53 protein-coding genes and 8 pseudogenes (2 of these 61 running past the window's edge) are annotated in these 55,810 nt (G+C 68.9%); 19 read left to right on the top strand and 42 right to left on the bottom strand.

Annotation, left to right across the window (positions count from 1 at the left end; translation table 11 throughout):
* Window positions 1–224: the final stretch of an NADPH-dependent F420 reductase gene (locus RNB18_RS45115; protein WP_311719952.1), read on the top strand. 529 nt of this gene lie to the left of the window's left edge; 224 of the gene's 753 nt are visible here — the last part of the coding sequence; its start codon lies beyond the left edge, outside the window; it ends in the stop codon at window positions 222–224.
* An 891-nt stretch (window positions 225–1,115) separates the two neighbouring features.
* Here the strand turns inward: RNB18_RS45115 and RNB18_RS45110 are convergent.
* Window positions 1,116–1,793 carry an alpha/beta hydrolase gene (locus RNB18_RS45110; protein WP_311719951.1) on the bottom strand — a complete coding sequence of 226 codons (678 nt, stop codon included), beginning with the start codon at window positions 1,791–1,793 and terminating at the stop codon, window positions 1,116–1,118.
* A gap of 459 nt (window positions 1,794–2,252) precedes the next feature.
* Window positions 2,253–2,750 (bottom strand): ArsR/SmtB family transcription factor, encoded by a 498-nt coding sequence (locus RNB18_RS45105; RefSeq protein ID WP_311719950.1) that lies wholly within the window; start codon window positions 2,748–2,750, stop codon window positions 2,253–2,255.
* 75 nt (window positions 2,751–2,825) lie between these two features.
* On the opposite strand from RNB18_RS45105, the gene RNB18_RS45100 reads away from it, so the two are divergent.
* Window positions 2,826–4,145 carry an MFS transporter gene (locus RNB18_RS45100; RefSeq protein WP_311719949.1) on the top strand — a complete coding sequence of 440 codons (1,320 nt, stop codon included), beginning with the start codon at window positions 2,826–2,828 and terminating at the stop codon, window positions 4,143–4,145.
* 86 nt (window positions 4,146–4,231) lie between these two features.
* Here the strand turns inward: RNB18_RS45100 and RNB18_RS45095 are convergent, their stop codons facing one another.
* Window positions 4,232–4,630, bottom strand: a complete 399-nt coding sequence (locus RNB18_RS45095) for a hypothetical protein (protein ID WP_311719948.1) — start codon at window positions 4,628–4,630, stop codon at window positions 4,232–4,234.
* A gap of 63 nt (window positions 4,631–4,693) precedes the next feature.
* A complete protein-coding gene (locus tag RNB18_RS45090; RefSeq protein WP_311719947.1) occupies window positions 4,694–5,227 on the bottom strand; it encodes a phosphoribosyltransferase family protein in 534 nt (177 codons plus the stop codon).
* Between the two features lie 491 nt (window positions 5,228–5,718).
* Between RNB18_RS45090 and RNB18_RS45085 the strand changes: the two genes are divergently transcribed.
* Entirely contained in the window at window positions 5,719–5,889 is a 171-nt protein-coding gene (locus RNB18_RS45085) for a hypothetical protein (RefSeq protein WP_020121623.1), read from the top strand.
* A 627-nt stretch (window positions 5,890–6,516) separates the two neighbouring features.
* On the opposite strand, the gene RNB18_RS45080 is transcribed toward RNB18_RS45085, so the two are convergent.
* Window positions 6,517–6,729 (bottom strand): DUF4287 domain-containing protein, encoded by a 213-nt coding sequence (locus tag RNB18_RS45080; RefSeq protein ID WP_311719946.1) that lies wholly within the window; start codon window positions 6,727–6,729, stop codon window positions 6,517–6,519.
* A gap of 247 nt (window positions 6,730–6,976) precedes the next feature.
* A complete protein-coding gene (car(A), locus tag RNB18_RS45075; RefSeq protein ID WP_311719945.1) occupies window positions 6,977–8,632 on the bottom strand; it encodes an ABC-F type ribosomal protection protein Car(A) in 1,656 nt (551 codons plus the stop codon).
* Between the two features lie 691 nt (window positions 8,633–9,323).
* Between car(A) and RNB18_RS45070 the strand changes: the two genes are divergently transcribed.
* Window positions 9,324–9,752 (top strand): ATP-dependent DNA ligase, encoded by a 429-nt coding sequence (locus RNB18_RS45070; protein WP_311719944.1) that lies wholly within the window; start codon window positions 9,324–9,326, stop codon window positions 9,750–9,752.
* Between the two features lie 290 nt (window positions 9,753–10,042).
* Here the strand turns inward: RNB18_RS45070 and RNB18_RS45065 are convergent.
* Window positions 10,043–10,326, bottom strand: a pseudogene (locus tag RNB18_RS45065) (tyrosine-type recombinase/integrase); the annotation flags it as partial.
* 184 nt (window positions 10,327–10,510) lie between these two features.
* On the opposite strand from RNB18_RS45065, the gene RNB18_RS45060 reads away from it, so the two are divergent.
* Entirely contained in the window at window positions 10,511–11,374 is an 864-nt protein-coding gene (locus RNB18_RS45060; protein ID WP_311719943.1) for a tetratricopeptide repeat protein, read from the top strand.
* Window positions 11,375–11,445: 71 nt separating this feature from the next.
* On the opposite strand, the gene RNB18_RS45055 is transcribed toward RNB18_RS45060, so the two are convergent.
* Window positions 11,446–12,024 carry a hypothetical protein gene (locus RNB18_RS45055; RefSeq protein ID WP_311719942.1) on the bottom strand — a complete coding sequence of 193 codons (579 nt, stop codon included), beginning with the start codon at window positions 12,022–12,024 and terminating at the stop codon, window positions 11,446–11,448.
* A 120-nt stretch (window positions 12,025–12,144) separates the two neighbouring features.
* Here RNB18_RS45055 and RNB18_RS45050 point away from each other — a divergent pair.
* Window positions 12,145–13,128, top strand: a pseudogene (locus RNB18_RS45050) (IS5 family transposase).
* Window positions 13,129–13,234: 106 nt separating this feature from the next.
* On the opposite strand, the gene RNB18_RS45045 reads toward RNB18_RS45050, so the two are convergent.
* From RNB18_RS45045 to RNB18_RS45005, 9 genes and pseudogenes are all read right to left on the bottom strand, one after another.
* Window positions 13,235–14,647 carry an aromatic amino acid lyase gene (locus RNB18_RS45045; RefSeq protein WP_311719941.1) on the bottom strand — a complete coding sequence of 471 codons (1,413 nt, stop codon included), beginning with the start codon at window positions 14,645–14,647 and terminating at the stop codon, window positions 13,235–13,237.
* Entirely contained in the window at window positions 14,644–14,829 is a 186-nt protein-coding gene (locus tag RNB18_RS45040) for a hypothetical protein (protein ID WP_311719940.1), read from the bottom strand. The genes RNB18_RS45045 and RNB18_RS45040 overlap by 4 nt, the downstream gene beginning before the upstream one ends.
* Window positions 14,830–15,372: 543 nt before the next feature.
* Window positions 15,373–15,744, bottom strand: a complete 372-nt coding sequence (locus RNB18_RS45035) for a MerR family transcriptional regulator (protein ID WP_311719939.1) — start codon at window positions 15,742–15,744, stop codon at window positions 15,373–15,375.
* 26 nt (window positions 15,745–15,770) lie between these two features.
* Window positions 15,771–16,532, bottom strand: coding sequence for an SDR family NAD(P)-dependent oxidoreductase (locus RNB18_RS45030; RefSeq protein WP_311719938.1), 762 nt, complete (start codon window positions 16,530–16,532; stop codon window positions 15,771–15,773).
* 4 nt (window positions 16,533–16,536) lie between these two features.
* Window positions 16,537–17,322, bottom strand: a complete 786-nt coding sequence (locus RNB18_RS45025) for a hypothetical protein (RefSeq protein WP_311719973.1) — start codon at window positions 17,320–17,322, stop codon at window positions 16,537–16,539.
* A gap of 506 nt (window positions 17,323–17,828) precedes the next feature.
* Complete coding sequence (locus RNB18_RS45020; RefSeq protein ID WP_311719937.1) at window positions 17,829–18,221, bottom strand: hypothetical protein; 393 nt, start codon at window positions 18,219–18,221, stop codon at window positions 17,829–17,831.
* Between the two features lie 334 nt (window positions 18,222–18,555).
* Window positions 18,556–18,714: pseudogene (locus RNB18_RS45015) on the bottom strand (IS5 family transposase); the annotation flags it as partial.
* Between the two features lie 306 nt (window positions 18,715–19,020).
* Entirely contained in the window at window positions 19,021–19,437 is a 417-nt protein-coding gene (locus tag RNB18_RS45010; RefSeq protein WP_311719936.1) for a hypothetical protein, read from the bottom strand.
* Complete coding sequence (locus RNB18_RS45005) at window positions 19,434–19,772, bottom strand: hypothetical protein (protein ID WP_311719934.1); 339 nt, start codon at window positions 19,770–19,772, stop codon at window positions 19,434–19,436. The genes RNB18_RS45010 and RNB18_RS45005 overlap by 4 nt, the downstream gene beginning before the upstream one ends.
* Before the next feature lie 273 nt (window positions 19,773–20,045).
* Between RNB18_RS45005 and RNB18_RS45000 the strand changes: the two genes are divergently transcribed.
* Window positions 20,046–21,725 carry a hypothetical protein gene (locus RNB18_RS45000; RefSeq protein ID WP_311719933.1) on the top strand — a complete coding sequence of 560 codons (1,680 nt, stop codon included), beginning with the start codon at window positions 20,046–20,048 and terminating at the stop codon, window positions 21,723–21,725.
* A 445-nt stretch (window positions 21,726–22,170) separates the two neighbouring features.
* On the opposite strand, the gene RNB18_RS44995 is transcribed toward RNB18_RS45000, so the two are convergent.
* A complete protein-coding gene (locus RNB18_RS44995; RefSeq protein WP_311719932.1) occupies window positions 22,171–23,265 on the bottom strand; it encodes a ferritin-like domain-containing protein in 1,095 nt (364 codons plus the stop codon).
* A 437-nt stretch (window positions 23,266–23,702) separates the two neighbouring features.
* Window positions 23,703–23,852, bottom strand: a complete 150-nt coding sequence (locus tag RNB18_RS44990; protein ID WP_311719931.1) for a hypothetical protein — start codon at window positions 23,850–23,852, stop codon at window positions 23,703–23,705.
* A gap of 313 nt (window positions 23,853–24,165) precedes the next feature.
* Between RNB18_RS44990 and RNB18_RS44985 the strand changes: the two genes are divergently transcribed.
* Window positions 24,166–24,687, top strand: coding sequence for a hypothetical protein (locus tag RNB18_RS44985; RefSeq protein WP_311719930.1), 522 nt, complete (start codon window positions 24,166–24,168; stop codon window positions 24,685–24,687).
* Window positions 24,688–25,407: 720 nt separating this feature from the next.
* The gene (locus RNB18_RS44980; RefSeq protein WP_311719968.1) at window positions 25,408–25,602 is read left to right on the top strand and encodes a hypothetical protein; all 195 of its coding nucleotides are present in this window, start codon (window positions 25,408–25,410) and stop codon (window positions 25,600–25,602) included.
* An 81-nt stretch (window positions 25,603–25,683) separates the two neighbouring features.
* On the opposite strand, the gene RNB18_RS44975 is transcribed toward RNB18_RS44980, so the two are convergent.
* Window positions 25,684–26,247 carry a DinB family protein gene (locus RNB18_RS44975; RefSeq protein ID WP_311719929.1) on the bottom strand — a complete coding sequence of 188 codons (564 nt, stop codon included), beginning with the start codon at window positions 26,245–26,247 and terminating at the stop codon, window positions 25,684–25,686.
* A 753-nt stretch (window positions 26,248–27,000) separates the two neighbouring features.
* Here RNB18_RS44975 and RNB18_RS44970 point away from each other — a divergent pair.
* Window positions 27,001–27,714 (top strand): HAD family hydrolase, encoded by a 714-nt coding sequence (locus tag RNB18_RS44970; RefSeq protein ID WP_311719928.1) that lies wholly within the window; start codon window positions 27,001–27,003, stop codon window positions 27,712–27,714.
* A 725-nt stretch (window positions 27,715–28,439) separates the two neighbouring features.
* Here RNB18_RS44970 and RNB18_RS44960 read toward each other — a convergent pair.
* The gene (locus tag RNB18_RS44960; RefSeq protein WP_311719927.1) at window positions 28,440–29,081 is read right to left on the bottom strand and encodes an HAD family hydrolase; all 642 of its coding nucleotides are present in this window, start codon (window positions 29,079–29,081) and stop codon (window positions 28,440–28,442) included.
* 195 nt (window positions 29,082–29,276) lie between these two features.
* Between RNB18_RS44960 and RNB18_RS53945 the strand changes: the two are divergent.
* Window positions 29,277–29,444 (top strand): annotated as a pseudogene (locus RNB18_RS53945) (IS5/IS1182 family transposase); the annotation flags it as partial.
* On the opposite strand, the gene RNB18_RS44950 reads toward RNB18_RS53945, so the two are convergent.
* The 8 genes and pseudogenes from RNB18_RS44950 to RNB18_RS44915 all read right to left on the bottom strand — a co-directional run.
* Window positions 29,419–29,601, bottom strand: coding sequence for a hypothetical protein (locus RNB18_RS44950; protein WP_311719972.1), 183 nt, complete (start codon window positions 29,599–29,601; stop codon window positions 29,419–29,421). The pseudogene RNB18_RS53945 and the gene RNB18_RS44950 overlap by 26 nt on opposite strands.
* Before the next feature lie 366 nt (window positions 29,602–29,967).
* On the bottom strand, window positions 29,968–30,822 hold the full coding sequence (locus RNB18_RS44945) for an oxygenase MpaB family protein (protein WP_311719926.1): 855 nt from the start codon (window positions 30,820–30,822) through the stop codon (window positions 29,968–29,970).
* Between the two features lie 54 nt (window positions 30,823–30,876).
* Window positions 30,877–31,364 (bottom strand): annotated as a pseudogene (locus tag RNB18_RS44940) (MSMEG_6728 family protein).
* A gap of 11 nt (window positions 31,365–31,375) precedes the next feature.
* Window positions 31,376–32,260, bottom strand: coding sequence for an SDR family oxidoreductase (locus RNB18_RS44935; RefSeq protein WP_311719925.1), 885 nt, complete (start codon window positions 32,258–32,260; stop codon window positions 31,376–31,378).
* A 74-nt stretch (window positions 32,261–32,334) separates the two neighbouring features.
* A complete protein-coding gene (locus tag RNB18_RS44930) occupies window positions 32,335–32,814 on the bottom strand; it encodes a hypothetical protein (RefSeq protein ID WP_311719924.1) in 480 nt (159 codons plus the stop codon).
* Between the two features lie 15 nt (window positions 32,815–32,829).
* Window positions 32,830–34,449: a phytoene desaturase family protein gene (locus RNB18_RS44925; protein ID WP_311719923.1), complete on the bottom strand. Its 1,620-nt coding sequence runs from the start codon at window positions 34,447–34,449 to the stop codon at window positions 32,830–32,832.
* A complete protein-coding gene (locus RNB18_RS44920; protein ID WP_311719922.1) occupies window positions 34,442–34,939 on the bottom strand; it encodes an SRPBCC family protein in 498 nt (165 codons plus the stop codon). Before RNB18_RS44920 ends, RNB18_RS44925 begins: the two co-directional genes overlap by 8 nt.
* A 178-nt stretch (window positions 34,940–35,117) precedes the next feature.
* Window positions 35,118–35,285: pseudogene (locus tag RNB18_RS44915) on the bottom strand (isorenieratene synthase); the annotation flags it as partial.
* Window positions 35,286–35,314: 29 nt separating this feature from the next.
* On the opposite strand from RNB18_RS44915, the gene RNB18_RS44910 reads away from it, so the two are divergent.
* The 3 genes from RNB18_RS44910 to RNB18_RS44900 are packed head-to-tail and all read left to right on the top strand — an operon-like array spanning window position 35,315 to window position 37,018.
* Window positions 35,315–35,635, top strand: a complete 321-nt coding sequence (locus RNB18_RS44910; RefSeq protein ID WP_311719921.1) for a hypothetical protein — start codon at window positions 35,315–35,317, stop codon at window positions 35,633–35,635.
* Complete coding sequence (locus RNB18_RS44905) at window positions 35,616–36,758, top strand: tetratricopeptide repeat protein (RefSeq protein ID WP_311719920.1); 1,143 nt, start codon at window positions 35,616–35,618, stop codon at window positions 36,756–36,758. The genes RNB18_RS44910 and RNB18_RS44905 overlap by 20 nt, the downstream gene beginning before the upstream one ends.
* A complete protein-coding gene (locus RNB18_RS44900; RefSeq protein ID WP_311719918.1) occupies window positions 36,734–37,018 on the top strand; it encodes a hypothetical protein in 285 nt (94 codons plus the stop codon). Before RNB18_RS44905 ends, RNB18_RS44900 begins: the two co-directional genes overlap by 25 nt.
* Window positions 37,019–37,341: 323 nt before the next feature.
* Here RNB18_RS44900 and RNB18_RS44895 read toward each other — a convergent pair whose 3' ends face one another.
* The 13 genes and pseudogenes from RNB18_RS44895 to RNB18_RS44835 all read right to left on the bottom strand — a co-directional run bounded on the left by RNB18_RS44895 (window position 37,342) and on the right by RNB18_RS44835 (window position 51,967).
* Complete coding sequence (locus RNB18_RS44895; protein ID WP_311719917.1) at window positions 37,342–39,462, bottom strand: PQQ-dependent sugar dehydrogenase; 2,121 nt, start codon at window positions 39,460–39,462, stop codon at window positions 37,342–37,344.
* A gap of 204 nt (window positions 39,463–39,666) precedes the next feature.
* Window positions 39,667–40,830, bottom strand: coding sequence for a sugar phosphate isomerase/epimerase family protein (locus RNB18_RS44890; RefSeq protein ID WP_311719916.1), 1,164 nt, complete (start codon window positions 40,828–40,830; stop codon window positions 39,667–39,669).
* Window positions 40,827–41,126 (bottom strand): annotated as a pseudogene (locus RNB18_RS44885) (hypothetical protein); the annotation flags it as partial. The pseudogene RNB18_RS44885 and the gene RNB18_RS44890, both read right to left, overlap by 4 nt.
* A gap of 8 nt (window positions 41,127–41,134) precedes the next feature.
* Window positions 41,135–41,299, bottom strand: a pseudogene (locus tag RNB18_RS44880) (sugar phosphate isomerase/epimerase); the annotation flags it as partial.
* Window positions 41,296–41,508, bottom strand: a complete 213-nt coding sequence (locus RNB18_RS44875; protein WP_311719915.1) for a hypothetical protein — start codon at window positions 41,506–41,508, stop codon at window positions 41,296–41,298. The gene RNB18_RS44875 and the pseudogene RNB18_RS44880, both read right to left, overlap by 4 nt.
* A complete protein-coding gene (locus tag RNB18_RS44870; protein WP_311719914.1) occupies window positions 41,505–42,656 on the bottom strand; it encodes an inositol-3-phosphate synthase in 1,152 nt (383 codons plus the stop codon). Before RNB18_RS44870 ends, RNB18_RS44875 begins: the two co-directional genes overlap by 4 nt.
* A gap of 494 nt (window positions 42,657–43,150) precedes the next feature.
* Entirely contained in the window at window positions 43,151–44,158 is a 1,008-nt protein-coding gene (locus RNB18_RS44865) for a sugar phosphate isomerase/epimerase family protein (protein WP_311719913.1), read from the bottom strand.
* Between the two features lie 32 nt (window positions 44,159–44,190).
* The gene (locus tag RNB18_RS44860; RefSeq protein WP_311719912.1) at window positions 44,191–45,405 is read right to left on the bottom strand and encodes a Gfo/Idh/MocA family protein; all 1,215 of its coding nucleotides are present in this window, start codon (window positions 45,403–45,405) and stop codon (window positions 44,191–44,193) included.
* Window positions 45,406–45,473: 68 nt separating this feature from the next.
* Window positions 45,474–46,523, bottom strand: coding sequence for a substrate-binding domain-containing protein (locus RNB18_RS44855; RefSeq protein ID WP_311719911.1), 1,050 nt, complete (start codon window positions 46,521–46,523; stop codon window positions 45,474–45,476).
* Window positions 46,524–46,622: 99 nt separating this feature from the next.
* A complete protein-coding gene (locus RNB18_RS44850) occupies window positions 46,623–47,651 on the bottom strand; it encodes an ABC transporter permease (protein WP_311719910.1) in 1,029 nt (342 codons plus the stop codon).
* Window positions 47,648–49,171, bottom strand: a complete 1,524-nt coding sequence (locus tag RNB18_RS44845; protein ID WP_311719909.1) for a sugar ABC transporter ATP-binding protein — start codon at window positions 49,169–49,171, stop codon at window positions 47,648–47,650. Before RNB18_RS44845 ends, RNB18_RS44850 begins: the two co-directional genes overlap by 4 nt.
* A gap of 406 nt (window positions 49,172–49,577) precedes the next feature.
* Complete coding sequence (locus RNB18_RS44840; RefSeq protein WP_311719908.1) at window positions 49,578–50,759, bottom strand: ROK family transcriptional regulator; 1,182 nt, start codon at window positions 50,757–50,759, stop codon at window positions 49,578–49,580.
* Between the two features lie 593 nt (window positions 50,760–51,352).
* The gene (locus RNB18_RS44835) at window positions 51,353–51,967 is read right to left on the bottom strand and encodes an ArsR/SmtB family transcription factor (protein ID WP_311719907.1); all 615 of its coding nucleotides are present in this window, start codon (window positions 51,965–51,967) and stop codon (window positions 51,353–51,355) included.
* Window positions 51,968–52,089: 122 nt separating this feature from the next.
* Here RNB18_RS44835 and RNB18_RS44830 point away from each other — a divergent pair, with 122 nt between their 5' ends.
* The 5 genes from RNB18_RS44830 to RNB18_RS44810 all read left to right on the top strand — a co-directional run.
* Complete coding sequence (locus RNB18_RS44830; protein WP_311719906.1) at window positions 52,090–52,497, top strand: hypothetical protein; 408 nt, start codon at window positions 52,090–52,092, stop codon at window positions 52,495–52,497.
* Complete coding sequence (locus tag RNB18_RS44825) at window positions 52,490–52,762, top strand: hypothetical protein (protein WP_311719905.1); 273 nt, start codon at window positions 52,490–52,492, stop codon at window positions 52,760–52,762. The genes RNB18_RS44830 and RNB18_RS44825 overlap by 8 nt, the downstream gene beginning before the upstream one ends.
* 1,526 nt (window positions 52,763–54,288) lie before the next feature.
* Window positions 54,289–54,426, top strand: a complete 138-nt coding sequence (locus RNB18_RS44820; protein WP_311719904.1) for a hypothetical protein — start codon at window positions 54,289–54,291, stop codon at window positions 54,424–54,426.
* Between the two features lie 193 nt (window positions 54,427–54,619).
* Window positions 54,620–55,435, top strand: coding sequence for an SAM-dependent methyltransferase (locus RNB18_RS44815; protein WP_311719903.1), 816 nt, complete (start codon window positions 54,620–54,622; stop codon window positions 55,433–55,435).
* A gap of 70 nt (window positions 55,436–55,505) precedes the next feature.
* Window positions 55,506–55,810, top strand: partial view of a class I SAM-dependent methyltransferase gene (locus RNB18_RS44810; protein WP_311719901.1) — the start only. 562 nt of this gene lie beyond the right edge of the window; 305 of the gene's 867 nt are visible here — the first part of the coding sequence; it begins with the start codon at window positions 55,506–55,508; the stop codon falls past the right edge of the window.

The following is a 55,810-nucleotide window of genomic DNA, read 5'->3' as shown; positions in this document are numbered from 1 at the left end:
ACATCGGCACGCTCGCCGACAGCTGGCGCAGCGAACCAGGCACGCCCGTCTACGGCAAGGCCTACTACGGGGAAGTGCCCAAGGACGTGAGCTTGGACAAGACGATGGAATGGATCTTCCAGGCCCCGGGCGTTCCGATACCTGCCGACCGCGTGAGGGAACTGACCGCCACGGTTGTCCGGGGCCCCGCGGGCGGCAGCTTCTCGGTCGACGCCTGGACCTGAGTGGAGAGCATCGCGGAAGAAGTGGTGGAATCGGAACTCCTGACCGGGTCCGGACACCGACCCACCGTGGGGGTTCCGGCCGCCAGCGGGGAGACAGACGCCTGCGGCCGCCGCCCCGGCTGCGACTGCTGCGGCTGAGCCGACACCTGCACGACGCAGAGAGACCCCGGCCGTCACATGGCCGGGGTCCTCTGCTGTCCAAGATCATGGTTTAACTGGCATCACCGTCCGCCTGGCCGTGGCCCTCACCGACGCCTGGGACGACTACCGGTAAGAGCGGGCTGTGCTTGTCTTGCTGGCTGCGCGAGAGCGAGCCGGATCTCCGGCTCTGTGAGGGCGACGGCTGCCGACATTCGGGCCGCAGGAATGAAGCCTCGCCGTGGTGTGAAGAGGCCAGGTCACACGGCTTCAGCGCAAGGCGGCGGGGGCGAGGCGGATGGTGTTGTGCGGCTGCATCCGGACGCGTATGGGCTTGAGCTTGCTCACCGTTTTGAATGGCTCGACGGGGTGGGGTGCGGCTCGGGGCGGTCGGGGGCGAGGACCCGAGGCGGTTCAGTCCGGCGTGACGGCCAACTGCCCGGAGTGCGGAGCGTCCTGGACGGTCGGGGTCGGCCGTCCCGTCTCGGCAACGTACTGCTCCCCGGTGCCGCAAACGGGCCTGGCACAAGCGGCGCACTGGGCGGTGCGAGGTGTGAGACCGGGCATCCGGCGGTCATGGGGCCGCTCCACGCGCCGGGTCCGCACTTCCCTTCCTGCGGCCGGATGGTGCGAAAGGACTGGCGTCCAGGGGCGGACTGGGCGAGGCAGTAGCGGACGTCGGCCGCTGTGTAGAGCACCGCCTGATCGCGCAGCTGCCTGTACCTGCGACACCAACGACCGGTGGTGACCCCTTCATCCATCGGGCTGGCGCGAAGAATCGGCGAGCAGTTCCTGCAGAAGTTCGACGATGAGATCGGGCTGCCCTATGAACGGGGAGTGGCCCGTCTGCCATTCGCGCACGTCGGTGCAGCGCGAGGCCATCTTCCACTGCAGGACCGGGGTGATGGCCCGGTCCTGCGCGCAGACGACGTAGGTGGAGAGAGCGTGCTTCCAGCTGTGACGCTCTGGGATGCCTCGTCCGCAACCGGGGGCTTGCGCGCGCAGCAGGCCAACCGCCCAGGCGGCGAGAGGTTCGGGACAGTCACCGTAGAGTGTGTCGGCAGCCCTGTTGGGTTGCAGGCTGGTCGAGCCGTCGGGCTCAGGGTTGATCGCGTCCTGGAGCTGCGGGGACGCGCCACCCAGAGAGGCCGCGCTCTCGCCGACATCCGGCACGAAGGCCGCCAGATAGACCAGGTGTCCCACCCCGCGCAGCCCAGTGATCACTGACCCGCCGTAGGAGTGACCGAGCACAATCGGAGGTTCCGGTAGCGAGTCGATGACCGCCTGGACTGCTGCTGTGTCAGCGGGCAATGAGCCCCGGTGGAGCTCGGGAACGACGACCTCGGTTCCTGCGGTCCGCAAGCGTTCTGCCACCCGCGCGAAGTGTTCGGGACGGTGATACAGGCCATGAACGAGCACCACGGCGGCCAATGCGCACGTCTCCTCGGGTCGGTATCAGACGAGTGCCGGTCAGCCGTATCGTCGCAGCAGTCCGTCTGCGTGCGCCTCCAGCCGTTCTCCCAGCACCCCAGCCGTCAGTACAAGTGGCCGGAGTTGCCGGCGAGGTCGCGGCCACTCGCCAAGTCGGCCAACTGACGTCTGGCACGCACCTCTAGTCCGGTCCCTCGAGCAGCACGGCGCCCAGCGCGGCGGTGCAGTCCTGGCCTGTCGCCTGGCTTCCCCTCCCCCGTGCGGCGTAGCAGCAGCGCAGCCCCGGCTGCTTCCAAATACCGCGCATAGGCCTGCCGCCGCGTTTCATGGAGGCGGGCTGCTCGCTGATCCTCAAAAGTCATTCGTGCCGTTCTCAAGCACGGCGTCCGCCTGCTTATGTCCCGCATGGGGTGCTGCTGCCGCCTGCCGTTCGCCGACACCCCGGGCCGGGTCCGATCGTCAGGGCCGGTTCGGGTCGGGGTGCACCACCATGAAGAGCGACCAGGCGGGCGCGGTCGGGTCGTCCGGGCGGGCGGCGAACTCCTCGATCAGGGCGCGGAGCCGAGTCTGGAACTCCTCCATCTCCGCCGACGGCAGGCGCAGCCCGAGCCGGGTGCTGTCGACCTCGGCCGCGGGCGCCAACGCCAGCTCCTCCAGGAACGCGTCGAGCATTGACCGGTCCTGCGCGGGCGCATCGAGTTGCCAGGACTTCCGCGTCGCCAGATAGGGAATCTCCCGTGCGCCGCGCGCACCGCGTCGCTCCTCCTGGGCCTCCAGAAAACCGGTGCGTACGAGCGTCCTGATGTGGTGCAGCACGCTGGCGGGAGCACAGCCAAGGATCGTCGCGATTTCCTTGTTGGTGTGCGCCTCGCCGAGGCAAATGCGCAGGATGCGGAGGCGGAGCGCGGAGGCGAGTGCCTTCGCCTCCGCGTCGGTCGCCGGCCGACGTTCAGTCATGGTCGGTAGCCTACTGACGGGCCGGGCAGGACAAGTGATTGACAAAACCCAATCACTCTTCCACGGTAGTTTCCCATGACTGTTACCGAGCCCTCGCCCGGCCGCCCCGCCCGTCGTGGCGGACTGTGGTGGCATGCCGACTTCCGTCGACTGTGGCTCGGTGAGACGGTCAGCCAGTTCGGGACAATGGTCAGCCAGTTGGCGCTTCCTCTCGTCGCCATCCTGGTGCTGCACGCCAGTACCTGGCAGGTCGGGGTTCTGGTGGCGTGCGAGACCGCGGCGTTCGTGGCAGTGGGCTTGCCGGCCGGCGCGTGGGTGGAGCGGATGCGGTTCCGCTGGGTGCTGATCGTCAACGACCTGGTTCGGGCTGCCCTGCTGGCCTGGGTACCGGTGGCTCAGCTCCTGGGGGTGCTGACGATCGAGCAGTTGTACGTGATCGCGCTCGCCACCGGGGTCAGCACGGTCTTCTTCGACGTCGCCTACCAGTTCTACCTGCCCCAGCTGATCGACCGGGAGCTGCTGGTGGAGGGCAACGCGAAGCTCCAGGCCAGCGAGTCGCTCAGTCAGATCGCGGGCCCGAGCCTCGGCGGCGCGCTGATCCAGGCGCTCACCGCGCCCTACGCGGTACTTGTCGACGCGGTGAGCTTCCTGTGGTCGGCAGTGTGCGTGACGCGGATCGAGGTTCGGCCGCCGCGCCCCGAGCGCAGCCCCGACCCCAACCTGCTGCGGGAGATCCGCGACGGTCTGCGGTTCGTGCTCGGTAACCGGATACTCCGCGCCATCGCCATGTGTACCAGCTCGGCCAACCTCTTCGGTTCGGTGATCTCCGCCGTCTTCTACGTGCTGCTCGCCCGCGAACTGCGGCTCTCTCCGGGCGTCATCGGCCTGCTCACCTCGACCGCGGCGGTGGGTGGCCTGATCGGTGCACTGGTGGCCGGACGGTTCGCGGCGAAGGTCGGCCAGGGCCCGGCCATCTGGATGGCGATCGCGGTCGCCGGACCGTGCGCACTGGTCACACCGTTCGTACAGCGCGACTGGACGCTGGGCCTGCTCGCGGTCGCGCAGATCGCCATGTGGATGGGCATCGTGGTCTACAACATCAACCAGGTCAGCTTCCGGCAGGCGCTGTGCCCGCCCGGGCTGCTCGGCCGGATGAACGCGACGATGCGGTTCCTGGTCTGGGGCACGATGCCCTTCGGTGCACTGATGGGCGGCCTGCTCGGCTCCACGATCGGCGTCCGCGCCACGCTGCTGGCGGGGGCGGTCGGCCAGTCACTCACCTTCCTGCCCGTTTTCCTGTCGCCGCTGCGCCGGATGCGCGAACTGCCGTCCTACGCTGAGCCGGCGGGCGATGGGGATCCCACTGCCAGCCCGTTGGCGCCGAACGGACTCTGAGAATGAGGTCAGTGCAGCGCGGCACAATCAGCAGCCCGGAGCAGCACTCCTCGCGGGCCGTCCGCTCGGCGGCGCTGAGCATCTGGTCAGCACGGGACCACCTGACGGCTGCCGCGGTAACCGCGTTCGTGAATCTCCTGGAACAGGCGGGTGCCGCTGACCTGGCCCTGTGTCTCAGTGAAGCGGGCGTCGAGGTATGCCTTGAACGGTTCCAGGACGCCGTTGGGGCGGCGGTCCCGGGCGTTAGGTGATGCCGACGTCTCCGGCGTAGGTCGCGGCGAGGGCCTCGACCCTCCAGATCGCGGCGGGAACGCCAACTCCGGGCCGTCGCAGGCGTCGTTGACGAGATCTACGGTCAGTCCCACGGACTTGCCGTCCGGCCCTTGGCCGAGAACTTGACCTCCTGCGCTACGAAGGTCGATGCCAACGCGGAGCTGGGTGTCCTCCTGCACGATGACGGGTTCGCCGGTGGCGGTCGGGTCCACGCTGCTCTCCAAGGGGGGGTGAGAGTTCAGCTGACCAACCTGCCAGGCGGACACGTGTGAGGACTACCCCTCCCGAGCCGGGAGTTCGGCGGCGGTAATGATGCTGCGGACGCCCAGGTCGGCGCGGCGGGCCGGGGTGGTCTGGTCGACAATGACGGTGCAGCCGGCCCAGTGGCCGCCGCACTGCTTGATCATCGACCGCACGGCCGACGCCTGGCTGCCCGTCTCGATCCAGTCGTCGACCAGCAGCACCCGCTCCCCGGGACCCACCGCCGCCCGCTGCAGACGCAACTCCTGGCGAGTGCCCCGGTAGTCGGGGTCGCTGCGCCGGGTGAGCTTCTCCCCCGGAAAGATTCCCTCGCCCTTGCGTACTGCGACGAAGCCGACGCCGAGCTCGACGGCCACCGCCGCGCCGAGCAGGAATCCCCGCGACTCGATGCCGCAGACGGCTGTGACGCCGTCGTCCCGGAACGGCCCGGCCAGGCCGCCGACCACCGCGGCGAGCGCCCCGGGATCGCGGAAGATCTGCCAGACGTCGGCATGGCCGCCAATCCACCGGAAGCGTTCCAGGGCCAGACCACGTGCGTGAGACATCATGATCGCGAGTCTGCGGACGGACCGGCAGTCCGGGCAACCGGATTCTCCGTTCGGGGAAATGCAGACTGGTGGCCGACACCCCGCCTTCGTCGCGATCCTGATCTGGACCCGAAGCGACCAAAGTGCAGCCAGGACGGGTGCCGCAGCCGACTCGGGGATGACTGCGGCACCGTCCCGCCAAGCCCAGCGCGCGGCAGGAAGAACACGCCCCGGGGCCGACCGTGCTAGTGCCCCGCCCTCCGGCCAGGCTGCGCCGATCGGGTGGCCCGCCCGTAGCAGACCCGCGGGTTCGTCGGTCGTGCGCCGGTGGAAGGCGTCGAACGTGTCGCTACCGCCGGTACCGTCGGCCACGCGTTCAACTCGGTCCGACGGTGAGGTGAACATCGTGGAGAAACTGAGTCCAGTGCCCGCATGAGCAGTGGAGAAACCAGGGAAATCGACCGCGTGTTCTTGCATTCACCGGGCACAAGGAGCGACGGAGGTTGATAACTATGGTTCCCCTGCTTGTCGTTCTTCTGCTGGCTCTGATCCTCTTCGGCGCGGGTTTCGCGCTGAAGGCACTGTGGTGGCTCGCGGTCATCGTGCTGGTCGTGTGGCTGCTGGGCTTCGTCATGCGCTCCGCCGACACGGGCGGCCGCAAGGGCCGCTGGTATCGCTGGTAACCACCACCCATCAGCGACATGGCTGTGGGCTCCGGATGTATCCGGAGCCCACAGCCATGTCCCGGATCAGGACATCGCACCGGGCAAACGGTGTAACTACCACCCTCCCGGGAACCGCGCCTCATAGCCGGGACCCGGTGAAGCAGCGGAACTGCGCCTCCAAACCACCGGCCCCCGGCCACGAATCGGCCGGGCCGCCGGCCACTACCTCGTGCAGCCGTCTCGGGCACGACCAGGTCCAGGACGTCCTCCAGGGCGAGCCGCAGGATCCGCCCGTCCCCGACCGACGCACCGGCAGCGTCTGCCCCGCCCCTCCCCCCCTCCCACTCCTCAACTCCTGCCAGGGCATGGACGAAGGGGGTCGCAACGGGGATGTCCGCGACCCGACCACGCCACACGCGCGGGGTGACCTGGGCGAATCCCGAAGTGCTGTGGAGGCTCGCGCAACATCCAGCGCAACACCTACCGCAGCACGTTGGCCCAACGCCCAGCGCAACGGTTCCGATCACTTCAAGCAGCAGCGTTGGTGAATCGGTTCGGGAGGCAGAGCGGGAGGTACCCCTAGCTCTCCGCCCAGCGGTACGTCGCTCGGACCACCCCATGCAATGTGCTTCCGTGCGTGGCAGCTCAGTTTCCGGACTGCTCGGCGAGGGTGTGTGCGACGAGTGCATTGGCGTGACCGTGGCCCAGCCCGTGCTCGGCCTTGAGCCAGTTCACGAGCTCCATGTGCTTGGTCAGAGGCGAGGAGTGGATGAGGTCCTTCCACTCCGCGATCGGGCGACCGTACTTCTTCTCGATGGAAGGGAAGTAGCTGGACGGGCCCTTCACGGTGGCGGTCATGTCAGCCATCCTGTCTGTCCGTTGTGTTGCTTCGGTGTTGTCGCTGGTATGACCGAGGGGCACCAACGGAGTCATCGGTCGATGAAGGTGCGCTGCGTCACACCTCGTGCTCGCCGATGTGCGAGGGCAGGTTGAAAGGCGGGAACAGCCGCTCGGTGTCCCGAAACGCCTACCCGTTCGCCTCTGATCGGACGGGGGGACGGACCCCGTCGGCCGTCCCTCCGTCGGTACCGCGCGCGCCCAGCGATCAAGCGGCGGGGAACTCAGCCATGTGCCCGTCATGCAGCGTCAGGTGGGCGCCGTTGAAGCGGGACCGCATGCGCCGGTCGTGGGTGACGACGACCACCGTGCCCTGATAGCCGGTCAGCGCCTCCTCCAGTTCTTCGACGAGCGCGGGCGAGAGGTGGTTGGTGGGCTCGTCCAGCAGCAGAAGGTCCACTGGCTCGGTTACCAGCCGGGCCAGTTCGATGCGGCGCCGCTGCCCGTACGACAGGTCCTCCACCCGCTGCCGCAGATCGTCCGGGCTGAACAGCCCGAGCGAAAGCAGCGCCTCGATGTGCTCGTCGACGTCGCCGACCCGTCCACTGCTGAACGCCTGAAGCACCGTCATCCCCAGCGGCCATGGCGCCTGTTCCTGCCTCAGATGCCCCACCCGGCCCGACACCCGCACCGATCCGCTGTCGGGTGTCAGCTCCCCGGAGAGTACTCGCAGCAGCGTTGTCTTGCCGGCCCCGTTGGGGCCGGTGATCAGCAGCCGTTCACCGGGCCAGAGGCACAGGGAGTCGATGCCGAGCCGGTCGCCCACCCGTACGTCGGTGAGCTCGGCCACCGGCTCCTCCGATTGCGCGGCCTCGGTGGTGATCTCCGCGGTGAAGGTGAGCGGCTCGGGCGGCGGCGCGACGGGGTTCTCAGTCAGCCGCGCGACCCGTTCCTTGGCGTTGCGGATCCGCACCATCGCACCATGGCCCCGCCCGCGCATCCGGAACTGCCCGGCGCCGAAGACGGCGAAGGGAAGCTTGCGCGGGATGTTGTCCAGCCGTGCCACGTTGGACGTGATCAGCTCGCGACTGCGGTCCAGTTCGGCGCGCCACTGCTCGTACTCCAGCAGCCGACGCTGGCGTTCCGCCGCCTTGGCCGCCAGATAGCCCTCGTAGCCGTTGCCGTAGCGGGCCACCGTACCGGAGTCGACCTCCAGGATCGTGGTGGTGAGCCGGTCGAGAAACAGCCGGTCGTGGGTGACTGCGACGACGGTGCCCTTGTGCCTCCGCAGGTGTTCCTCGAGCCAGCCCACGGCCCGGTCGTCCAGGTCGTTGGTCGGCTCGTCCAGCAGCAGCAGTTCAGGTTCCGAGGCCAGAGTCGCGGCCAGGGCGAGGCGCGACCGCTCGCCGCCGGACAGAGTGCCCAGGCGCCGGCCGCGGTCCAGCCCGGGCAGCCCGAGTCCGTGCAGCGCGATCTCCACCCGGGAGTCGGCCTCGTAGCCGCCCCGGGCCTGGTACCGGTCGACCAGCACTGCGTACTCCTCCAGGAGGGTGGCGAGTTCGGCATCCTGCTCTTCCTGCTGCGGCCGTTCGGCCAACTCGGCCTCGACCCGGCGCATGCCCTCCTCCAGATTCCGCAGGTCGGCCAGGGCGAGATCGACGACGCCCTGGACCGAGGCGTCCGGCGGCAGCTCCAGTGTCTGGGCCAGATAGCCCACTCCACCGGGCGCGACCACCGTGAGTGCACCATTGTCGGGCCGTTCCTGCCCGGCGATGAGCTTGATCAGCGTGGACTTGCCGGATCCGTTGTCCCCGATGACTCCGACCTTCTCGCCCGGCTTGATCGTGACGCCGATCCGGTCGAGTACGACGTGGTCCTGGTAACGCTTGGTGATGTCATGTAGGGCGAGTTGCGCTGTCGACACGCAGGAGTCCTCCTGATCGTCACTGGGTTGAGTGAGGTCGCCGCGCACACAGAAGACCGTCGGGAGCGGATCCGTTCGGTGGGAAGACCGCACGGCGAAGCATCGCGGTGCGGTTGTTTCCTCAGGAGTGCACGGCGGGGCGCGGTGACGGAGCCAGGCTCGACGTCCCGCGCCTTCGCGGATCACACATACCGATCACAGGGAACCCATGGCACGAGGGTAGACGGTACGAAGCTGCACCGGCAACCAGTCTGCCCGGAGCCGGGTGGGGGTGGGCCCGTAGCACGGACGCCAGTTCAGGCCCCACCCTCGAGCAGGGTCCCTGCTCGGTGTGCTCGGCCGACCACATCGTCGGCGGCCCTGGCGCGGCGGCCCCGCCCGGCGCGCAACACCGGCAAGCCGCGCCGATCCCCGGCCGCGCCGCGCCCGCGCCGCCCATCCCGCCCTCCCACTCCTGCCAGGGCATGGGCGAACGGGGTCGCAACGGGGACGTCAGACCCCAGACCATGCCCGTACGTTGGGTTGACCTGCATGGACTTCGCGGCGTTGCCGTGCCCCGCGCAAGAGATGGTGCAGGAGAAGGCACAAGGGTTGGCCCAGGAGATGTTGCCGAGCCGCCGCCAGCCAGCTGACCGAAGGCAGGTCGTCACAGGCAGGACAGCATCGGAGCTCTTGGTGGAAAGGATCCAGTGTGACGTGGATACTGCCGGAGCCGATGCTGACCATTCCCGTGTCCGTGCCCGATCTGCGGCCTGGCTGTGCTGCGGAGCCGAAGTGGGACGGATTTCGGGCTCTCGTCTCCGTCGACGCGGGCCAGGTAGTGCTGCGCTCGAGGCGCGGCACCGAAATGAGGCCGTCGTTTCCGGAGGTCGTCGCCGGGGCCGTGCATCTGCCGGACGCGACCGCGCTGGACGGCGAGCTGGTCGTACAGCGGGGGACGTCGGCGGCGGAGAGGTCGGGGCGGGCGCGGTGCAGGCGTGCGGGGTGGCGCCACCGGCCAGCAGCGTCGCGGGCGACGTCGACGCCGACTTCCACCACCAGCTCGGGTTCCACCAGCGTGACGTTCAGTGACTCGCGGCTGCCCCACCCGGCGGAGAACGACCAGCCCGTCCACGGATGACCGTGCAGCGCCGAAGCAAGCTGGCCGGCGACCGTAGCGCTGGCCGTCCGGGTGAGGGTGGTGGTGCGGCCGGTGTACTGGGGCTGCGCACCCTGGACTACAGCCTGCTGCCGCCGCGGCAGCGCATCCACTGGGGATCCCCCTGGCGCCGTCAGCTGGAAGAGCCGAGCGGTGTGCATGTAGGGCGAAGGTGCAGACGTGGCGAGTTCCAGTTGCTCAAGGTCGGCGTAGAACGCCGGGTCGTACTTTCGCGCGTCGTCGGTGATTTAGTCGCAGGAGCTGCGGATGCCGGCGTCCATGGCCTGGGCGGTTTCGCGGTCGGCGCGCAGTTCGTTGAAGTGCTGCTCGATGGCGGGGAGGTAGGAGGGGTCGGGGCGGTAGAAGCCGCAGCCGGCGCATTGGAAGCGGATCGGGCACGAGGTTCCGCTGGTGACGTTGCTGGGTTCAGTGCATCGACGGCGACCGAGCGCAGCTCGTAGCTGGCCGTGGTGCTGGGGGCGGCCTGGCCAAGGCGGTCCACGACGTGGGTGCTGAGGATGGCCACGGCAGCGCGTTTGCGTTTGAGGGAGACCTGTACTGGTGGCGTCGGGTATTGGAACTGCCCGAATAGGCCTGCCTGTTCCGTGAAAGATCTTGAGGGCCTGAGAGACTCGGTGTCGACGCCGATCTCCCATGCGAGATCAAGCTGCATGCCGTGCGGAAGAGGCGCTTCTGCTTCAATCGGCCGGTTGCCACCCGCACTCTTTCCAGGAGCCTCCGTGACGTCCGTCCTGCCCCAACCCGAGTCGGCGCAGCTACAAGAGCTTCTCGTCGCTGGGCAGGAGGCGGCTGAGGTCGGACGCTGGGTAGATGCCGGGCTTGCCTGGATCGAGACTGCCAAGCTGGGCAGCCTGGACGGCGCGAACGCAGCCAGCAGATTCGCAGCCCCTCACATCAGACCGCTCGCTGATGCGGGAGACCCTGCCGCGCAGGCTCTGATGGCGGGGATCTTGATGGACTACTTCACCGAAGACGCCCTTCCGATGGCGGTCGGCTATGCCAGGGCCGCGGCCGCCGCTGGTCACGCCGCCGGCCTTCGCACTTTCGGTTTCATGCTGGTGCGAGGCAAGGGAGTGGAAGAGAACCGTGACGAGGCTCTGGCGCTGTTTCGTGCGGCAGCCGCGAAAGGGGACCCCTACGGGGCCTTCAACGCTGCGGTCACCCAGAGGGAAGGCAACTGTCGCGCTGACCGCGACGAGTACCTCCGACTGCTGACCCAGGCCGCCAACGGGGGCATCACGCAGGCTGCCGCGGTCCTGGGAGACGAGTTGGCGGCCGACAGACGCAACGAGGAAGCCCTGAGTTGGTACGTGCGGGCAGCCGAGAACGGCCACGCCGGCGCAGCGGATGTCGCGGCCGACTGGTACCGGGACGGCGTCGGTACGGAAGCCGACCCCGTGCAGGCCATGCGCTGGCTCCTCGTGCTGACCGCGCAATCGAACGTCGACGCCGTTCACCGAGCCCACCAGGTTGGCCCCCGGATGACGAACGAGGCGATCCTCGAAGCAGGACGGCTCGCGGATCAGCCCACCGAAGCCCACATCATGGTCACCACACTCGCGAGAGCACGCGAGCGCGAATGACAACCCCCAAGTGCCAGGGCACCGTCCTGATCCGGCCTTTCACGAAACTGCGGTCAGAGCTCCCGAAGACCTCAGCCAACGCGGACCCACGCCGTGAAGTCGTCAGCGAGTCCGGGCGGGTTGGCCGCCGCGGTCCGACGAGCAATCCCCTCGTAGTACTCCAGTTCGTGGAGGATCACGGGCACTGGCCTGCCGATGGCACTCTTGATGACGCCATCGTTGTGGAGGTCGCGCGCGAGTTGGACGCATGCCTGGTTGAAGTTGGCCTCGATCAGCACGGCGGTCGGCCTCACGGTTGTCATCCAGACCTCGGGGTGTGTGGGCTCGTCGTACCAAAGTCCGAGTTCGCTGATCCGCTGGCGGCGTGCTACGGCTCCGTCGGGGTCCCGGGTGAGGTCGCCGATGGCCGTGAGCTCGTTCTGTAGCCAGAAGGCGTGGTTCCAGCGGGCTTCCGCCTCGTCGGAGGCGTCCGCCAAGGTGCGTCGGAACTGGGCGTCGGTGTTGTATCCGATGATCAGGGTGGGCTGTCGTGGGTCGTCCCTCTCGTTGTCGATGAAGAACGAGATGACGTAGATGTGCTCTGCCTCGCCAACCGGGATCGAGCTGATCGCTTGTTCGGCAAGGGTCCGGAGATGGTCCTGGAAGGTCACGGGGCTGCAGCCCTTTCGTGTGCGGTTGCTGACGTCGGCGGCCTAGGGCGTGTGCCGAGTGGAGATCACGGGTCTGGATGTTTCTCTGTCCCGGCCGGGCCGGGACGGTAGACAAGCGGGATGACCCGGCGTGATCTCACGGACGACGAGCGGGCTGTGTTCGAACCGCTGCTGCCGCTGGGCGAACGCGGCCCAATACCCGACCTGCGCAGGCTCGTCGACGGCGTGATGTGGCGGTTCCGTACGGGCGGTCCGTGGCGGGACATGCCCGAGCGGTACGGGCCCTGGTCCACCGTCTATGGGCGGTTCCACCTCTGGGCCAGGTCCGAGGTCTTCCTGACGCTGATGGAAGCGGTGATCGCCGAGGTCGCCGCGCTCGGTCAGGCAGACCTCGGCCTGGTGAGCGTGGACTCCACTGTGGCCCGCGCCCACCACCACGCCGCCGGGATGACGGTCGATGCGGAGCTGCTCGAAGCCCTGGAGAAGTCCGTCGCCGAGGGAAAGAGGCTTCGCCAAAGGGACCAAACGCCCCGGTAGCCGGGCCGGACGGGCAGGCGGATGCCGCCCGCGAGGAGGGACGGCGTCTGCGCCGACGCCACAAGGCCCGGCTCCGCGCCGCCGAACTGGGGCGCTCACGCGGCGGGTTGACCAGCAAGGTGCACCTGTCAGCGGACCACCGCTGCCGCCCGTTGTCCTTCGTGCTCAGCCCCGGCCAGGCCGCCGCCAGCCCTCGCTTCACCGCCGTCCTGGAGCGCATCAAGGTCCGGGGCCCGATCGGCCGGCCCCGCACCCGCCCTGCCGCCGTGGCCGCGGACAAGGCGTACTCCTCCCGCGCCAACCGTGCCTACCTGCGCAGACGCAGGATCCGGGCGGTGATCCCGGAGAAGACCGACCAGGCGGCCAACCGGAAGAAGAAGGGGCGCCGGGGCGGGCGGCCCCTCGCCCATGACGCCGAGCTCTACCGCGACCGCAACACGGTGGAACGCTGCATCAACAGATCAAGGAGTGGCGTGGGCTAGCCACCCACTACGACAAGACCCCGGTCAGCTACCTCGCGGACTCCACATGCGCGGCGCTGTCATCTGGGTCCGCAGCCTCACATGAAGATCTCAACCAAGTCGGTACACGCTAATGCCACACCGCAGCGGACCGATGGAACAGCCACTCGTATCAACATGGGCGTTCTCGTACGCCCGTGCCAAGACCGTCATCAAGCGATTCTCGTCCTCTGCGGGATGTCGGCGAGCTTTGGCAGCAGGCGTGCCGCTGCGGCGATGTCGGCGGTGAGGTCGCGGTCGGCCATCTCCATCGTCAGGTCGTCAAAGAGATCGTCGACCCGCGCACCGCGAAGTCGCACCGCGCGTACGGCGGCCACGAGTTCACACGCCAGCACAGTCCGGTAGTCGTCCACCGCGGTCAATGCCTGGCGCGCACCGTGCGAAGCGAAACTCGCGTCCTCCTCCACCCCGCGCGACAGCGTGACGGTCTGGACTGCCGTCGGCATGGCGAGGGCTCTCAACGAGCCGAGCGCGGAGGCCGCGACGTACTCGCAGGCCATCACCCCCGACGCGCCTGCGGCCCCCGCCCCGAGGAACGGCGCCAGTCCGGTGAACCCGGGCTCGGTGAGCATGGACACTCTGGCCATGGCCAGCTGCGCCGACTGGGCGGCCGCGGAGACGGTCGTATCGAGTGCCTGCGCCAGGTACGCGGCGTAGAAGCCACCGTGATGGGCAACACCGTGACCGGGCAACAGCGCGGGATTCTCGGACGGGGCGTTCGCCATACGGCAGACGACATCGTCGAGGTGGGAGAGGGCGTCGATGAACGCGCCGTGCACCTGCGGCATGCTGCGCAGTCCCAGCGGGTCCTGAATGCGCGTGGGTGCCGGTATCGAGGGGATGAGCCGGCGCATCGACCGGCATACCTCGCGTGCCCCGCTGAACGGCGTCACTTGCTCGACGACCTCGGCGAACGCCTCGGGATTGCCATCCACCGCCGCGAACGTCAGCGCCGCCACCGTGATCGCGGACCGTGACAGAACGGCGAGCGAGGCGTGGGCGAGCGCAGCGTCTCCGATCGTGGCGGCGTTGCTGTTGATGACCGGCATGGCGTCCTTCGGGTCGCACGCGACGGGTGCCAGAAGCGCCGTGGATGTTCGGACCTCTCCGAGCAGCGAGAGGATGGTGACCGCGAGCGCCGGGAGGTCACCGGTGCCGATGCTGCCCACCTCGCGCACGGGCGGCAGCGCGTCGGCCGCGAGCATGACCACCAGGCCGTCGAGGAGTTCAGGCGCCGCGCCGCTGCCTCCGGCGGCGAGCTGATTGAGGCGGACGGCGAGCATCGCGCGCACGCGCTCCGGGCTCCGGAGCGGCCCCGCGGATGTGGCGTGGCTGCGCAGGAGGGCCAGGGCATGTGCGTTCGCATCGTCGATGGCGATGTCGCGATTGGCGCCCACACCTGTCGATCTGCCGTACACCGCGCGTTCGGCGCTGACCTGCACCGCGTGTTCGAAGGATCGCGCAGCCCGTGATCGCGCCTCGTCGGCGAGCCGGACAGATGTCTCCCCGTATGCGAGGGCCGCGATGCCGGAACAGTTCAGATTAATGCCGTCGACGGTGATCAACACGCCTCCAGTCGATACCGGGAGATCAGGCTCGGAAAGGCGCTGTACCGGCGGCGTCGTGGGTGGCCGGTCAGCCGCCGCACGAGCCCTGCCAGCCCTGCCAGCAACTCCGGATCCACCACTATTCCGGCCGCGTTCTGACGGGCGCGTGCCACGGTGGAGTCCACGCTGACCAGGTTCACATCCACCAGCTCCTACGCACCAGTCTCGGCGATCATCGCCTCCATCAGCGCCTGGAAGCACACCACCCCATCGAACTGCTTCCGCAACCCTCCAGGCAGCAGCCGCGCTCCCCGACCGGGAGCAGTGACCCAACCAACTCCCACTCGCCATCGACCAGATCGCCACACGCCAACCGGTCTGCTACCAGGCCACTCACTGGCTCGGACCCCATCACTCAAACCGAGATCAGAACCTAGAACACGCCCTAGGCGGCCCAGGCGCCGGCGGCGGCCCGCTGCCATTTTGACGGCGCCGGTGATGTGGATGCCGAGGGTGCGGGCGAGGATCGCGGGGCAGCTCGGTGGCGAGCTGGAATAGCGCGTTCGAGCGCGTCTCGGCGAGCCGGATGCCGAGCTTGCGGAGCCTTTCGCCCATGGCCCAGGCGCTGATCGGGCGGCAGCCGAAACACGATCCTTGTCACCAAGGCAGGCGTGTTGTCACCATGAGTAGCCGTTGTGAGCGAAGCGACGCCAGGTTCCTCCGGCTTTGCGCGAGGCGGGCGGTCAGGCTGCGGGGCGGATTCGCCCACCGGTTGCCCTTCCCAATGCGGCTTCCAGCCGGTCGCGGGCCTGGGTCTGGGTCGCGATCCGTTGGTTGAGGACCGCCAGCCGTTCCAGCGCGACCCGCAGGCCCTGGTCCGAGGGCGGTGCGGCAGCCACATCACCATCCAGACAGGGCAGGAACACCCGCACGTCGTCCAGGGTGAGCCCGGCGGCCAGGAGGTGGCGGATGTTGCGGACTCGCACCACGGTCCGCTCGTCGTAGAGGCGGTAGCCGTTGGAGGCCCGTTCGGAAGAGATCAGTCCGACCTGCTCATAGTGCCGCAGCGCACGAGCGGTCGTTCCAGTTGCCGTGGCCAGTTCACCGATCCGCACCCGTCCCACCTCCCCGGCCACTCTTATCACGCCACGACCGCTCCGCCGTCGACCGGGAGTACCACTCCGGTGACGAACGACGCAGCCGGGGCAGCAAGCTGAGTGATCGCCCACGCCACCTCCTCGGGGCGACCGATCCGGGCCAGCGGGGTGTGCGCCAGCTGCCACTCCCGCACCGCTGCCATGCGCTCCGGCGTCAGGCCCTGATGCTCGCCGATGGGGGTGTCGATCGCGCCGGGGGCGACTGCCACCACCCGGACCCCGCGGGGTGCCAGCTCGACGGCCCAACTGCGGGTCAGCAGCTCCAGAGCGGTCTTGGTCGCCGCATAGACCGAGCTACCCGGCCAGGCCCGCTGCCCCACCGACGTACTCACATTGACGATCACCCCGCCCGACGCCTCCAGGAGCGGCAGCGCGGCCTGAGCCAGCAGGGTGGGGGCCACGAGGTTGGTCGCAAGTTGAGTCTCGATCATCTCTGGCGTCAGCGTGCCGAGGGCGCCACTGCGCACGATGCCGGCGTTGTTGACCAACACGTCCAGCCGACCGTGCCTCTCCAGCACGGCCTGAAGAATCCGAGAGGGCTCGCCCTCAGCGGTGATATCGGCGGTCAGCGCTGTGATCCGGTCGTTCTCGGCAGCGGCCTCCATGAGCGGCTCGGCTCGCCGCCCGATCGCGACCACATGGGCGCCCTCGGCAGCGAAGGCGCGGGCGGTCGCCCGGCCGATCCCGGTGCCGGCTCCGGTGACGGCGACGATCCTGCTGCTCCGCGGTGCGGTGTTGCTGTTCATGCCGTCATCGTTCAACCCTGCCGCCAGCGACAAGGTCAAGCAGCGCCTGGCGAGCGGTAGTCACCGCCGGTGGCCGCCGCGAATGCAGCGGTCCCGTTAGCTGAAAGCCGGCGTGGGGTTCCACAAGAGCTGCTGCGGCGGGCCTGGATACCGCCCCCGGACCCCTGCGTGAGGTACGCGAACGAATGACGTACACGCAGCGCAGCGGCGGGTCGCCACCGACCTGGACGAGCTCGGTGCGTGCCTTGCGGGTGGCCTCGTAGAACGGCTTGAACAGCGACTCGTTGGCCTTGCCGGTCCAGGAGTCGTGAATGGCCGGCGCGGCCGCGAGGTGGCCCTCGCGCACGAGCTTGGCCAGCTGCTTGATGTGGGGGGTGGTGACCCGCACCCGGCCGTCATCGTCGGGCCGGTCGGTGATCCGCCCGAGCGGGTGGGGCATGTCGGTGCGGGTCCGCTCCGGGATGTCGATGAGGTAGATGCCGGCCCCTGCCTTGTCGTAGGCGTCGAGCGGGCCGGTGTGCAGGAGTTTGTTCGGGGCGAGCGGGACGGCCGAACAGGCGGAGGGGTAACTGCCGTTACGGTCGATCAGGCACAGCATGCCTTCGCCGAAGGAGTCGGGCACCTCGAGCTGGTCGCGCCGCACGCGCTTGCCGGTCGCGCGGACGTGGGGAACGCGGGTGGCGGTCACGTCGGGGTGGACCCAGCGCGGTTCGCCGTCCATGTCCTCACTGATCAGCGGCCACGGGCCGCTGTCGCGATCCTCGGCGCGGATGACCGGAATCGGGTGCATCTTCGAGCGGCCGACCGCGTCCTTGGAGATCTTCAGGGCGGGGAAGACGTGCCCCTCGTGCTCGTCCTCCTCATCCCCCGGCTTCAGCCCGTCCGCGGCGCCTTCCTCGTCCTCCGCCGCATCGTCCTGAGCCTGTCCGCCCTGCGACTTCGCCTCGTGTTAGCGCCGCACCAGGCAACATGCGCCCGTCGAGGAGCGTGTCCGGTGCGGCGAGAGTGCGTGCCGGGCGCCGCGAGGGCGCACGTTGCCTGATGCGCTAGTGCGGTGGCCACGAACGGTCGCCGGGTTTCCTCGTCGACTACGACGACAAGATGCAAGAAGCCACCGAGAAGCTTCAGGACCACTGGAAGGACTCAGCCTTTCCAACCTGAAGTTGCAGGTCACTGGGTCGACGTGGGACGGGGCCCGGTGCGCTCGGGCTGGTCGGAGCCTTGATCGTCAGCAGGTGATCGTCCGTCAGCGGGAAATTCAGCCGACGCCCGGATGGTGCTGGTCTTCCGTGTGTCCTACCAGAGTGTGGACGGTCCCGCGACGACCCATCCAGCGTCGGTTGGCTTGATCCAAAAGCCCAATGACACCTCGATTACCTGCCCGCGGTAGGTGACCTCGGCGTAGAAATGGCTGCCAGTGTGGCCCCAGTTGAAGTCCCCGAGATCGAGCTCGCAGAGCCAAGACAGGTCCCGCTCCCACGCATCGGCAGCAGGGCTGCAACTCGCCTCCTCCGCATCGGCGCTCGCTCCGACCGAGCCGGCCCATAGCGACTTGAGCACATGCCGGACCGATGAGTGATCGACGAGCTGTTCGGCCTCAGGGACCTTCCCAGCTCGGAGCAGGCTGAAGTAGCGGCAAACGACCGCTTCGACGTCGGTCTTGGCAGGGCGCTCCGTCCAGATCGTCACCGCGAGATCGTAAAGGTGGATGACGCCCCTGAGCGGGCGGTCGGAGTGTCCCCGAACAGAGGCGTGCCCGACCTCCCGAGTCGGCAGTTGAAGCAGGCCAACCGTTGGGGGTCGGCCGCCTGGCAGCAGTGGCCGTCGGGCTGCGTGGGGCTTTGCACGTTACAGTCCGGCCGCCTGGGCCAGTGATGCCCAGTCGTCCTCGTCCAGATGAAGGCTGGTCAGCAATTCGTCGTCGGCCAGCAGACGCCGCACCCATGTCGCGTCGGCAGCGAATGCCGCTCGGCAGAGGGCCCGTTCAGGGTGGTCGTTCTCGGGGCCACTGACCGCCAGATCCCAGGTGGATCACGGCTTCGGAGCGCTGTGGGTGGGTTTCGTAGTCGCGCGCCAGGCGGCGGTGCAGCATGAGCGAGCCGTACGTCCGCTCGACCGTCCAGCGTTTCGGGATCGGGGTGAATCCCCTGCTCCCGGGGGTGCGTTGGACGATTTCGAGGTCCCCGTCCTACTTCGCGGGGTCCTGCGGCGGCGCACCACTGAGCATCGTCAAGGAGTGCATCGAGAACCAGAAGCGCCCAGCCTGACCGTCACCCCGAACAGAAGAGATCTCCGGCGCATCGCGCCTCCGGGTCGAGGATCGCATTCCCGCCCGGCCTGAAGGCCGGGATTCCCTGCGAAGAAAAAGGGATGGATCGAGGCTGCTGCGTGGCGGAAGCACAGGCGGGTCCGCTTGCCCCCGCCCTAGTCTCCGCCGACAGGAGGGTTTCCGCCTCGTTCGCACCCAACTGAGCATTGCGGACAACCCTTACTGTGCGTCCGAATGATCTGCGGAATTTCCGTTGATCTCCGAGACGATCAGGGCGTACGTCCGGTCGATCAGGGCGTCGAACTCGTCCATGACTTCGGCGGAGACGGCTGCCGTGAACTCTCCTGGGATCTCGATGAGCGGGGTCTCGGCGATGATCCTTCCGGATTCGCGGTAGATACCCAGGGCGATCGAGACACCGTCGCCCCGGTCGGTGACCTCCAGCATCAGGTCGATGGTGCCCTCCTCCGCCCCGTCGTCGAAGGAGGCGTAGGCGCACAGGGCAAGCCGTCTGGAGGTGTAGTGGCCCAGTTCGCGCCCTGCTTCCAGTCCGTCGGACTGCAGCCGTGCGGCGAGTGCGGCGGTCGACGTGTCGAGCCTGGGCAGGATCAGTTCGGTCAGGTCGGGGGTGCTCATTCGGCGATCTCCGAGGCGTCGATGATGGCGTCCTTCAGCACTTCGGTGAACGGATGCGGACTGTCGTTCGCCGTTGCACGCGAGGCTATCCAGCCTTCCATCTCGCTCATGTCCTTCGGGCGGACGGAGACATGGCCTCCGCCGTCCGGTACTGCTTCCAGATCGTCGCCCAGCTTCTGGGTGTCGATGATCTGGACCTTGCCCCGTATCCGGTTCGGTTTGTCCCATGAACTCAGGCCCTCGGCATCGTCAGGCCGGGGCGTCATGCTCTGATAAGTCCCCGACGCGCCGCGGTAGACGTATCTCGGCACATAGGCGGCCGCGATCGGTGACAATCCCGCCGTCAGCCGGTCGAGTGCGCAAATGGAAATTGCTTTTACGGGCCGAGGCCTCCGGGTTCAGGAGCCATCAGCCATCAGCCATCAGCCATCAGGACGATCGTGCGACGTACCGCTGTACCTGCCTGTCGGAACGCACCACTACAGTTCTCGATCACCTGACCGGCGTGCAACTGATCAACGGCGAAAACCGCAGGTCCTCGACCCGGCACAACCCTTCTGTTCGATCCTCGTGCTCTCGCTCACAGCACGATTCTCTGGAGGACCATCGTGAGACGCAGCACTTTCTTGGCGGCAGCCACGGCAACCGCGCTGTACTGCTCCCTGTCCACAGGCCTCTCCCCCGCCCTGGCGGACAGCGCCACCGGCGGCCCCGTCCTGGTCGGCGCGGACGGCTGGTACAGCCAGCCCGGCATGCTCTTCGTGACCGCACACTCCGACAACCCGCTCACCCGCATCACGGCCCACTTCTTTCCTCTGGACGCACCGGACGGGGCGCCGGAAGCCGGATCGACCGAGGACTTCACCCAGTACTCCGGACAGGACGCCACGTCAGGCACCTGGCGGGCGCCGGTCCACCTGGCCGACCTCGGTGACTACCGGGTGACCGTCGACCTGCAGGACGCCTCCGGCGCCACCGTCACCGGTGCCCTCTCCCCGTACGACCTGCAGTACCGGACCATCGTCACGATCCCCGACCTGACCGCCACCCCGAGCGTGCCGGACTACCTCCACCAGCAGGTCTCCGTCACCGGCACCGTGCTCGCCGACGATCCCCGCCACCCCGACGCCCCCGCTCCCGCCGACGGCCTGCCCGTCGACATCGAGACCGGGCGCGGCCGGGTGAGCGCCACCACCGCAGCCGACGGCCGCTTCACCGCCGCCTTCGTCCCCGTCCAGACATCGATCGACCTGACCGTCGCACCCCAGGCCTCCAACGCCTACCCCGGGGCAATCGACGTGATGGCGCCCAAGCAGTACCTGCACACCACCCAGGCACCGGTCCGCTTCACAGCCAGCACCCACGCCCTGAACCTGAAGCAGGGCGCCACCGGCACCGTCACCGGCCACGCGGAGATCCAGACCAGTACCGGCTGGCAACCGCTGCCGCATACCGCGATCACCCTCTCCGACCTCGGCCCGAACGGCCTTCCCGACTTCACACTCGCCGAGACCACAACCGACAGCCAGGGCACCTACACCCTGCCCGTCTCCTCGTACAACGCCGCCCCGACCGCCGAACTCGTGGCCGGTACCGCCTACATGCCCTTCCAGCAGACCTCCACCGAACCCTTCAGCCTCCACGTCGCCTACACCACCCACATCGAGATGAGCTCGTCCCTCAACGATGACTCGACCCTCAAGGTCTTCGGCTCCGTCTACTACGAGGATGCACGCGCAACCTGGCCCACCAAGCCCACCGTCACCCTGCAGTACTCCAAGGACGGCAAGAGCGGCTGGAAGAACGCCGCCACCCTCCCCGTCAAGATCCGCTACAACAAGCCCCAGTTCGCCGAGGACTTCGCCCGCACCTTCACCACCCCGAACACCAACACCTACTGGCGCGCCCGCTTCAACGGCACCCCCGACCTGGCCACCAGCACCACCAAGCCCGTCCACCTCTACCGCTACGCCACCCGCATCACCGGCTTCCGAGCCCATCCCGACCCGGTCCGCAAGTCACAACCGATCAGTTTCGGCGGCACCCTCCAGTACAAGAAGGGCACCACCTGGAAGCCGCTCGACAGCGGCTCCCCCACCCTCTACTTCAAACCCCGCGGCTCCACCACCTACCACTACGTCTGCGAACTGGACAGCGACAAACATGGCCACCTCGTGGGCATGGTGACCGCCGAAAGGGACGGCACCTGGGCCATCGCCCTCAGCCGCGAGACCGGAAACCACTACCTCAGGAGCGCCCGGGCCACCGACTACGTCGACGTCCGATGAACCCCCGCAGAGTGGGTGGCACCTCCGGTCCCAACCGGATGGGCGGAGCGATACGGCCGCCCGGCTCGCAACCAGAACGTGTGAGCACTCTGCACACGGCTGAGGCCCGGGGCCGTACTCGCACGCGGACCGCCACAGGTGCTGTCGGGCCACCGGGGTGCTGCCGCAAGCGGCGCCGGACCGGCGGCGGCTTCGGAGACGGATACGGCGCCGCGCGCAGCCTGGACGCGTCGGCGAGTTGCTGAAGGTGCTTCAGGCGCTCCGGCGAGAGGTACGGCGAGATCGGGTCAACCATGCGGGCCTCCATGCTTCGGCGGATCGGTCCCCCGCCCCGCACCCTCGCCCGTCCCCCGCCGCCTCCAGAGCGTGCGCTCCGGCCGCGTCCCGGCAGCTGACCCGACGACTTCGCCGTCCGTTCCGCCGGGCGGGCTCCGGGCTCCCTCAATTAGGGGAGTACGTGGAACTGGGGGCCGTATGTGCTGTGAGTGCCGGGGATCTCGGTCTCCATCAGCCGTACGGCGGGCTCTTCCAGGGCGCGCATGGCGTGAATGGCCGCACCCAGGGAGCGGGGACCGCCGTCGCCCCAGGCGGCGTCGAGGGAGTCGAGCAAGGTGGTGTAGGTGGTGTCGAACCGGTCCAGGAACTGTTGCACGGGCGCCGACGGGCGGGGCCAGCCGCCGGCCGGGACTTGGGCCATGGGGCGTGCATCGGGGAAGGGGACGGGCGCCCCGGTGAACGTCCAGCCCGTGTCGGTCTGCCGCAGTTGCCGGCCGTGGTAGATCTCGCCGAAGGCGTAGTAGTGGGCCGGGTGGTCGTCGGCGAAGGAGTCGGCCGGGGAACTGCTCGTGCCCTCGCCCTGTTCCCTGATGATGTCGATGGAGCGCTCTGCGTCCAGGAGGGTCTCGACCGGCCGCAGTTCGTCGGATCCGATGTGGGCGCTCAGCTGTCCGCGGGCCGACAACTGCGGGGCCACGGTCCTGAAGCCCTCCAGCATGGCGCCGTAGAAGGCGCCGATGGTGGGCGGGGCGCTGTCGCTGAGGGCGAGTGGTTCCTCGGGGGCTTCGACGGCCATCATCACGTCGTGCACGAAGGATCTGGTCAAACCCGACAGGTACACGGTCACGTCGGCGCGTACGCCGCCGGGCAGCGGGCCGGGGTAGGTGGGTGCCGCCGCCCTGATCCGGGGCGTGCCGCCCACGGCCACGAGCAGGTTGCACACCACGCCCAGGTGGTACATCTCGTCGTCGATGATGCGCCGGATCAGTCGCGCGGCTTCCGCGCCGCGGTCCCTGATGGACCACCAGCCGCACAGGTACGGCGGGATGGTGGACAGCTCCAGCCCAACGGCGACCTGTAGCGCCGTCCTGAGCCAGTCGATACCGCGGCCGGCCTCGGGCATGGCCAGCAGGCGGGCCACGGAGTCGAGAGGCCACGGGTCGGCTGGTCCGTTGTGGGGACCCGCGGCCGACGCCGGTGCGGCTGTCGCGGTGGCCGTCGCTGCGGCAGTGGCCAGGAAAGTCCTGCGCTTGAATGGAGCCATCGTCGGCCTCTTAGCGTCTTCCCTCACAGCAGTCTCCCTCGCCTCGCAGTCGTGGCCCTGCCTCAGCTGCAGGCGTACGGGACCACAGATCAGCTGGCGAAGCTAGCAGGCATCACCGCAGATGAGAGGCTTGACGGCCAGACGTGGTGCTACGGCCACCCTGTCAGGCCAATCCGGTGGAAGCCCAGGAGGCAGCCCACTCCAGGATCAGTCGCCCGGCCCGGCCGGGCAGCCCGAGGGCTCGCGCAGGAAGCGTAGGACGCCGAGCCGTGCCTGCCGCCCGTTCATGGTCTCCCTCACCGGCGTCGGATACCGGAGCAGACGGTGGTGCCTGGGCGCGGGGGTCGTGGGGCTTTGTCTCAAGGCTCGGAACGGCGGCATCTCACTGGAGTGCACCGGGAGCCACTCCTTGATCAGCTTCGACCAGTCGGCCTCGCTCATCGGGGGCCGCCCGGGCTGGGCCCGGACGCCTCCGCCGAGACCAGACACTTCCTGACCGTCTTGCGGTCCACACCCAATGACGCAGGCAGTTCGCTCTTCGAGCGACCCGGGTACCAGTGGACGTAGAGCTCGGTGATGTCGACCACGACGAACGTTCTCCTCGCCCCGACACGGGTATGCACCGGAAGATATAGCCGGTGGCGCCACGTTCGGTGCCGGTAAGTGCTTCCGCTACTCGGATGGCTCTCGAAGAGCCGCAGGATGGCCCGGTTCGCGAAGGGAGCTCGCGGCCGCGGCAGGTACAACAGCGGATGCGTAGCAGAGCAGCCAAGGCGAACCGCCGATACCATCACCGCTACACGCAGCGCGCGGACGGAATCGACAGGTGGTATGGCGGCGCATCCACGGCTTACGGCCTTACGGAGAGTACCGCTCCTACCGACAGCAGGGATGGCGACGATGGCTGCGTTGATCAAGAATTACGGGAGGATCCTGCCAGCCTTTGAGACCCGCCTGACCACCTGGGTGTTCCTCGTTTCCGAACGAGGGGATCGGCGGGAGGCGTCGAGCGCGGCCGCTGAGGCCGACCAGGCCGTGGCGGCTCTGCTCAAGCTTGGACCGGGAAAGATCGGCCGGAAGGCCGAGAACAGCGTGTGGTGCCCTGCTTCCGACGTGCTGGCGTTTCGCTCATGGCTGTGGTTCGTCATTGCCGTCCTGCTCGGATCCGGAAGTCTCCTGCTGGTCCCGGGTGATTCAACAGCTGAGCTGTATGTGCGAATCGCGCTTTCTCTGGTCCCTGCGGTGCCCAGCGCGCTGTTCGCATCACGCCAGTTGAGTCACATCCTGACTCGCCGAGCTCTACGAACTGGAGTGGCCGGGCAGAACACTCTCGTCTGGATCAGGCGGTGGCTCAGCGAAAGCGCAGTTCTGATCCTCACCCTGGGAATGTGGGCGCTCTGGATGACGGTCCTGGTTCTCTAGTTGGCTGGCCAGACCCTTGGGTCTTGCACTGGACGAGGCGGCCGAGGACGTCTCCGCCGAACTGCAGGGTTCTGAGTCCCTGCTCAGCCGACTGCAGGTCCATGTCGAGGAGTTCATCACCTCATGGACTGAGGACGATCCACCGGAACGCCTGACCGACCCGCGTGAGTACACGAAGTCAGTCTCGCAGGCATACGCACGTAAACGGGAGCGGCGCAAGAAGCGCGCCTGCTCTCAGAGGGCTGCGGGACTACGTAACCCGCAGCCCCTAACGATTGCCCCGTTGAGCTGGTTCAGAGAAGTGACCAGGCCACAAGATGGCACCGCTCCAAATAGTTCGGGGCATGGCAGACCTCCACCAGGCACCCGAGCAACAGATGCCGGCCACCACCGACGTCAGGGTTCACCAGCACGCTGACCTGCCGTGGTCGGCCTCGTGGTCAGGGTGTCCTTCACACAGGAACGGATCGCCGCGCTTCGTGCGGAGCTGGACGGACTCGAAGAACAGCTGGTCAAGCAGCTGGCGGAGGTGCGGGCCGAGCGGGATGGCTTGCCGTAACCGAGCGGGTGTGGCAGCGGATGAGTGGGCAGCTCGCCGACGAGCGGGCCCAGGCCGGATCGCCGGTGGTTCAGGTGGCGGGTCGGGCAGTGGTCCCGGAGCGTGGGCCGGGAGTTTTGGAGTCTGCGTTGGCGGCGGAGTATCAGCGCATCTTGACTGCCGTGCGGGCGGCCGTCAGTCCGGTCGCTACCCGGCAGATCGACGAGGCGCCGGGCGTGGACACCGGGGTGCGGGGCAAGCTGGAGCCGCTGCGCGGGAAGCCGAAGAAGCAGGCCGACCGCGGCTGGCTGCACAAACGGCCCGACGGGAAGTTCACCGTCCGCCCGTGGCCGGCCCGCACGGACTGCAGGGCGTAACCAAGTTACCCCCGGCGGCTGTTGGAATTGTGTGACGAAATCACGTAGCTTTCCGAAGCTCGATCGCCGGTTGCCGGAAAATCAGATTCGGCGCGGTACGGCTCCGTCCTGCCAGCGGTAGAGGTCGCGCAGCAGGGAAATCTCGGCGCCGTGATGGATCAGCTCCCTGTTGACGTGCAGGACTCTGTTCTCCATGGGAAACCGCTCGGGACCCACCGTGGGCGGATTCTCCAGGTCAGCGTCCGAGAGTTCGCGGACCCCCGCGTTCCATCTCCCATACATCTCATCGAGCTGCTTTAGCGCCTCGTCAGCAGTCCCCGCGTAGGCGAATGTCTCGGAGTCGACGTCCTGGCCGCCGAAGTACCATCCGACCCGATAGCCCAGGCACGAGACGATGATGTGCGCCAGGCGCCAGGCAATCGTGGTCACCGGCGCGGGCACCGGGTCGGGGGACGCGGAGTCCATCGTCCACTCCCCCGCACCTGCCGACATCGGTGCGGCCGACGTACCACGTGGGCGGATGCTCCAGCAGCCGCGCACCGGCTCCCAGAAGTACTCCTCATCGGCAAGACCGTCCAGCCGCGGCCGCAGGTTCTTGTGCCAGTACCAGTCCAGCTGCTCCGCGAGCCGCTCACTTCTTGTCATTTCCGCACACTACAAACAACGGAGACCTGGCTGCGACCCTCGAGGACACCGTCGCCGGCCGCGGGCCGCGAAATGCGTGCCGCACCGGGAGATGACGCTGGGGGCTGATGTGCCTCTCGGGCCGCGCCGCCGCGAACGGCTGTTCGACATTGACAACTCGGCTGGCTGGGTGGGTTCAATGACATGACGGATGATCAAGAGTGCAGACTCCCGCCCGAGATCAGCATGAGTATCCCTAGCGAGCGCCACGCCAGAGCCTCCGACCTGCATGTTCGAAGATGGCGAAGACTCAATGAGAAACACCGACTCTCCGTCCCTGGCCGATGCCACACACCCAGCGGGCAGTTCAGCAGGCAGGCTGGCACAAAGTACTCGCTCCTGCAGAGCTGTCTCGGCTGCCCGGCGGAAGACGTCCGCATAGGTGGGGGCGGCGCTGGCGAGCGTTCGGCGGGGGTATCAGCGTGATGCAGTTCCGTGCTGAGTCGTGTGAGGCGGAGGCTGTACTGGCTGCGTGTAGGTGTCGAGGCGGAACAGCTTGACGGCCCGTTCGTCACAGTCGTCGGCGAACGTGTCTGGAATCCCGGCAAGCAGTTCGATGTCGTGTTTGCCAGTCGCCGCCTCAGCAAGTCGAGTTCTTCGCGGTGCGCCGGGACTCGCGTACGGAAAAGCCCGCCAGCAGGCCACCACAGGCTCCTGACCACCCCTACAGCTGGACCTCGCGGTCGCCGGCATCGCGACGCTAGGCTCCTGATCATGGCCACCACCGCTGTCATCTTCGACTTCTTCGGGACCCTCACCCCCAGTACGCCGACGAACGTGTGGGACGACCACGCTGCCCGGAGCGCGGCCCCACTCGGCATACCGGCCCGCACCTGGCGTGCGGCCCTGGACGCCTCATTTCCCGAGCGGGCGACCGGCATCCTGGGCGATCTGGCTGCGACGTTTCGAACCCTGGCCCACCGCACCGGTGCCGATCCGAGCGAGGAGGCCCTTACCGCCGCCTGCGCCGCACGGATGGCGGCACAGCGAGAACTGTTCGTCCTGCGGGACGACGCAGTCGCGACCCTGACCGAGTTGCGCGTCCGGGGACTTCCCGTGGGGATACTCAGCGACTGCACCGCGGAACTGGCTGAAACCTGGTCGCAGCTGCCGTTGGCCACGCTGGTCGACGCACGAGTGCTCTCCTGCGAAGAGGGACGGCGCAAGCCCGATCCGGAGCTCTTCCGCCTGATCGCCCGCCGCCTCGACACCGACCCGCAGAACTGCCTCTACATCGGCGACGGCGGCGGGGACGAACTCACCGGCGCATCCAACTGCGGCATGCAGGCGTACATGCTCCGAGCCGCAGACTGGTCCGACAACGACGCCCACACGCGTGAGGACAACTGGGCCGGGCCATTCCTGTCCTCACTGACCGACGTTCTGTCCCTGCTTGAACCCTCACCAGCAGTCGGCGATCTGGCCTGACAGCTGATCAACCCGAGGCCAGCGCACACGAGCCTCACCGGCCGGCACGGGGCCAACCGGCTCGTTCCGGAGATCGCTAATCGGGGCCAGACGACTCGTCCTAAGCTGCCGGGCGGGAGGCCAGCACCAGCGCCCCTGCGCGCGGCAGAACAATCAGTCGCTGCGTGATCGGCGTGCTGCCGTCTTCTTCGTGGTCCTCTTGGCTGCCGTCGTTTGGCCGGCTGCTTCGCGGTCTTCTTCTTCGGCAGCTCGTGGACGTCGGCGTCCCCGCCTGCCCGCCACCACCGACGTCAGGGTTCACCAGCACGCTGACCCTGCCGTGGTCGGCCTCGTGGTCAGGGTGTCCTCCTCCATGGCCGGGACCGCGGTACGCCCACCCGGTGGTGTGGTCGAGGCCGGGGAGATCCGGCGGGCAGTGCCACTCCACGCTCTTCACCAGCGGTGCAGGGCGACGAAGCCGGAGCGCGGTCAGGGCTTCGACAAACGGCGATCATCGGCTGGCCAGGCCCTGGCGCCGAACTATGGGACAACGTTGAGGACGGTCGCGCTTCCAAACGCGACTCCTCAGCCCCAGGTAGTGCGCTGGGTGGGGGTGAGTTCTCTGTCGGGTGGTCGATTGAGGCCGGTGGTGACGTGCGTGCCGGCGCCGGTGCAGGCGCGGTCGGGGGCACCCTGGTGTTCGCAGATTCGGATGATCTTGTGGGCGCGAGCGGCGCCCGGGCGCGTCAGCTGACCTCGAGGAGGATGTCCTTCAATTCGCTCAGGCTGTCGATCCGGTGGCTTGCCTGGGAAAAGTCGTTCGCCTTCGTGAACTCGTTATGGACAACGGCGCAGTCGATACCGGCCGCCACAGCCGAGGTCAGTCCTCTGGCCGAATCCTCCACGACCAGGGTCTCTTCCCTGGCGGCGCCGAAGCGTTTCAGCCCGGCCAGGTACGGCTCCGGGTGCGGCTTGGCGAGTTCGTAGTCCTCGCGAACAAGCACGAAATCCATGAACTGCCTGATCTGGCGCCTTTCATGGATGATGTCGAAGTCGGCCCGTTTCGCGGTCGTCACGATGGCCATGCGGACGTACTTCGACAGCTCGGCGAGAGTGTCGACGACGCCGTCGATCTCGATGGCCTCGGTCCGCAGGTACTCCTGGTAGTAACCATCGCGGGCCTCACGAACCCGGCTGAGGGTCCGGTCGTCCATGCCCGCCGTCTTGGCTTGGGCCCAGGAGCCCGACCCCCGGGCCATGTCCCGGAGGTACTGATCCTTGTCCAGCGTGAAACCGGCCTCCAGCAGGGCGCGTTCCGCGGACCTGAAATACCAGAACTCGGTGTCGACCAGGACACCATCATGATCGAAGAGTATGTATCTCTTCACGGCCTCATTCCTCTCCGGCGGCCGCGGCAGCCGGGCGCGCCGCCGCGGATCGTACCGTCGTCACCCATCAGTGAGCGTTTTCAGTGTGGCCACCGGTCGGGTGGCGACCGGGCAGGGGGGTGCGTGCCGCAACGAGTAGGGCTCCGGTGCCGTTGTGGGAGGTGCTCGACGCCTCAACTCACCAGCGAGGGACCCCTGTTATTTCCATATCCTGCCGTACTCGAACTCCCCACGCCCTGGTCGAGTGGGTCACGGTGGTGCAAGCTCCCGCCGCACCGACGCGCGCTCGTGTACCTGCGCTGCCACGACACCCTCGCCAGGATCGCTGCGGTCTTCGTCATATCCGTCGGCGCCACCCGTGCCTGCACGCCGACTTCGTTCTCACCGCGTTGACGACCGGCTTCACTCCGATCGACTTGTAGGCACGGCCCGGAAGGATGCCATCGCTGTTGGTCGTGGTCGTCGACGACCTGCCGTTGTGGACCTTCAGGTCCTTCGCGACGTAGCTCAGATCCGGCACGGTCGTCTAGGACACGCTCTCGCTGCCGTTGACGATCTTCCCGTCGGGGAGCTTGACGTACGACAGAGTGGCCTTGTCGAACATCTTCTAGGCGGCGAGTAGGAGTTGGAGTAGTGCATCCATTGGGGGATGCTGTGCCCGTCGGGATGGTCGGACGATCCCCGGGCAGCCCGTGCACGCCGGGAGAGCGATGACGTTCTGCGGGGTGTTGATCGTCGAACACGCTGGCGGCCTCCGGTCGGACGTCGATGTCCTGGTCCTCGTCGAAGAACGCGTCGGCCTCGGCGGGGCCAGTTCGACGGGCTCACACTCGGGGTGACCGTGAACTTGTAGGCGCCCAGGGACATCCTTGCCCTTGTCGGCGCTCTAGCCGTGGGCCCGTGGTGGGGTCATGGCCCAGCGGATGGTGCGGGTCAGGGCCTGGCCGGTGGGCCGCACGGCGAGGTCGTCCACCAGTGGCAGGCGCGGAAGCCACAGCATGTCGCGGGCCCAGGAAGGCAGGAGAGCCACGGCGTTGGCGGCGAGGCCGCCGTAGAACGGGCGCACCGCGAGGGGCAGTGGGGGCCGGAGGAGGAGGAAACGGGCGGCGGCTCGGGCTTCCGGGGTGGCGTGCAGTTCGGGGCGGTAGGCGGCCAGGCGCTCCGACAGTTCGCGGCGGTCGCGGGGTGGCGCGATGACGCCCAGCGCCTCGGCGACGCGTGCGGTGTCGGCGACGTAGGCGTCGTATCCGGCCGGGTCCAGCGGGCGGGCTCCGTACCGTTCGTGGGCGCGCAGGAAGCTGTCCGTCTCGGCGGCGTGAACCCAGGCGAGCAGGTGCGGGTCGGCCGCGTGGTACGGCATTCCATCGGTGGTCGTCCCGCGGATGCGGTCGTGGATGCCGCGGACGTGGTCGACGGCCCGCTGGGCGTCCTCCGCGGTGCCGTAGGTCGTCACGGCCAGGAAGGTGCTGGTGCGCTGGAGGCGGCCCCACGGGTCGCCGCGGTAACCGGAGTGCCCGGCCACCGCCGCCATGGCGAGCGGGTGCAGGGACTGCAGGAGAAGTGCGCCGAGCCCGCCGATGAACATGGAGGCATCACCGTGGACCGTACGGATCGGGCGGTCGGGTGCGAACCAGCGCGGGCCCGGGCTGTCATGGATGCGGGCGCGGTTCGCCGGTCCGTCGGGGCCCGCGACGCGGCGGAACAGGGCCTGGCCCAGCTGTTCACGGACTGCCGTCAGCATGATCGGCCTCCCCTCTTCTGCTGCTTTCCAGTGTCCGCCTGCCCGTGCATCGGGTCACCGGCCGACGGGCGCCTGCTGAGGCTCACGGTCCGACGTCGGCCACACATAGGGCAGGTCAGCTGGTGTGTCGGGGAACAGAGCGGCGTACACCTCCGGTTCCTTACGGACGAGTGCCGAGCGGTGGCTTTCGTGGAAGGCCTCGTCGCCGAGCCAGGGCGGCAGTTCGCCGGCGGTGGCCAGTTGCGACTGCTCGCGCACCGCGGTGCCGGGGCGGTGCGCGGCCAGGCCGGCGACGAGCGAGGCGGCACAGCTGTCCTGGTGTCCCTGTGCGCGCCAGACCCGGCAGATCTCCAGGCCGTACGTACGAGTGCCTCCTCGTACCCCGTCCACATCCGTACGGCCGGGTGTCTGCGCCAGCCGTATCCGGGGACGGTCAGGCCCCGCAGCACCTGCAGGGCCTCGACCCGCTGTTTGCCCAGCCGTCGCCGGTCCAGCAGCAGAGCCGTCTCCCGGAAGTCGGGGTGGGGCAGGAAGGTCTGCATGGCTCACCTGCTCACTTCTTGCGCGGCGCGCGGGCCGCGCGGTCGGCGAGGCCTCCTGCGCCGAGGGGACCGGTGTATTGGACGGGCTCCTCGGCCTCCAGACGGGGCAGCGCACGGCGTGACACCCGCAGCACCACGGGCGGCAGGGCCGCGCGCACCGGTTGGGCCAGCCGCAGCCAGGCCGGCGCGTACACGGTCGTACGGCGCCGCTCCAGACCCTTCACCAGGCGTGCGGCGACCGTTTCCACCGGGTGTACGCGGCGGGCCGGTGGGGGCATGCGGGTGCGCAATTCGCGCAGCACCGCATACCGGTCGGCGTCGCGGATCATGTCGGTGTCGGTCCAGTTGAGATAGCCGATGCCCACGGCGACACCCCGGTGCGCCACCTCCGCCCGCAGGGCGTGCGCGAAGGCTTCGACCCCCGCCTTGGATGCGCAGTAGGCGCTCATCAGCGGAGCGGCGCCCAGCGATGCCAGCGAGGCGATCTGGAGGAAGTAGCCCGCCGTGTCGAGGAGGTCCGGCAGGAACGCCCGGGCCGTGTGGGCGCTGCCGGTGAGGTTGACGTCGATGACGCGACTCCAGGCAGCGGGATCCGAGGCGAGGAACGGGCCTCCTTCCGCGATGCCCGCGTTCGCCACGACGGCCGAGGGCGGGCCGAGATGGGCTCGCACGGTGGCGGCCGCCGCGTCGAGCGCGGCCGGGTCGGTGACGTCGACCTCGATGGCCAGCGCCGGGCCCGGCAGGGACGCGGCCACCGTGTCCAGGGCGGCCTTCTCGTGGCCGAGCAGCGCGACCCGGGCGCCGCGGCGGGAGATCTCGCGGGCCATGGCCGCGCCCAGACCGCGGGCGGCTCCGGTGACGGCGACCGTCCGGCCGGCGAGCGGGCTGCTGCGCACGGGCTGACCTTCCTTTCCGTCGGACTGTGAGTCCTGTCGGATACTTCCGTGCCGACGGGGTGTTCGGATGCGCCTCAGGTCTCCGGGCCCGGTGGGCACGCGGCGTGGTCGGGGTGGCCGGGGGTGCGGCGCTCTTCCTTCATCTCCGCCTCGTACAGGTGGTCGCGGCCCTGTGCGAGCTCCGCCACCGCGGTCGACTCCAGCTCCTGGAAAGGGCGGTAGTAGGTGGCGTTGTAGGCCTCGACGATCTGGAACGTCCAGTGCCCGGGGATGACGTTGCGCCCCAGGATCTCCGCGCGGACCTTCTCGGCCCATTCGGGGTGACCGGCTTCGCGCAGCAGCCGGACGGCACGGTCCAGCTCCAGGTCGGCGCCTCCGGTCAGCTGGTGGAACGCGTACAGGCTGCCTCTGGCCCGCTCGGTCGTCTCCAGGGCCTTGGACAGCGCGCCGAGGGCCTCGACGGTCTTGTCGTCGACCCCGGGCGGCCGCCGGTGGTTGCGGTCGGGGCCTTCCGGGCTTTCGGGGCTGTCGGGGGTTTCCTGGAAGTGGTGCACGGGTGCTCCTTGGCGTCAGCGGCTGGTTCCGGTGCGGTCGCGGCGGGTCAGCAGCCGTTGGGCGCGGGCCAGACCGGGTGGCCGGTGGCGGTGCAGTGCGGCCCGGGCGGCGTTGGCGCCTGGTGCGCCGTGGACGCCGCCGCCCGGGTGGGCCCCGGAGGAGGCCAGGAAGAGGCCGGGGACGGCGGTCTCGGGTCGCCCGGTGCCGGGGGCCGGGCGGAAGACGAGCTGCTGGTGGAGCGCGGTCGTGCCTCCGTTGATGGCGCCGCCGTGCAGATTGCCGTCGAGGGACTCGAGGGTGGGGGGCGCCAGGATGCGGCGGGCGCGGACCAGGGAGCGGAAGCCGGGCGCGAAGCGTTCCACCTGGCGTTCGACCCGGTCGGCCATGAGTTCCTGGTCCCTGGTGTCCCAGCGGCCGGTGATGCCCTCGTCGCCGGCGTCGGCGCCGATCTCGTGAGGGAGGTGGGTGTAGGCCCAGGCCGATTCGGTGCCCTGCGGGGAGCGGGTGGCGTCGGCGGTGGTCATCTGGCCGAACAGCAGGAAGGGCCGGTCCGGTACCTCCCGCATGGCGATCTGCGCGGCGAAACGAGTGAGCTCGTCCAGGCCGTCGGCGAGATGCACGGTGCCCGCCCGGGACGCCTGCTCGGCCTGCCAGGGCACCGGGCCGTCCAGCGCCCAGTCCACCTTGAAGGTGGCGAAGTCCCACTGGAACCGGCGCAGGTCCTCCTGAAGCTGCGCGGGCAGGTGCGCGGGGTCGAGGAGATCGCCGTACAGGGCGGGCACGGACACGTCCGCCAGCACCGCCCGGCGTGCCACCACCGCGTCGCCGACCGCCGTCCGTACGCCGACGGCCCGCCCGCCGCGGACGACGATCCGCTCGACGCGCTGCCCACAGCGGATCCGCCCGCCCTGAGCCTCCAGGCGTCGGGCCAGGGCATCGGTCAGGGCGCCGGAGCCGCCGACCGGGACGGGGAAGCCGTACGTCTGTCCCAGCATGCCCATCAGCCAGCCGAAGCCGCCGCTGCCCGCCGACTCGGGGGCGAGATCGGCGTGCAGGGCGTTGCCGGCCAGCAGCAGCCGGCCGCCCTGGCCGCGGAACTCCTCCTCGCCCATGCGGCGTACCGGCAGGACCAGGGTGCGTGCCATGCGGAGTCCGCCCGCGGCCCGCAGCCGCCGGGCCAGCCGTGCCGTCGCGCGCACGGGCGGGAAGGGGGTGAACAGGGCGTCCAGGATGTCGGGGCGCAGAGACTCCCATACGTGGTGCAGTCGCCGCCAGGCGGCCCCGTCGCCCGGTGCGAAGGCGTCGAGGGACGCGGCGGTGGTGTCGATGTCACGGTCCAGGAGGGCGCAGCTGCCGTCGGTGAGCGGGTGGGCGAGCACGCTGGGCGCGTGGCTCCAGCGCAGCCCGTACCGGTCCAGGCGCAGCGCGGCCAGGACCGGAGAGGCGGCCGCGAGCGGGTAGAAGGCACTGAAGACGTCGCTGACGTAGGCGGGATCGACGCCGTGGTCGTGGCGGACGGCACCGCCCGGCTCCGGCTGCTCCTCCAGCACCTCGACGCTCCACCCGGCGTCCGCGAGCAGGTTGGCGGCGACCAGGCCGTTGGGGCCCGCTCCGATCACCACGGCGTCAGGCATGCCCGGCTCCCGCCGCACCCTGCACCGACGCCTGTCGCGGAGCCTCGCGGGCCTCTCGCACCTCGTTCTCGCACAGCCGGGCGAGGCGGGCCAGCATGGTGCGGTGGCGCATCTGGATCAGCGCTTCGAAGCCGACGTTGTGCAGTCGGCCGCCCGCGCCCTGGAGGGGGTGCTCGTCGACGATCACGAGGCAGTGCTCGCCCCACGGCCGCAGTTCGATCGCGATGCGTGCGGTGCCCAGCGGTCCGGCGTGGGCCTCCAGCTCCAGGCCCACGCCTTCCTCGCAGCGGCGTACGACCGTCTCGTTGACCAGCTTGAGCGGGCCGAGCGGGACCTGGAAGCGGATCGCCGCGTCCTTGTGCGGCCACTGCCCGCGAACCGGCTCGGAATGGGAGGTTCCCACCACCCACTCCGCGTACCGGTGGCCGTCGGCGAGGACGGCCCACACAGCGCTCGGGCTGACTTTGATCAGACGGTGGCGAACGGCCACGGATACCTCCAACGGACTGCCTGGACCGGGTTGTCTGTCGGGCGTGCCCCGAGTGCCCCGAGCTGGACGAGTCCAACCGGCGCCCTCGGACCAGGCTTCCTGACGTGGTTTCGCCTGCTCGGATATGTGATCGCCCGGCGCTCGGCTCACCCAGGGCCCGGATCATCCTCGGGGAGGGGCGGGCCAGGCCCCTCAGGAGTCGGTTGCGGCCGCGGTCGGGCACGGTCCACAGGGGGTGGCCGCGTACTCCCCATGACTGCGGCAGTGCGTTGGCGGCGAGGAGTCCGCGGGTGGCGGCCCGCTCCAGCAGGGCGACGGGCAGCTCGGTGCCGACCAGGTCGCCATGATCGGCCGGACGGAGCCCTGGAGGACCGCTTGTCCTTCGCCGCCCCGCAGGAGGCCAGGCAGGGCTGCCGGACCACCGCGCACAAGGACGGCCGGGCGGCGCAGAACCGCGTGGCCGCGGCCGACGCCGAGTGGGAACGAGACCATCGGCTCCTCACCACCGCGGTGGCCCTGGAACAGAACCGGTTCGCGGACACGGGTCCCGAACTCACCGGCTGGATACAAGAGTTCCGGTCCGGGCAGCCGGCCGCACTGCCCAAGGCCCGGGAGCTGATCCGGGCCCGGGAGCTCACTCGGCTCAATGTCAGTGGTCGCTCGTACGCTCGGGACCGTGAACATCGACGATCTTGAATGGCAGTCACGGACACTCGGCGGAATATCTCCTCGCCTGGTCACCATGCTGGTGGAGCGGGGGGAGGTGGAGCTACTGGTTCAGGCCGCGTCGGAGCGAGGGGAATGGTTCTGCGCCCGGGCGGCGGCTCGCGAGCTGTCCCGGGCGGGCGAGGTCGAGCGGGCCCTGGGCGTGCTGGAGCCGTTCATCGAGGCCGGGTGGAATCGGGCGTGCTGGGAGAGGGCCGAGGTCCTGTTGGAGGCGGGGAGGGTGCAGCAGGCACTGGACTCCGTCCGCCCGGACCAGGAAGGCCTTGCCTCGGAGCGGGTGTGCTACGACTTCGCAAAGCTGCTGGCCAAGGCGGGGAGGCTGGACGAGGCGATCATCGTACTCACGCCGCATCTGGACCGGGAGTGGATCCTGTCCGCCCTCGTCGAGCTCACCGAGCGCCAAGACCGTGACGAGCAGGTCCTTCAGCTGATCGCGCCCCGAGCTCAGCGGGCTCGAAGCGCACGCGGCGAGGAGCGATGGAACTTCAGCCCCAGCAACGCGCAAGACCTCCAAGCCCAGGTCCTGGAGCGCGCAGGCCGCGTCGACGAGGCCGTACGGATTCTCGGGGCAGACATCGCAGCCGGGCACGTCGTGGTTCAGAACACTCTGATCGCTTACGCCGAGCTCCTGTCGCGCCACGGGCGTCTGGAGGAACTACGCGTGCTGGGCACCGGCGAGCGTGCGGACGAGACGCTTGCGTACTATGCGCGGGCTCTCGAAGACGACGGACAGGCAGATGAGGCCGAGGCCGTGCTGCGGCGTTACATCGCAGCCGCCGAGCATCCGGACCGGTTCCGCTGGCCCCTGATCGAACTGCTGGCCCGCCAAGGCCGGATCGAGGAAGCCGTCGAGGTGGGCCGCCCGACGTTCGACTACCACGACGCCTGCCTCTTCGACGGCGTCATCCACCGCTGCACGAGGCCGGATGGCTGGACGACGCCCTGGCGCTCCTCGACGAGCGCAGTGCTGAATTCGTCGAGGAACACCCATCCTGGTTCAGCTCGAACCGGATCTGGCTGCTGGGCGAGGCCGGCCGGCACGAGGAGGCCCTCGCCTACGCCGAGACGGTGCCGCCTGAGACGTACGGCCTGACGGTCGACAAGGCGCGGATCCTGGAAGAGACGGGGCGCCTCGAGGAGGCTCTCATCCTGCTGCGGGCGGACACCGAACTGCGGTCATCGGAAGTGCCCGAGTTCCTCATCCGGCATGGCCGCGTCGCCGAAGCCCTTGCCGGAATGCCCTCCCTCGCCGAACTCCACGCGGCCGGCCGACGGCGGAACGCGGCCATGTATGCCGGGCGTGGCCCCAACAACCCTTCCTGGACGGCTTCCAGCTTCTCATCAGCCGGATGAGTCCGCCGTTTCGGCTGCCTCGTTGGAACTTGGCGTCAGGAGGTCTGGAAGACAGGGCCCTCGCCGAACGGCTGTGCGTCGGCGGCACCGGTATCCTCGCCTTCTTCACCCCGACCGGCGGTCGGCACCCGGATTGCAGACGGCGGACTGCCCTGGCAGGTACGGCACCTCGTCTTCCACCGCAGTGTCGCCGACTTCCACCATGGCTGCCATGACGGGCCGGATCACGATCGCCCTGTGCACCGCCGGCACCGGTCGCGGTGTCTTCGCGCGACAACGGGGCGCCCCGAAGTGGCGCCCCGTCGCGGTGTCGTCGTCTCCGGTCAGTCCTCCGGTGTCAGGGCGACCTCGGCGCTGCCCGAGAGGGACGGGAGGCCGTCCGGGGGCGTGTCGGTGTAGGTGGCGTTGAAGACCGCCTTGAGGTTGTCCGAACCGGAGTGACCGCCGTCCACGAAGGTCTTGAAGGATCCGGAGCAGCCATTGCTCGTCGACAGCGGGTGTCCGTGCGAGTCGTGGCCCAGGATGAACGAGACGCTGACCTTCGCGCAGTCCACCGGCTGGTCGTCGGTGACGGTGACCTGCCAGGTGACCGTGTCACCCCAGTGGAACGCGGTGCCGCCGTGCGGGGCCGGGTCGGTGGTGAGCGAGACGACCGGCGCCTTGTTGCCGACGACGACGGGAACGGACGCGGAGGCCGAACGCCCCGTGCTGTCGGTGACCTTCAGCGTGGCGTCGTAGACGCCGTTCTTGGTGAACGTGTGCTTGGGGTTCGCCTCTCTGGAGTCGACCGTGCCGTCGGCGTCGAAGTCCCAGGCGTAGCGGATGGCGTCGCCGTCGGCGTCCTTCGTGCCGGCGCTGGAGAACTGGACGGTGAGCGGGCTGGTGCCGTTGACCAGGTCCGCGGCGACCTTGGGCTCCGGGGTGCGGTTGCCCCGGGTGAAGTCGATGCGGGAGAGCTGGGCCTCGGGCAGCTCCGCGAAGTACCCGGTGCCGTACTCCAGGACGTACAGCGCGCCGTCGGGGCCGAACTCGGAGTCGATCGGGCCGTCCGTGGTGATCGTGGGGACGGCGTCCTCGATCTTGAGAACCTGGTTCTGCTTGCCGAGGGTGATGGCCTTCATCTGATCACGGGTCCACTCGTAGAAGAGCGGCTTGCCGTCGAAGTACTGGGGCCAGCGGTTCTGGGCCTTGTTGCGCTTGTCGTACTGGTACACCGGGCCGCCCATGGGGCCGATGCCGCCCGTGCCGAGCTCCGGGAACTCCTCGGACGCTCCGTAGCCGTACACGATCTCCGCGTCGGTGACCGGCGGCAGCTCGCTGCGGCCGGTGTTGTGACGCGAGTCGTTGACGGGCTTGGCGCAGTTGAAGGCGCCGCTCGACTTCTGGGTGGCGAAGTCGTAGTCCTGGTACGGCATGTCCTGGGTCACGCAGAAGGGCCAGCCGTAGTTCGCGGGGCGGTCGATGACCATCCAGCGCCCCTGGCCGGCGGGGCCGCGGTTGGGGTCGGCCTTCTGGGCGTCGGGCGAGTAGTCGCCGACGTAGACCTCGCCGGTCTTGTCGTCGACCCCGAAGCGGAACGGGTTGCGCAGACCCATGGCGTAGATCTCGGGACGGGTCTTCGCGGTGCCCGGCGCGAAGAGGTTGCCACGCGGTATCTGGTATCCGCCGCCGGGCTTGACCTGGATGCGCAGCACCTTGCCGCGCAGGTCGTTGGTGTTGCCCGCGGTGCGTCGCGCGTCGTAGGCCGGGTTGCGGTCGGGGCGGTCGTCGAGCGGGGCGTAGCCGTCGGAGGAGAACGGGTTGGAGTCGTCGCCGGTCGACAGGAACAGGTTGCCCTTGCGGTCGAAGTCGATCTTGCCGCCGACATGGCAGCAGAGGCCGCGGTCGGCCGGTACGTCGATGACCTTCTGCTCGGTGGCCAAGTCGAGCTTGTTGCCCGCGAGTTTGAACCGCGACAGGCGGGTGACGCCCTTGTACTTGGCGAAGTCCTCGGCCGTGCCGGACTGGGGTGCGTCCCCTTCGTTGACTCCCGGCGTGGCCGGGTCGTCCATGGGGGTGGCGAGGCGGGGCGAATAGTAGAGGTAGACCCAGTGGTTCTTGGCGAAGCCGGGATCGACGGCGATGCCCTGTACGCCTTCTTCGTCGTGCTGGTAGAGCCCTGCGGGGCCCTTCTTCATGTCGGCGGCAAGGAAGTTCACACCGCTCTTGGGGTCGTGGATGCGGACCTCTCCCGTGCGCGCCGTGTGCAGCACCCGCCGGTCGGGAAGGACGGCGAGTGCCATGGGCTCGCCCGGGCGGTCGTTGAGGGTGACCTTCTGGAAGTCCGACGAAGCCGGCGGTGCGGGGTCCGGTTTGGCGGCCTGCGCTGGGGAGAGGGGCAGCAGCCCGACGGCTCCTGCCAACGCAGCCGCCCCCACGAGGGTGACGATCCGTCTGTTGCGCATTCAGAACTCCTTTGGTCTGGCCGGCGGGTGAAAAGCCAGGCGGAATGCGTGAGTTGGACGCTAGGGCGCCCACTTTCAACTCGTCAAGGACAAAGTTTCAATAATCTCAAGGAAAGTTTGTCCTGTTGCTTCCAGACTTTTCGGGCATGCCCGGGGACCCGCCCGACGCCAGGACGCCGGGCGGGCACCGCGGATGACGCTCCGTCAGTGGCGGGCGCGCAGGGCCGCGAGGTTGTCGTAGCCGATGCGGGCGAAGTCCAGGGACTGGCCGGGAACGGTCGTACTGGGTGCGTTGTCCTGCTCGACCATCGGGTTGCGGTAGTTCTTCGCCCCCACCCGGGTGAAGAACCGCCGGTAGTCGATGTCACCCGTGCCGAACGGCACCATGTCGTAGCCCAGGCCGCTCTGGAGGTTGACCACACCGTCCTTGGCGTGGAAGAGCGGGAAACGGGTGCTGTTGCACTCCACGAGTGCGGCCGGGTCGAAGACCCGCTCGCGCTGTGAGCCGTCGTGGGCGGTGTACGTGTGGAACTTGTACTGGGCCACGTGCGCCCAGAAGACGTCCAGCTCCAGATAGACGCTCTTGCGGTCCGTCACCTTCAGGAAGTACTCCAGCTTCCGGATGCCGGAGCTGCGGGTCGGCCGACCCTGGGAATCGAGCGGGCCACCGTCGAGCAGGAAGTCGTAGGCGCTGTCGTGGTTGTGGGTGTAGAGCTTGATGCCCCCGCGGCACGCGATGGCGCCCAGGGTGTTCCACTTCTGCGCGGCGACGTCCCAGTCGGCCCGGTAGGGGGTGTTGGTGGGGTCGGCGCCGGTCCCCATGTGCTCCATGCCGAGGATGTTGGCGATCTCCAGCCAGCGCTTGAACGTGTCCCTGTCGGCCGGCGTCAGCGGCCAGGACGGCGGGATGTAGCCGTGGCTGCCCTGCGCCCGCAGCCCGTACTCGTCGAGCCAGGAGCGCAGCAGCTTCGCGCCCTGGACCGTGCCCAGATCGGCGCCACCGAGCGCGTTGGCGTGCTGGCCGTACCCGGCGAACTCCACCTGGCGATAGCCGAAGCGCGACAGCTGCTTGAACACCTCACGGAAGCCGGAGGGAAGGTCGGAGGCCAGCGGGTCGCGGCCGATGGCGTCCCGGACGGTGTAGAGAATGATGCCGCGCTTGTGCGGCGGCACCAGGGCGGAACGGCCACGGTCATCGCCGGCGGCTTCCGATCTGTTCTGCGCCAGGGCGGGCGCGGCGCCGAAGACCGGGGCTGCGATCGCCGCCCCGGTGACGGCCGTGCAGGTGCTGAGGAAGCGGCGGCGGCTGACGCCGAGTGTGCGACGCAGGGCGTCGCCGGTGACGGCTTCGTCGTTGAACGCGGTCACAGTGGTTCTCTCTTTCGTCGTCGCAGTGCTGCGGGTACGCGACGGCTTTCGCCTCCGGCGAGGCCGGCGAGCCGCAGCAGAAGGGACTTCACTTCGGTGGCCGCTCCACGGCCGGATACTGCGCGGGGGGTGGAGACCAGGACGAGCGCACGGTCGTCGTCGCTCGTGGGGAGGCGGCAGTGGCTGCCGCGAACAGGTGACGGGTCAAGGGGCACGACCGCCGTACGGCAACGCAGGCGGTGCTTCTTGCGGGTCGGCGCGGTGGCTGCCTGGACCTTGGGGCAGGGGCCGAGCGGAAGAAACAACGGGCCGCCAGATCGGAGGCGAGCAGGTCGACGTGCGTGTGGTCGAGCGTGAGCCCGACGCCGTCCTGGCCCAGGTCCGCGAGCAGGCCGAGGGCCTCGTCGAGACGCACGCCGGTCACGCCGTGGGTGCCGTGACCTCGGCGGAGTCGTCGGCGGCCGCTCATGTGGGGCTCACCTTCCGTGCGAGCGCGCGGGCCATGGGTGCGAGCCCCAGCACGGCCGGCGGGGTGAGGCTCGCACCGGATCGGGCGGCGTGCCCGTCGCCCGCGTCCCGCGCGAAGGCCCGCGGGGTTCTGGCGTCGCCGGGCCGGGTGGACTTGTGGGTGCGTACCGCCGCGGGTGGGGCGAGGGTGGCCAGGCGAGAGCGGATCACCGCGACTCCCGCAGGCCGTCGGCGAACGACAGCAGCGCGGTGAACTGCTCCGAGAGACCCGACGGGCCCCCGTCGGGGTCCTTGAAGTAGAAGCCCAGCTCCGTGAGCGGGCCGGACAGGCCCGCCTCGTGAGCGCGGGCGACCAGGCGGGCCAGATCCAGCACGAGCGGTGCGGCCAGGGCCGAGTCGCAGCCCTGCCAGATGGTCTGCAGGATCATGCGCGAGCCGAGGAAGCCCTCGAAGGCGATGTGGTCCCAGGCGGTCTTCCAGTCGCCGAGCACCGGTACGTCGTCGATGTGGACCTCGCCCTGCGGTGTGTGCCCGAGGGTCTCGGTCAGGACGCGTTCCTTGCCGGCGTTCTTCGCCGCGGCCGCGCCCGGATCGGCCAGGGCCGCCCCGTCACCGCCGCCCAGCAGATTGGTGCCGGACCAGGCTCGCACCTCGAGGGCGCGCTGGACGAACATCGGGGCGAGCACGGCTCGCAACAGGGTCTGGCCGGTCTTGCCGTCACGGCCCGCGTGGGGCAGTGCGGCGGCCGCGGCGGCATCCGTGAGGGCCGGGGTGCGCAAACCGGTGGACGGCGTGAAGTTGACGTAGGGGCAGCCGGCTCGCACGGCGGCGGCCGCGTAGAGGGAGCTGGGTGGCAGTCGTACGGCGTCGGGCGCGGGCAGCGGCTCGGTGGAGGAGAGGTTGACGACGACCACCCGTGCCAGTGCGTTGCGCATGCGGAACGAGGTGAGGTCGGCCGCGAAGTCCACGATGAGCTCCTCGTCGCTTCGGGCATCGCCCGGGAGCGGGCCGCCGAGCCGTATCTCCTCGTCCGCGGCCTGAAGTTCGGCGCGCACGGCAGGGCCGAGCCCGTGCGGCAGGACGCCCCCGTCGGTGAGGTGTTCGGCCCGCTTGGGCAGCGGACAGTGGGCGGTGTCATGGCCGCCGAAGACGAGTGAGGACAGGGGCGGCAGGCCTGTGTTGTCGAAGGGTGCGGTCTCGGTGACCATGCCGGTCGGCGGCCGCAGTCGGGCGGTGACCGCCGCGCATCCGGCGACGGCGGTGGTGGCGACCGATCCGCGGGCTCCGACGAACCAGACACCGGTGCGTGCGGTCCGCCCGCCGGTCTGGGGCTCCGATGCGTTCCCGTCGTGGTTCACGGGCTGCCTCCCTGCCATGTCGAGGTTCCGATGTGGTTGGAGGACGGAGGGCAGGGGCTCCAGGGCCTCCCGCCCACCGTCGGCATTGGGACGGCTTTGGCCGCGGCCCGGAGAGCTACTCCGCGATGCGCGCGGTTGCGGCGTGCGAGGGGGCGGCAAGGGGCCGCCGCTGAGAAATGCGCGGTGCCTGAGGGTTCTTGGCCCTGCGCTGTGCAGGGCCGTCCTCGGTTGGTCGGTCGAACGAAGGGTGCGCCATACGGCCTTGATGCGCCGTCAGTCCCGAACCGCTGTGTGGTGCCTGTGCACGAAGTGGACCGTAGCCCCGTTCGTCCTCGACCGGAACCCCTTGCGCAGCGAAACAACGAACTTCTTCCAGATTCAGGACAAAGCCGTTTTCGGGCAGCCCGGATGGACCCGGCGCCTCTCCCGCTACAGTTCGTCAGCACTCCCACCGGGAGTGGGCGGTGCCGGCTTCCGCCTCCTGCTGCGAAGCGCTAGTTCTCGCCACTTCCGAAGGCAGCGTCGAATGAGGCCGACGGCGGCTCGAAGTCGTACGCCTTGAGTCGGGTCAGTGCCTCCGGTGCGCCCTGGAGCCGGTCCATGCCGGCGTCCTCCCACTCGACCGAGATCGGGCCCTGGTAGTCGATGGAGCGCAGCATGCGGAAGACGTCCTCCCAGGGGACGTCGCCGTGGCCGGCGGAGACGAAGTCCCAGCCGCGGCGCGGGTCGCCCCAGGGCAGGTGGGAGCCGAGGCGGCCGTTGCGGCCGTCGAGACGCTTGCGGGCTTCCTTGCAGTCGACGTGGTAGATCCGGTCGCGGAAGTCGTAGAGGAAGTTGACCGGGTCGAGGTCCTGCCACACGAAGTGGGAGGGGTCGAAGTTGAGGCCGAAGGCAGCCCGCCCGCCGACTGCCTCCACCGCGCGCTGGGTTGTCCAGTAGTCGTAGGCGATCTCGCTCGGGTGGACCTCGTGGGCGAACCGCACGCCCTCCGCGTCGAAGACGTCCAGGATCGGGTTCCAGCGCTCGGCGAAGTCCTCGTAACCGCGGTCGATCATCGACTCGGGGGCGGGCGGGAACATGGCGACCAGATGCCAGATGGCGGAGCCGGTGAAGCCGATGACGGTGTCGACGCCGAAGGCACGTGCGGCGCGCGCGGTGTCCTTCATACGGTTCGCGGCCCGCTGCCGGACCCCTTCCGCCTCGCCGTCGCCCCACACCTCGCCCGGCAGGATGGCCTGGTGGCGTTCGTCGATGATGGCGTCGCAGACGGCCTGGCCGACCAGGTGGTTGGAGACCGCCCAGCACTTGAGGCCGTACTTGTCGAGCAGCGCGTGCCGGGAGTCCAGGTACGACGGGTCCGCGAGCGCCTTGTCGACCTCGAAGTGGTCGCCCCAGCAGGCGAGTTCGAGCCCGTCGTAGCCGAAGTCGCGGGCGAGACGGCAGACCTCCTCCAACGGCAGATCGGCCCACTGACCGGTGAACAGGGTGAACGGGCGTGCCATGGTGCCTCCGAGCGGGGTTCCTTGCCGGATCTCTACCGGACTTCGGCCGCGACGGCCTGGACAGGGGTGTAGACGGAGTTCTTCTGCGCGCTCTCCTCCACCGCGGCGAGCACCCGCTGGACCTGCAGACCGTCGGCGAACGACGGCCTCGGGTCGGTGCCGGACGCGATGGCCTCGACGAGGTCGCGGGCCTGGTGGACGAAGGTGTGCTCGTAGCCGAGCACGTGGCCGGGCGGCCACCAACCCTCCAGGTAGGGGTGTTCGGCCTCGGTGACGACGATCCTGCGGAACCCCGCCGTGGCGGCGGGCTCCCGATGGTCGTGGAAGGACAGCTCGTTGAGCCGCTCCAGGTCGAACGCGAGCGAACCGAACTCACCGTTGATCTCCAGACGCAGGGCGTTCTTGCGCCCTGACGCCATCCGGGTCGCCTCGAACGTGGCGAGCGCTCCCGAGGCGAGCCGGCCCGTGAAGACGGCCGCGTCGTCGACCGTCACCGGCCCGCGCCGGGGGCCGCCGGATGCCGTCAGGCCGGAGGACGCACCGTCGAGACGGGGGCGTTCCTTGACGAACGTCTCCATCTGGGCGGAGACGCCGACCAGGACTTCACCCGCCAGGTACTGGGCAAGGTCGACGATGTGCGCGCCGAGGTCGCCGAGCGCCCCCGATCCGGCGTGCTCCCGCTGCAGCCGCCACGTCAGCGGGAAGTCGGGGTCGACCAGCCAGTCCTGCAAATAGCTGACCCGTACGTGGCGCAGCGTGCCGAGCCTGCCGTCCGCGATGAGGCCGCGCGCGAAGGTGAGGGCCGGCACGCGCCGGTAGTTGAAACCCACCATGGCCAACTGCCCGCGCGAGCGGGCCGCTTCGGCGGCTGCGACCATGGCCTCCGCCTCGGCGACCGAATTGGCCAGCGGCTTCTCGCATAGCACGTGCTTGCCCGCCTCCAGCGCCGCGATCGCGATCTCCGCATGACTGTCGCCCGGTGTGCAGATGTCGACGAGTTGCACGTCGTCGCGGGCTATGAGGGCGCGCCAGTCGGTCTCCACAGCGGCCCAGCCGTGCTTGTCGGCCGCTGCCCGCACACCGTGCGCGTCGCGGCCGGCGATCGCGGCCAGGACCGGCCGCAGCGGCAGGTCGAACACGTGCCCTACGGTGCGCCACCCTTGTGAGTGCGCGGCGCCCATGAACGCGTAGCCGACCATCCCCACGCCGAGTGTCGGCGGTGCGGTCCGACTGTCCCGCTGTTCCATACGGATTCCTTCTCGTCGGAGTGTCACTGAATCGTCGTGGTGTGCGCGGGGCCCGCGGCCCGGTCCGGTCAGATGAAGCCGGTCGGCAGGTACTGGTCGACGTTGTCCTTGGTGACCACGGCCGAGTAGAGGGTCAGCGAGGACGGGATCTCGAACTCGGCGAGGCCGCCTATGCCCTTGGACTGGCCGAGCGCCCGGGCGAGATCGATGGCGGAGGCGGCCATGGTCGGCGGGTACAGGACGGTCGCCTTCAGCACGCTGTTGCCTGCCTTGATGGCGTCCATCGCGGACTTGGCGCCCGCGCCGCCGACCATCAGGAAGTCGTCGCGGCCGGCCTGGTCGATGGCGCGCAGCGCGCCCACGCCCTGGTCGTCGTCGTGATTCCACAGCGCGTCGAAGCTCGACTGGGCCTGCAGCAGTTGTGCCATCTTGGCCTGCCCGGACTCGACCGTGAAGTCGGCCGCCTGGCGGGCCACCTTGCGGATGTTGGGGTAGTTCTTCAGGGCGTCGTCGAAGCCCTTGGTGCGCTGCTGGGTCAGTTCGAGGTTGTCGAGGCCGGCGAGTTCGACGACCTTGGCGTTCTTCTTGCCCTTGAGCTGTTCGCCGATGTAGTGCCCGGCGTTGAGGCCCATGCCGTAGTTGTCGCCGCCGATCCAGCAGCGGTACGCCTGCGGGGAGGCGAACACGCGGTCCAGGTTGACGACGGGGATACCCGCCCTCATGGCCTGCAGGCCGACCTGGGTGAGCGCCTTGCCGTCGGCCGGCAGGATGACCAGTACGTCGACCTTCTTGTTGATCAGAGTCTGGACCTGACCGATCTGCTGGGCGGTGTCGTTGGAGCCCTCGGTGATCTCCAGCGTGACGTCCGCGTACTTCTTCGCACGGGACTTGGCGTTGGAGTTGATGGCGTTGAGCCAGCCGTGGTCGGCCTGCGGTCCGGCGAAGCCGATGGTGACGGCCTTGCCCGGCTTGTCGTCCGCGACCGGGGCGGCCTTGTCCGCGGCCTGTTCCTGGTCCTTGGGCTCGTTGCTGGTACAGGCCGTCAGCAGCGCGCCGGCGGAAACGGCGGCGGTGCCGAACAGCAGTGCTCTGCGGCTGGTGGCGGCGGTTCTTGCCATGGCGGATCGACCCTTCGGCTGGGCGGGTGTGCGTCGGATGGAGAAGGTGGGGTGCCGGACGGCGGTGTCAGGGGCCGCCGTCCGGCGTGCTGCACGGTGTCAGGTGTCGCCGTGCAGCGAGCGGCGCTGGACCAGGACGGCGGCGACGATGATGGCGCCCTTCGCGATCTGCTGGACAGCGGTCTCGAGGTTGTTCAGAGCGAAGATGTTGGTGATCGTGGTGAAGACCAGAACGCCGAGGACGGAACCGATGATGGTGCCGCGGCCGCCGCTGAGCAGGGTGCCGCCGATGATCGCCGCGGCGATGGCGTCCAGCTCGTAGAGGTTGCCGTTGGTGTTCTGACCCGAGCCGGCGAGCACGATCAGCATGAACGCGGCGATCCCGCAGCACAGCCCGGACAGCAGGTACAGGTACAGACGCTGGCGGCGCACGTCGATACCGGCGAGGCGGGCTGCTTCCGCGTTGCCGCCGACCGCGACGGTGCGGCGGCCGAAGGTGGTGCGGTTGAGCACCAGCCAGCCGATGACGGTGACCGCGGCGAAGATCAGGACAAGGGGCGGGATGCCGAGGATGTAGGAGTCCCTGGCACCGAGATCGAGCACCGATTCGACGCTCACGATCTGCGTGCTGCCGTCCGTGATCTGCAGCGCGAGGCCCCGGGCGGAGGCGAGCATGGCCAGCGTCGCGATGAACGGCACCATCCTGCCGTAGGCGATCAGCAGACCGTTCACGAGACCACAGCCCACACCGACGATCACCGCGGTGAAGAGGATGCCCGCGAAGCCGAACTCCTGTGTGGCCACGGTCGTCGCCCACACCGAGGCGAGCGCCACGATCGCGCCGACCGACAGGTCGATGCCGCCGCTGGTGATGACGAACGTCATACCGACGGTGACGACGCCGATCACGGACGCCTGGGTGAGGACGAGCTGCAGATTGCTCGTCGCGAGGAACTCGTCGGGTGCGGTGATCCCACCGACCGCCACGAGGACGGCGAGGACTCCGAGCAACGACAGAGTGCGCACGTCCCACCGCGGACCCGATCGACGCGAACTCTGCTGCTCCCCCTCGGACTTGGCGGCGGACGTCGGCGCATCCTCGTGCGCCGCAGTGGTCGGCTGCGTCATGGCGTCGGGCTCCCTTCCATCACAAGATCAAGTACGCGGTGCTCGTCGAGCTCCCGGGCGTCCGCCGTGTGCACGACGCTGCCTTCGCGGAGCACCAGCACCCGGTCGGCGAGCCCCAGGACCTCGGGCACCTCACTGGACACGAGAAGTACGGCCAGGCCCTCGTCGGCCAGCCGGCGAATCACTGCGTAGAGCTCCGCCCGGGCGCCGATGTCGACACCCCTGGTCGGCTCGTCCAGCAACAGCACCTTGCAGCCTCGCAACAGCCAGCGTGCGAGCACGGCTTTCTGCTGGTTGCCGCCGGACAGGGTCCTGATCGCGGCGTCGGGATTGTCCGGCCGCAGGGACAGTTCCCGCACCGCCCGGTGCGTCGCGGCGCGCTCGGTACGCCGGTCGAGCCAGCCCGCGCGGGCGAACCGGGACAGCGTGGAGATCGAGACGTTGCTGCTGACGGACTCCAGCATCAGCAGGCCCTGCGCCTTGCGTTCCTCGGGCGCGAGACCGATGCCGGCGCTGACGGCGGCGCGAACACTTCCGGGACGCAGGGGTGTGCCGTCGACGAGGACACGGCCTTCGTCGGGCTTGCGAGCACCGTAGATCGTCTCCAGGATCTCGCTGCGCCCGGAACCGACGAGCCCGGCCAGACCGACGATCTCACCGGGCCGCAGCTCCAGATCGACAGGGGCGAACTCCCCTTGCCTGGACAGCCCTTCGACCTTCAGCACGGGCTCTCGCTCCGCGGCGAACCCGGCCTTGGGCCGCTCGGGGAAGACGTACTCCACGTTCCGCCCGGTCATCAGGGCCACGACCTCACGGGTCGGTGTGGACTTGGCAGGCAGGCCGCCCGCGACCGACCGGCCCTCCTTCAGTACCGTGACCCGGTCACCGATGCGCCGGATCTCCTCAAGACGGTGGGAGATGTAGATGACGGCAACGCCGTCGGCCGTCAGATCACCCACGATCCTGAACAGGTTGTCCACCTCTTCGGGGTCGAGCGCCGCCGACGGCTCGTCCATCACGATCAACCGAACCTCGTGGGACAGCGCGCGGGCCATCGAGACGATCTGCTGCTGCGCCGCGGACAGGTCACCGACGAGCCGCGTCGGATCGATCTCCGAGTGCCCCAGACGTTTCAGCAGCTCCGCGGTCGCCGTACGGGCGGCGGAGCCACGCACCACGAACCCGGCCGACGTGGGCTCATGTCCGAGAAAGACGTTCTCCGCGACGGACAGCCCCTCGATCAGATCGAGTTCCTGGTAGATGGTGGCAATGCCCAGACGCATGGCGGCGATCGGCGACCCCAGCGTCACGGGCTCACCCCGCCAGGTGATCTCACCACTGTCCGGCTGGTGAGCCCCGGCGAGCACTTTGATCAAAGTGGACTTGCCGGCCCCGTTCTGGCCGAGCAGGCAGTGGACCTCGCCGGCCTGGACCTCGAGATCCACGCCGTCCAGGGCGCGAACCCCCGGGAACGACTTGGTGATACCGGACATGGTGAGCAGGGGTGGTTGTGGTGCCATGAGGAATCCCCTCGGCGGATACGGGCCGTGAGTGGGCAGGGCTGGGCTGGATGTCTCGGTTACGTGGGCGGCCATGGGAGCCCTGGCGTCGTGTGCGCCGGGCGGGCACAGAGGCTGAGAAGGGCAGGGCAGATTCGATCGCCCGGCAAACAAGCAGGGGGTGACGGCCGCCGACGCTTCATGGGCGGATACGGCGGTGCTGTGGCTGTTGCGGTGACGCTACGGGTGCGCCGGTGCCGCCTCCGCCGATGTTGCCGGGACGTCACGGGGTTTCCGCAGCGCACCGGGTGTGCGGGATCGCCAAGGAGGTTGCGCTGACGCTTGGTGGCGGCGGCGCTTGGTTGGTGGCGCCACCTGGTTGCACTGGGGCGCGTGGTGATCCGCTGCCGACGGGGTCGGGCAGTGGTCAGGCCGGTGAGAAGACGTGGTCGCTGATGAGCCGGGCCGCGCCGATGGCTCCGGCAGTTGGCCCCAACTCCCCCAGCACGATCGGCAGGTTGCCCGTGGCCAGCGGCAACGACTGCCGGTACACCTGGGTCCGGACGCTGGCCAGCAACGTGTGCCCGAGCCCGGTCACGCCGCCACCGATCACCACCAGTCCCGGATTGAAGAAACTGACGAGCCCTGCGATGACCTGCCCCAGGCGTTTTCCGCCCTCGCGGATCAGCTCCAGAGCCACCGGGTCCCCGGCCGCCGCTGCAGCCGACACGTCCTCGGCCGTCAGACGTCCGGCTGACTCCAACCGGGCGGCGAGGTGTGCCGAGCGGCCCTCACGGGCGGCCTGCTCCGCGTCACCGGCCAGCGCGGCACCGCTGAAGTGGGCTTCCAGGCAGCCCCGGTTGCCGCACACGCACGCGCGGCCTTCCGGTTCCACCTGGATATGACCGATGTCGCCGGCACTGCCTGTGGTCCCCCGGTAGACCTCACCACCGACGACGATGCCGCAGCCGATGCCGGTACCGATCTTGACGCAGAGGTAGTCACCGACTGAGCGTGCGACGCCCGCGTGCATCTCCCCCATCGCCATCAGGTTCACGTCGTTGTCGACCATGACCGGACAGCCGAGTTCCTGACTGAGCGCCTCCCGTACGGGAAAGCCGTCCCAGCCCGGCATGATCGGCGGAGCCACCGGAACACCCTCGGGGAAGCGGACCGGCCCCGGGACGCCGATGCCGGCGCCGTCGAAACCCTCCGCGAGCCCCGAGGCCCGCAACTTCGCCGCCATCGCCAGGACTTGCTCGAAGACCGCGACCGGGCCCTCGCGGACGTCCATCGGATGATTCAGCTGCCCCAGGACCTCCAACTCCGCATTCGTCACGGCGACATCAATCGACGTGGCACCGATGTCGACGCCGAGGAAACGCAGCGTCGGCGCGAGCCGGATGTTGTGCGACCGGCGGCCGCCCCGGGACGGGGCCAGCCCGTCCGCGACGACCAGCCCCGTCTCCAGCAGTCGGTCGACCTCGACTGCCAGCTTCGAACGGGACAGGTCCACCAGATCGCCCAGCTGGGCACGGGAGTTGGACCCGTTGTCACGCAGCAGACGAAGCAGTCGCGCCTGATGGGTGTTCTCAGGTCGAGCAGTCATCCGTCTCACGATCCCTCCCCTCACCCACGACTGGGTCCCGGACGCCTGTATCCGCCGACTGCGTCGTCAGGCTGTCGGAGAGGAACGTAACAACGATTTTCCAGACTGGGAAGTACTTGTGCAGCAGTCAGGCCTTCTTTTTCCACCCACAGGACAAAGTGTGGTGGCCTCCGAGAGCGCTGCGGGGGCCTACGAGGCCAAGGAGAGGACAAAGGCCGTTTCGGCGGTCCCATCCGGTCGCGATCGCACCACCGCACATGGTCGCCAACCTGCCGCTCGACGACTTCTTGCAGATCCGCGCTGCGGGCGCGGCCCCGGACTGGTGGCAGGCGGCCGGCGCCTCAGCCTGTTGGCCCGGTCGATGAGAGAGGCATCCGCGACCTGCGAACACATCTGGCTGGCCAGCGCCGGTCTGACCGTCTGAGACAGACGAGGACGGTGAGGCAGCCTGGCCCAGGAGCCCCGGCGACTGGAACACCCGGCAGCGTCTCGGGGAAGCTCAGCGGACGCAGCGGCTCGGCTGAGTCGCCGGAGTACAGGAGAGCCTGCGGCACATCGCCGGCAAGAACAGCAGGGCAATCGTCTTCGAGCCCTCAGATGCGGCGCTCATCGCCGTCCGGCTCGGCCGGCAGGGTGGGCCGGGGGCCTTCGTCGGGCACAACCACCAGGCGTACGGCCATGTGCCGCGAGTCGGGTGGGTGGTCGCCGGGCTCGGTCAGGTACTTGCGCAGCAGCGTCTGGTACTCCTCGACGAACGTGGCGACCTGTTCCTTCGTCATCCGCAGCCCGGAGCGGTAGATCTGGTTCCAGCCCGCGGAGGAGTCGTATCCGGCGTATGCGCTCACGACCAGGTTCAGGTCATGGGTCATCTTCAGCGCGCCGATCTTCACCGCGGCCTCGCGTTCGTCGGCCGTCAGCTCCAGGCCCGGCGGCGTGAAGATGTCCGTCATGAGTGACTTCCACCAGCGTTCCCGGCCGGTGGACCGTTCCTCGATCTCGGCGATCAGCTTGAGGTCGGCGAGTTTGCGCAGGTGGTAGCTGGTGGTGCCGGTGCTTTCGCCGAGCGCTTTGGCGACGCTGGTGGAGTTCGCTTCGCCGTGCTCGCCGAGGTAGCTCAGGATGTCGCGGCGCACCGGGTTGGACAGGGCCTTGTAGAAGGCTTTCAGGTCCGGGCCGGTGAGCACTCTCTTCTCAGGGCGCTCGACCATGCCGACCAGCGTACTGCAGAGACTCTCTGCAATCATTACAGAGATTGTTTGCAGAATATCTCTGCAATCGCTACCTTGACTGGGGAAGGCACCTGGCGGGTGCCGGGAATCTGGGGGTTGAGATGCGGAAAGACCTGGTCGGGAGCGTGCTACTAGCCGCAGGGGTGGCGCTGGTGCCGTGGCTCGCGGTGTTGTGGACGACGCTGCCGGACCACTATCCGGCGCAGCACTGGCGGGTCGCCTGGGTCGGCTTCGATGCCTTGGAGATCGCCGGTCTGCTGACGTCCGCGGTCCTGGTGCGTCGTAGTGACCGCAGGGCGCCGCTGGCGTCGATCGTGACGGCCGTGTTGCTACTGGTCGACGCATGGTTCGACGTCATGACGGCCGGGTGCGATGTGGTCTTCTCGTTGGCACTGGCCTGCACGCTGGAACTGCCCCTGGCGATATTGTGCGGTGTCGCCGCGCTGCGGCCTCCGGGAGGAGCTTCCGTTCGGGCAGCCGTGGCGCAACGGGTGGCCGTCCATGTCTGACTCGCTGGATGCCCGGATGCGGGACGAGATCGACGACCAGGTCGCGGAAGCCTTCGATGCCTACCTGGCCGACCGGCTGGCTGAACCGGGTCCACTGCGCGCGTCACTGGCATCGGGGCGCAACGCCGGGGTGGTGCTGGGCACCGTCGGGTTGGGCGCCCTCGCCACGGCGCTGGCGCCGACTGCAGGCGCCGTCGTCTGCTGGATCTGGGGGGCGATCGCGGTGATCGATCTCGTCTGGTTGCTGACCGCGCGCCGCCGTTGACGGTCCGCGGACAAGGCGCTCGCCGACCCGCCGATCGTACTCGGCCCGTGGAGTCCGGTCTCCGAGCGAAGCAGAGCTGAGAGCGCGTCAGTATCGCGGTGCGTCCGACCCGGACCACCACGGTGCGACGCGGCCGGCCCATTGCCCGGATCGTCCTGCTGCACGCTGACTCCCTACAGGCAAAAGGCCTTTACGAAACCGAACCGGAGGCGGAGAACGCCAGTGCATGAGCTGTCACTGCGCGAGGCACAGGCTGTCGCCGTCAGCGCCCAGGGCCTCCATCCGTCCACGCCCGCGCAGGGCGCACACGCCAGCTTGCGGGCCCTGGACTGCATCCAGCTCGACACCATCAACGTGGTACGGCGCTCCCACGAACTCGTGCAACTCGCCCGGGGCGTGGCGCCATCGGATGCCAGGCGGCTCATCGACGACGCCGATCCGCCGGTCCTCTTCGAGTACTGGGCCCACGCCGCGTCCCTGATCCCGCAGTTGCTCTCGCTGCCGTCACCGCTCTCGCCGCGCTGCTCAGCCACCGGCTGCCCGACGAGTCGTCCCAGACCACTGCCCGTGATCGAACGAGGGACGACGCATCCCTTGAACCATGAGGCAGGCCACCTGGTAGCGACCTGCGGCCGGCTGCCCGCTGCACGTGCGCCACGAAAGAGTCACCGTCAATACCCGCTGGGCCCTGGTCATCAAGGCGACCGGGCAGACCGCGTTCACCAAGGCCCTCGCAGACGACCCCACTGGCTCGACCAGCTCGCATCCAGCGGACTGGCGCCACTCATCGGCATCGCCACAGCCCTGCGCGAAGACCAGCAAGCGGTCAACCATCGCATCGCCGGGGACCTCAGGGCGCGACCGTCCACCACAAGGCCGTACGAGATCCGACTGAAGCCGCTGGGGGCCTCGGGGTCGATCATGACGAGGCCGTGGGTCAGCCGATCCTTCGTGTCCCACCGTAAGGCCGGTCCGCTCTGGCCGTCCCGTTGCGCACGTCGCCGCGGAGATGGGCAGTTCCAGAAAGCGCGCAACGGGGGCGGGCGATGGCTGACGACGGCTCCAGGCGTGGCGATGGCACTTCCGCACGGCCACGATTCAGAGTACGAGGATGTCTCAGACACGTGCTTCGCCGGTTCCTACTCATCTACGCCTTGGCGGTGGGCGCCGTAGCGGCCATGGATCTGCTCGTCGGCGATGAGCTGAGCATCCGCACCTACGGAGCGGTGCTCGTTGGTCTTGCCCTCGTCACCGTGCTGCCTCTCTCCAACATGACGGCCACTCCTGCACACACGCCCTCCGCCAGGACGATGACGTTTTGCCCACGTCGTGGCAGAGGGCGCAGGCTTGGCGTGGGCGGACGTCTCTGAGCCCGCGCCAAGCCAGACGTCAAGGATCAAGCGGAGAACTGCGGGTATCGGGCCGGGTGTCAGGCGCGCGGGCGGTCCGGCGGCCTCGGCGATGGCTCCAGCCCATCCGAGCATGGCGCGGATTTCGAGGCCCGGACCCTGGTCAGAGCGGAGACCGTGCCGGGGCGGGTGGTCTTCTCCCGGACCGGCTGGTGCCCCAGCTGCGGGACCGCGACGGGTCGGCTCGAGGCCGACCTCGACAACGACGAGTTCACCCTCGACGAGCAGCCGGCCCAGCTCCTCAAGGGCGGGTAGGCGATGACCCGTAGAGCACCGGCCGGCCGATGGATGAGCACTACGGCGGCCTGGTCCGCGTGTCGTTGATGGAAGCCAGATCAGCCGGCCTGCACAGAGGCACCGGATTTGTGAACTGACGTACGGAGCACGGGTGTCGGGCCATAGGTTGTGACCGGAACTCCTCGCTTCAGCTCAAAGACGGACGGTAGACATGCCCGACCACGCGACCACGCCCGGACCGGCGGAGCATCAGAAGATCGACACCTCGGTGCCGCACTCGGCCCGTATCTGGAACTACTGGCTGGGCGGGAAGGACAACTACCCCGTCGACGAGCAGGCCGGCGACGCGTACACCGCCGTGTTCCCCGGCATCGTGACCATTGCCCGCAGCAGCCGTGCGTTCCTGCGTCGCAACATCACGTACTTGGTCGCCGAGGCGGGCATACGGCAGTTCCTGGACATCGGAACGGGCCTGCCGACCGCAGAGAACACCCATGAGGTCGCCCAGCGTCTCGCTCCCGAGACCCGGATCGTCTATGTCGACAACGACCCGATGGTCCTGGCACACGCCCGAGCCCTGCTCTACTCCACGCCGGAGGGGGCGACCGCCTACGTCGACGCCAACGTGCTGGACCCGGACCGCATCCTCGCGGCCGCTACCGACACGCTGGACTTCAGCCGGCCCACCGCCCTGATCCTCAGCAACATCCTGGGCCACGTCGCCGACTACGACCAGGCGCGCTCCATCGTCACCCGCCTGATGGGAGCGCTGCCGTCAGGCAGCTACCTCTCCATCAACGACGGTTCGCGCGGCGTCGACCCGGTCTTCGAGCAGGCCCAGGACGCGTACAACGAGAGCGGCGCCGTGCCGTACAACCTGCGCACCGTCGACCAGATCACCTCGTTCTTCGACGGCCTCGAGCTTCTGGACCCCGGTGTCGTCTCGGTCCCCCACTGGCGCCCCGACCCCACCGGCCCGGCCCCGGAAGTCGTCGCCGAACACGGCGGGCTCGCCCGTAAGCCATGACGTCGCGCTGTGACGCCGTGAGGTGAGGTGGCGCGGGCGCCAGAGCGGAGACCGGCTCTCCGGTAAACCAATGGCGTTTCCGTGGACGGACCTCATAGGTTGTGCGTTCGTGACCGGTGATCCAGAGATGCGCCCCAAACGACACGACCTCGGCCGAGTGTTCAACGAGGTGCCGGAGCTCTACGATCGGGTCCGGCCGGGATACCCCGACGAGTTGTTCGCGGACCTTGGCGCCGTCACCGGCATGGACGAGCGGTCGTCGGTGCTGGAGGTGGGCTGCGGTACCGGTCAGGCGACGCGCTCGCTGGCAGCGCTGGGGTGCTCAGTGACTGCCCTCGAGCCGGGCGCAGACATGGCCGCAATCGCTCGCCACCG

Source organism: Streptomyces doebereineriae, assembly GCF_031845645.1.
Taxonomy (GTDB): domain Bacteria; phylum Actinomycetota; class Actinomycetes; order Streptomycetales; family Streptomycetaceae; genus Streptomyces; species Streptomyces canus.
Note: the sequence above shows the minus strand (reverse complement) of the source record. Positions and strands in the feature narration are given on the sequence as shown.

What these genes read in the sequence shown, in the direction of transcription:
- RNB18_RS44975 (WP_311719929.1), bottom strand. Translation starts at nt 26,247, where the DNA reads ATGACAAGAAGTGAGCGGCTCGCGGAGCAGCTGGACTGGTACTGGCAC.
- RNB18_RS44865 (WP_311719913.1), bottom strand. Translation starts at nt 44,158, where the DNA reads ATGGCACGCCCGTTCACCCTGTTCACCGGTCAGTGGGCCGATCTGCCG.
- RNB18_RS44855 (WP_311719911.1), bottom strand. Translation starts at nt 46,523, where the DNA reads ATGGCAAGAACCGCCGCCACCAGCCGCAGAGCACTGCTGTTCGGCACC.
- RNB18_RS44850 (WP_311719910.1), bottom strand. Translation starts at nt 47,651, where the DNA reads ATGACGCAGCCGACCACTGCGGCGCACGAGGATGCGCCGACGTCCGCC.
- RNB18_RS44845 (WP_311719909.1), bottom strand. Translation starts at nt 49,171, where the DNA reads ATGGCACCACAACCACCCCTGCTCACCATGTCCGGTATCACCAAGTCG.
- RNB18_RS45105 (WP_311719950.1), bottom strand. Translation starts at nt 2,750, where the DNA reads ATGACTGAACGTCGGCCGGCGACCGACGCGGAGGCGAAGGCACTCGCC.
- RNB18_RS45010 (WP_311719936.1), bottom strand. Translation starts at nt 19,437, where the DNA reads ATGAGCACCCCCGACCTGACCGAACTGATCCTGCCCAGGCTCGACACG.
- RNB18_RS45090 (WP_311719947.1), bottom strand. Translation starts at nt 5,227, where the DNA reads ATGATGTCTCACGCACGTGGTCTGGCCCTGGAACGCTTCCGGTGGATT.
- RNB18_RS44895 (WP_311719917.1), bottom strand. Translation starts at nt 39,462, where the DNA reads ATGCGCAACAGACGGATCGTCACCCTCGTGGGGGCGGCTGCGTTGGCA.
- RNB18_RS44995 (WP_311719932.1), bottom strand. Translation starts at nt 23,265, where the DNA reads ATGGCTCCATTCAAGCGCAGGACTTTCCTGGCCACTGCCGCAGCGACG.
- RNB18_RS44985 (WP_311719930.1), top strand. Translation starts at nt 24,166, where the DNA reads ATGGCTGCGTTGATCAAGAATTACGGGAGGATCCTGCCAGCCTTTGAG.
- RNB18_RS44925 (WP_311719923.1), bottom strand. Translation starts at nt 34,449, where the DNA reads ATGCCTGACGCCGTGGTGATCGGAGCGGGCCCCAACGGCCTGGTCGCC.
- RNB18_RS44825 (WP_311719905.1), top strand. Translation starts at nt 52,490, where the DNA reads ATGTCTGACTCGCTGGATGCCCGGATGCGGGACGAGATCGACGACCAG.
- RNB18_RS45100 (WP_311719949.1), top strand. Translation starts at nt 2,826, where the DNA reads ATGACTGTTACCGAGCCCTCGCCCGGCCGCCCCGCCCGTCGTGGCGGA.
- RNB18_RS44815 (WP_311719903.1), top strand. Translation starts at nt 54,620, where the DNA reads ATGCCCGACCACGCGACCACGCCCGGACCGGCGGAGCATCAGAAGATC.
- RNB18_RS45085 (WP_020121623.1), top strand. Translation starts at nt 5,719, where the DNA reads ATGGTTCCCCTGCTTGTCGTTCTTCTGCTGGCTCTGATCCTCTTCGGC.
- RNB18_RS44835 (WP_311719907.1), bottom strand. Translation starts at nt 51,967, where the DNA reads ATGGTCGAGCGCCCTGAGAAGAGAGTGCTCACCGGCCCGGACCTGAAA.
- RNB18_RS45080 (WP_311719946.1), bottom strand. Translation starts at nt 6,729, where the DNA reads ATGACCGCCACCGTGAAGGGCCCGTCCAGCTACTTCCCTTCCATCGAG.
- RNB18_RS45025 (WP_311719973.1), bottom strand. Translation starts at nt 17,322, where the DNA reads ATGCACCCGATTCCGGTCATCCGCGCCGAGGATCGCGACAGCGGCCCG.
- RNB18_RS44830 (WP_311719906.1), top strand. Translation starts at nt 52,090, where the DNA reads ATGCGGAAAGACCTGGTCGGGAGCGTGCTACTAGCCGCAGGGGTGGCG.
- RNB18_RS44860 (WP_311719912.1), bottom strand. Translation starts at nt 45,405, where the DNA reads ATGGAACAGCGGGACAGTCGGACCGCACCGCCGACACTCGGCGTGGGG.
- RNB18_RS44840 (WP_311719908.1), bottom strand. Translation starts at nt 50,759, where the DNA reads ATGACTGCTCGACCTGAGAACACCCATCAGGCGCGACTGCTTCGTCTG.
- RNB18_RS44970 (WP_311719928.1), top strand. Translation starts at nt 27,001, where the DNA reads ATGGCCACCACCGCTGTCATCTTCGACTTCTTCGGGACCCTCACCCCC.
- RNB18_RS45030 (WP_311719938.1), bottom strand. Translation starts at nt 16,532, where the DNA reads ATGAACAGCAACACCGCACCGCGGAGCAGCAGGATCGTCGCCGTCACC.
- RNB18_RS44945 (WP_311719926.1), bottom strand. Translation starts at nt 30,822, where the DNA reads ATGCTGACGGCAGTCCGTGAACAGCTGGGCCAGGCCCTGTTCCGCCGC.